Source organism: Pseudomonas sp. GD04058 (assembly GCF_029836855.1).
In the GTDB taxonomy this organism is placed as follows: domain Bacteria; phylum Pseudomonadota; class Gammaproteobacteria; order Pseudomonadales; family Pseudomonadaceae; genus Aquipseudomonas; species Aquipseudomonas bharatica.
In genome coordinates this window covers 115,344-172,072 of record NZ_JAOECN010000011.1, presented here as the reverse complement: position 1 = coordinate 172,072, position 56,729 = coordinate 115,344, and the positions used below count along the sequence as shown (strand labels likewise).

Annotated in this window: 49 protein-coding genes and 1 pseudogene (2 of these 50 cut by a window edge); 32 read left to right on the top strand and 18 right to left on the bottom strand. The window is 64.1% G+C overall.

The window, feature by feature from the left end; translation table 11 throughout:
• The 4 genes in view from kdpB to N7650_RS12570 are tightly spaced (at most 16 nt apart) and all read left to right on the top strand, a layout consistent with a single transcriptional unit that may run on beyond the window.
• Positions 1-1,481, top strand: partial view of a potassium-transporting ATPase subunit KdpB gene (gene kdpB / locus N7650_RS12585; RefSeq protein WP_279898461.1) — the 3' portion only. It extends 574 nt beyond the left edge of the window; the window shows 1,481 of its 2,055 coding nt (coding positions 575-2,055); its start codon lies beyond the left edge, outside the window; the stop codon is at positions 1,479-1,481.
• A gap of 16 nt (positions 1,482-1,497) precedes the next feature.
• Positions 1,498-2,058 (top strand): potassium-transporting ATPase subunit KdpC, encoded by a 561-nt coding sequence (gene kdpC / locus N7650_RS12580; protein WP_009394450.1) that lies wholly within the window; start codon positions 1,498-1,500, stop codon positions 2,056-2,058.
• Positions 2,059-2,073: 15 nt separating this feature from the next.
• Positions 2,074-4,728: a sensor histidine kinase KdpD gene (locus N7650_RS12575; RefSeq protein WP_279898460.1), complete on the top strand. Its 2,655-nt coding sequence runs from the start codon at positions 2,074-2,076 to the stop codon at positions 4,726-4,728.
• Positions 4,725-5,423 (top strand): response regulator, encoded by a 699-nt coding sequence (locus tag N7650_RS12570; protein WP_279898459.1) that lies wholly within the window; start codon positions 4,725-4,727, stop codon positions 5,421-5,423. Before N7650_RS12575 ends, N7650_RS12570 begins: the two co-directional genes overlap by 4 nt.
• Before the next feature lie 165 nt (positions 5,424-5,588).
• Here N7650_RS12570 and N7650_RS12565 read toward each other — a convergent pair whose 3' ends face one another.
• Positions 5,589-6,641, bottom strand: coding sequence for a patatin-like phospholipase family protein (locus N7650_RS12565; RefSeq protein WP_009394457.1), 1,053 nt, complete (start codon positions 6,639-6,641; stop codon positions 5,589-5,591).
• A gap of 154 nt (positions 6,642-6,795) precedes the next feature.
• Here N7650_RS12565 and N7650_RS12560 point away from each other — a divergent pair, with 154 nt between their 5' ends.
• The 3 genes from N7650_RS12560 (at position 6,796) to N7650_RS12550 (ending at position 8,740) form a co-directional block, all read left to right on the top strand.
• The gene (locus N7650_RS12560; protein ID WP_009394459.1) at positions 6,796-7,074 is read left to right on the top strand and encodes a hypothetical protein; all 279 of its coding nucleotides are present in this window, start codon (positions 6,796-6,798) and stop codon (positions 7,072-7,074) included.
• Positions 7,075-7,089: 15 nt separating this feature from the next.
• Entirely contained in the window at positions 7,090-7,857 is a 768-nt protein-coding gene (locus N7650_RS12555; RefSeq protein WP_279898458.1) for a CHAD domain-containing protein, read from the top strand.
• Between the two features lie 85 nt (positions 7,858-7,942).
• A complete protein-coding gene (locus N7650_RS12550) occupies positions 7,943-8,740 on the top strand; it encodes a thioesterase family protein (protein WP_009394463.1) in 798 nt (265 codons plus the stop codon).
• 12 nt (positions 8,741-8,752) lie between these two features.
• Here N7650_RS12550 and N7650_RS12545 read toward each other — a convergent pair.
• The 3 genes and pseudogenes from N7650_RS12545 to N7650_RS12535 form a co-directional block, all read right to left on the bottom strand.
• A pseudogene (locus N7650_RS12545) lies at positions 8,753-8,923 on the bottom strand (terminase); the annotation flags it as partial.
• Between the two features lie 222 nt (positions 8,924-9,145).
• Positions 9,146-10,624 carry a methyl-accepting chemotaxis protein gene (locus N7650_RS12540; RefSeq protein WP_279898457.1) on the bottom strand — a complete coding sequence of 493 codons (1,479 nt, stop codon included), beginning with the start codon at positions 10,622-10,624 and terminating at the stop codon, positions 9,146-9,148.
• A 95-nt stretch (positions 10,625-10,719) separates the two neighbouring features.
• Positions 10,720-11,526, bottom strand: coding sequence for a TatD family hydrolase (locus tag N7650_RS12535; protein ID WP_279898456.1), 807 nt, complete (start codon positions 11,524-11,526; stop codon positions 10,720-10,722).
• Between the two features lie 164 nt (positions 11,527-11,690).
• Here N7650_RS12535 and N7650_RS12530 point away from each other — a divergent pair, with 164 nt between their 5' ends.
• The 3 genes from N7650_RS12530 (at position 11,691) to N7650_RS12520 (ending at position 14,184) form a co-directional block, all read left to right on the top strand.
• A complete protein-coding gene (locus tag N7650_RS12530; RefSeq protein WP_279898455.1) occupies positions 11,691-13,118 on the top strand; it encodes a transglycosylase SLT domain-containing protein in 1,428 nt (475 codons plus the stop codon).
• A 106-nt stretch (positions 13,119-13,224) separates the two neighbouring features.
• On the top strand, positions 13,225-13,659 hold the full coding sequence (locus N7650_RS12525) for a DoxX family protein (RefSeq protein WP_279898454.1): 435 nt from the start codon (positions 13,225-13,227) through the stop codon (positions 13,657-13,659).
• A 216-nt stretch (positions 13,660-13,875) separates the two neighbouring features.
• Complete coding sequence (locus N7650_RS12520) at positions 13,876-14,184, top strand: hypothetical protein (protein ID WP_279898453.1); 309 nt, start codon at positions 13,876-13,878, stop codon at positions 14,182-14,184.
• 109 nt (positions 14,185-14,293) lie between these two features.
• On the opposite strand, the gene greB is transcribed toward N7650_RS12520, so the two are convergent.
• The 3 genes from greB to N7650_RS12505 all read right to left on the bottom strand — a co-directional run bounded on the left by greB (position 14,294) and on the right by N7650_RS12505 (position 18,043).
• Positions 14,294-14,767 (bottom strand): transcription elongation factor GreB, encoded by a 474-nt coding sequence (gene greB, locus N7650_RS12515; protein ID WP_009394475.1) that lies wholly within the window; start codon positions 14,765-14,767, stop codon positions 14,294-14,296.
• A gap of 84 nt (positions 14,768-14,851) precedes the next feature.
• Positions 14,852-17,359, bottom strand: coding sequence for an ABC transporter permease (locus tag N7650_RS12510; RefSeq protein WP_279898452.1), 2,508 nt, complete (start codon positions 17,357-17,359; stop codon positions 14,852-14,854).
• Positions 17,360-18,043, bottom strand: coding sequence for an ABC transporter ATP-binding protein (locus N7650_RS12505; protein WP_009394479.1), 684 nt, complete (start codon positions 18,041-18,043; stop codon positions 17,360-17,362).
• 10 nt (positions 18,044-18,053) lie between these two features.
• On the opposite strand from N7650_RS12505, the gene N7650_RS12500 reads away from it, so the two are divergent.
• The 3 genes from N7650_RS12500 (at position 18,054) to N7650_RS12490 (ending at position 20,071) form a co-directional block, all read left to right on the top strand.
• Positions 18,054-18,659 (top strand): arylesterase, encoded by a 606-nt coding sequence (locus tag N7650_RS12500; RefSeq protein WP_279898451.1) that lies wholly within the window; start codon positions 18,054-18,056, stop codon positions 18,657-18,659.
• 56 nt (positions 18,660-18,715) lie between these two features.
• Entirely contained in the window at positions 18,716-18,997 is a 282-nt protein-coding gene (locus N7650_RS12495; protein WP_064303979.1) for a hypothetical protein, read from the top strand.
• A gap of 96 nt (positions 18,998-19,093) precedes the next feature.
• Positions 19,094-20,071 carry a L,D-transpeptidase family protein gene (locus tag N7650_RS12490; RefSeq protein WP_279898449.1) on the top strand — a complete coding sequence of 326 codons (978 nt, stop codon included), beginning with the start codon at positions 19,094-19,096 and terminating at the stop codon, positions 20,069-20,071.
• Positions 20,072-20,265: 194 nt separating this feature from the next.
• Here N7650_RS12490 and oprI read toward each other — a convergent pair whose 3' ends face one another.
• Positions 20,266-20,517 (bottom strand): outer membrane lipoprotei OprI, encoded by a 252-nt coding sequence (gene oprI, locus N7650_RS12485; RefSeq protein WP_037058464.1) that lies wholly within the window; start codon positions 20,515-20,517, stop codon positions 20,266-20,268.
• A gap of 507 nt (positions 20,518-21,024) precedes the next feature.
• Here oprI and N7650_RS12480 point away from each other — a divergent pair.
• Positions 21,025-21,306, top strand: a complete 282-nt coding sequence (locus tag N7650_RS12480) for a GNAT family N-acetyltransferase (RefSeq protein WP_009394487.1) — start codon at positions 21,025-21,027, stop codon at positions 21,304-21,306.
• A gap of 61 nt (positions 21,307-21,367) precedes the next feature.
• Here N7650_RS12480 and N7650_RS12475 read toward each other — a convergent pair whose 3' ends face one another.
• Positions 21,368-22,441 carry a 3-deoxy-7-phosphoheptulonate synthase gene (locus N7650_RS12475; protein ID WP_009394489.1) on the bottom strand — a complete coding sequence of 358 codons (1,074 nt, stop codon included), beginning with the start codon at positions 22,439-22,441 and terminating at the stop codon, positions 21,368-21,370.
• A gap of 267 nt (positions 22,442-22,708) precedes the next feature.
• Here N7650_RS12475 and N7650_RS12470 point away from each other — a divergent pair, with 267 nt between their 5' ends.
• From N7650_RS12470 to cysB, 3 genes are all read left to right on the top strand, one after another.
• Entirely contained in the window at positions 22,709-23,617 is a 909-nt protein-coding gene (locus tag N7650_RS12470; protein WP_009394491.1) for a 5'-nucleotidase, read from the top strand.
• A gap of 83 nt (positions 23,618-23,700) precedes the next feature.
• The gene (locus tag N7650_RS12465; protein ID WP_009394494.1) at positions 23,701-24,198 is read left to right on the top strand and encodes a universal stress protein; all 498 of its coding nucleotides are present in this window, start codon (positions 23,701-23,703) and stop codon (positions 24,196-24,198) included.
• Between the two features lie 122 nt (positions 24,199-24,320).
• Positions 24,321-25,295 carry an HTH-type transcriptional regulator CysB gene (cysB, locus tag N7650_RS12460; protein WP_009394496.1) on the top strand — a complete coding sequence of 325 codons (975 nt, stop codon included), beginning with the start codon at positions 24,321-24,323 and terminating at the stop codon, positions 25,293-25,295.
• Between the two features lie 67 nt (positions 25,296-25,362).
• Here the strand turns inward: cysB and N7650_RS12455 are convergent, their stop codons facing one another.
• Positions 25,363-26,097 (bottom strand): phosphoadenylyl-sulfate reductase, encoded by a 735-nt coding sequence (locus N7650_RS12455; RefSeq protein ID WP_009394498.1) that lies wholly within the window; start codon positions 26,095-26,097, stop codon positions 25,363-25,365.
• Positions 26,098-26,233: 136 nt separating this feature from the next.
• Here N7650_RS12455 and thrH point away from each other — a divergent pair, with 136 nt between their 5' ends.
• Positions 26,234-26,851 (top strand): bifunctional phosphoserine phosphatase/homoserine phosphotransferase ThrH, encoded by a 618-nt coding sequence (gene thrH, locus N7650_RS12450; protein ID WP_064303981.1) that lies wholly within the window; start codon positions 26,234-26,236, stop codon positions 26,849-26,851.
• A 103-nt stretch (positions 26,852-26,954) separates the two neighbouring features.
• Here thrH and pabB read toward each other — a convergent pair whose 3' ends face one another.
• The 4 genes from pabB to N7650_RS12430 form a co-directional block, all read right to left on the bottom strand.
• Positions 26,955-28,301 (bottom strand): aminodeoxychorismate synthase component I, encoded by a 1,347-nt coding sequence (gene pabB, locus N7650_RS12445; protein WP_279898448.1) that lies wholly within the window; start codon positions 28,299-28,301, stop codon positions 26,955-26,957.
• A 100-nt stretch (positions 28,302-28,401) separates the two neighbouring features.
• Positions 28,402-29,385, bottom strand: a complete 984-nt coding sequence (locus tag N7650_RS12440) for an alpha-L-glutamate ligase-like protein (RefSeq protein WP_009394503.1) — start codon at positions 29,383-29,385, stop codon at positions 28,402-28,404.
• On the bottom strand, positions 29,385-30,917 hold the full coding sequence (locus N7650_RS12435) for an inactive transglutaminase family protein (protein WP_009394504.1): 1,533 nt from the start codon (positions 30,915-30,917) through the stop codon (positions 29,385-29,387). Before N7650_RS12435 ends, N7650_RS12440 begins: the two co-directional genes overlap by 1 nt.
• A 5-nt stretch (positions 30,918-30,922) precedes the next feature.
• The gene (locus tag N7650_RS12430) at positions 30,923-31,459 is read right to left on the bottom strand and encodes an ATP-dependent zinc protease (protein WP_009394507.1); all 537 of its coding nucleotides are present in this window, start codon (positions 31,457-31,459) and stop codon (positions 30,923-30,925) included.
• Positions 31,460-31,750: 291 nt separating this feature from the next.
• Here N7650_RS12430 and N7650_RS12425 point away from each other — a divergent pair, with 291 nt between their 5' ends.
• The 5 genes from N7650_RS12425 (at position 31,751) to prpF (ending at position 38,586) form a co-directional block, all read left to right on the top strand.
• Positions 31,751-32,461, top strand: coding sequence for a GntR family transcriptional regulator (locus N7650_RS12425; RefSeq protein ID WP_009394509.1), 711 nt, complete (start codon positions 31,751-31,753; stop codon positions 32,459-32,461).
• The gene (prpB, locus tag N7650_RS12420; RefSeq protein WP_009394514.1) at positions 32,458-33,348 is read left to right on the top strand and encodes a methylisocitrate lyase; all 891 of its coding nucleotides are present in this window, start codon (positions 32,458-32,460) and stop codon (positions 33,346-33,348) included. Before N7650_RS12425 ends, prpB begins: the two co-directional genes overlap by 4 nt.
• 59 nt (positions 33,349-33,407) lie before the next feature.
• Positions 33,408-34,535 (top strand): 2-methylcitrate synthase, encoded by a 1,128-nt coding sequence (prpC, locus tag N7650_RS12415; RefSeq protein WP_009394516.1) that lies wholly within the window; start codon positions 33,408-33,410, stop codon positions 34,533-34,535.
• A 164-nt stretch (positions 34,536-34,699) separates the two neighbouring features.
• Positions 34,700-37,285: a Fe/S-dependent 2-methylisocitrate dehydratase AcnD gene (gene acnD / locus N7650_RS12410; protein ID WP_279898447.1), complete on the top strand. Its 2,586-nt coding sequence runs from the start codon at positions 34,700-34,702 to the stop codon at positions 37,283-37,285.
• Positions 37,286-37,395: 110 nt separating this feature from the next.
• Positions 37,396-38,586 carry a 2-methylaconitate cis-trans isomerase PrpF gene (gene prpF / locus N7650_RS12405; RefSeq protein WP_279898446.1) on the top strand — a complete coding sequence of 397 codons (1,191 nt, stop codon included), beginning with the start codon at positions 37,396-37,398 and terminating at the stop codon, positions 38,584-38,586.
• Positions 38,587-38,790: 204 nt separating this feature from the next.
• On the opposite strand, the gene acnB is transcribed toward prpF, so the two are convergent.
• Positions 38,791-41,391: a bifunctional aconitate hydratase 2/2-methylisocitrate dehydratase gene (gene acnB, locus N7650_RS12400; RefSeq protein ID WP_009394520.1), complete on the bottom strand. Its 2,601-nt coding sequence runs from the start codon at positions 41,389-41,391 to the stop codon at positions 38,791-38,793.
• 404 nt (positions 41,392-41,795) lie between these two features.
• Here acnB and N7650_RS12395 point away from each other — a divergent pair, with 404 nt between their 5' ends.
• From N7650_RS12395 to N7650_RS12385, 3 genes are all read left to right on the top strand, one after another.
• Positions 41,796-42,263 carry a DUF1289 domain-containing protein gene (locus tag N7650_RS12395; RefSeq protein ID WP_009394521.1) on the top strand — a complete coding sequence of 156 codons (468 nt, stop codon included), beginning with the start codon at positions 41,796-41,798 and terminating at the stop codon, positions 42,261-42,263.
• Between the two features lie 139 nt (positions 42,264-42,402).
• Positions 42,403-45,237: an RHS repeat-associated core domain-containing protein gene (locus tag N7650_RS12390; protein ID WP_279898445.1), complete on the top strand. Its 2,835-nt coding sequence runs from the start codon at positions 42,403-42,405 to the stop codon at positions 45,235-45,237.
• Positions 45,238-45,276: 39 nt separating this feature from the next.
• Complete coding sequence (locus tag N7650_RS12385) at positions 45,277-48,084, top strand: RHS repeat-associated core domain-containing protein (RefSeq protein ID WP_279898443.1); 2,808 nt, start codon at positions 45,277-45,279, stop codon at positions 48,082-48,084.
• A gap of 42 nt (positions 48,085-48,126) precedes the next feature.
• On the opposite strand, the gene N7650_RS12380 is transcribed toward N7650_RS12385, so the two are convergent.
• A complete protein-coding gene (locus N7650_RS12380) occupies positions 48,127-48,990 on the bottom strand; it encodes a universal stress protein (RefSeq protein ID WP_279898441.1) in 864 nt (287 codons plus the stop codon).
• A gap of 154 nt (positions 48,991-49,144) precedes the next feature.
• On the opposite strand from N7650_RS12380, the gene miaE reads away from it, so the two are divergent.
• The 5 genes from miaE (at position 49,145) to N7650_RS12355 (ending at position 54,690) form a co-directional block, all read left to right on the top strand.
• Positions 49,145-49,750, top strand: coding sequence for a tRNA isopentenyl-2-thiomethyl-A-37 hydroxylase MiaE (gene miaE / locus N7650_RS12375; protein WP_279898439.1), 606 nt, complete (start codon positions 49,145-49,147; stop codon positions 49,748-49,750).
• A 267-nt stretch (positions 49,751-50,017) separates the two neighbouring features.
• Positions 50,018-50,491, top strand: a complete 474-nt coding sequence (locus N7650_RS12370) for a MarR family transcriptional regulator (RefSeq protein ID WP_009394539.1) — start codon at positions 50,018-50,020, stop codon at positions 50,489-50,491.
• A complete protein-coding gene (locus tag N7650_RS12365; RefSeq protein ID WP_279898437.1) occupies positions 50,488-51,960 on the top strand; it encodes an efflux transporter outer membrane subunit in 1,473 nt (490 codons plus the stop codon). Before N7650_RS12370 ends, N7650_RS12365 begins: the two co-directional genes overlap by 4 nt.
• Positions 51,961-51,970: 10 nt before the next feature.
• Positions 51,971-53,164 (top strand): HlyD family efflux transporter periplasmic adaptor subunit, encoded by a 1,194-nt coding sequence (locus N7650_RS12360; protein ID WP_279898436.1) that lies wholly within the window; start codon positions 51,971-51,973, stop codon positions 53,162-53,164.
• Positions 53,161-54,690: a DHA2 family efflux MFS transporter permease subunit gene (locus tag N7650_RS12355; RefSeq protein ID WP_279898434.1), complete on the top strand. Its 1,530-nt coding sequence runs from the start codon at positions 53,161-53,163 to the stop codon at positions 54,688-54,690. Before N7650_RS12360 ends, N7650_RS12355 begins: the two co-directional genes overlap by 4 nt.
• Before the next feature lie 125 nt (positions 54,691-54,815).
• Here N7650_RS12355 and N7650_RS12350 read toward each other — a convergent pair whose 3' ends face one another.
• Both N7650_RS12350 and N7650_RS12345 read right to left on the bottom strand, forming a co-directional pair.
• Positions 54,816-55,541 carry a UDP-2,3-diacylglucosamine diphosphatase gene (locus tag N7650_RS12350; protein ID WP_279898432.1) on the bottom strand — a complete coding sequence of 242 codons (726 nt, stop codon included), beginning with the start codon at positions 55,539-55,541 and terminating at the stop codon, positions 54,816-54,818.
• Positions 55,538-56,038, bottom strand: a complete 501-nt coding sequence (locus N7650_RS12345; RefSeq protein ID WP_279898429.1) for a peptidylprolyl isomerase — start codon at positions 56,036-56,038, stop codon at positions 55,538-55,540. Before N7650_RS12345 ends, N7650_RS12350 begins: the two co-directional genes overlap by 4 nt.
• Positions 56,039-56,275: 237 nt before the next feature.
• Between N7650_RS12345 and N7650_RS12340 the strand changes: the two genes are divergently transcribed.
• Positions 56,276-56,729: the start of a glutamine--tRNA ligase/YqeY domain fusion protein gene (locus N7650_RS12340; RefSeq protein ID WP_009394547.1), read on the top strand. Its footprint extends 1,244 nt past the window's final position; the window shows 454 of its 1,698 coding nt (coding positions 1-454); its start codon is at positions 56,276-56,278; its stop codon lies beyond the right edge, outside the window.

Below are 56,729 nucleotides of genomic sequence, written 5' to 3'. Positions count from 1 at the left end.
TGGTGCGCATCAGCAGCAACCCCGGCGAGTCGACCCTTGACCGCATGATCGCCCTGGTGGAAGGCGCCAAGCGCCAGAAAACCCCCAACGAGATCGCCCTGGATATCCTGCTGATCGGCCTGACCCTGATCTTCCTGATCGTGGTGGTGACCCTGCAGCCGTTCGCCCACTTCGCCGGCGGGGCGATCCCCACGGTGTTCCTCGTGGCGCTGCTGGTGACGCTGATCCCCACCACCATCGGCGGCCTGCTCTCGGCCATCGGCATCGCCGGCATGGACCGCCTGGTGCGCCTCAATGTGATCGCCCGTTCCGGCCGCGCCGTGGAAGCGGCGGGCGATGTGCACGTGCTGATGCTCGACAAGACCGGCACCATCACCTTCGGCAACCGCCGTTGCAGCGCGGTGTTCGCCGCACCGGGCATTACCGCCAAGGAGCTGGGCGAGGGTGCCTTGTACGCTTCACTGGCCGACGACACCGCCGAAGGCAAGTCCATAGTCGAATACCTGCGCCAGTTGCATGACTTCGTCGAGCCGGTCGCCGGGCAGTTCCAGCCAGTGGCCTTCAGTGCCGAAACCCGTCTCTCGGGGATCGACCTCGGGCCTCGTCGTTACCGCAAGGGTGCGGTGGATTCGGTGCTGGCCTTCGTCGGCATGCAGCGCCTCGACCTGCCGCCGGCCCTGGCCCGGGAAGTGGACAAGATCGCCCAGAGCGGCGGCACGCCGTTGCTGGTCTGCGTCGACAAGCGCCTGCTCGGCGTGATCCATCTCAAGGACGTGGTCAAGCCGGGGATCCGCGAGCGCTTCGCCGAACTGCGCAAGCTGGGCATCCGCACCGTGATGGTCACTGGCGACAACCCGCTGACCGCCGCCGCCATCGCTGCCGAGGCCGGTGTGGATGATGTGCTTGCCGAAGCCACGCCAGAGAAGAAGCTGGCGCGGATCCGCCAGGAACAGGACGAAGGCCGCCTGGTCGCCATGTGCGGGGACGGTGCCAACGACGCTCCGGCCCTGGCCCAGGCGGACGTCGGCATGGCCATGAACGACGGCACCCAGGCGGCCCGCGAGGCGGCCAACATGGTCGACCTCGACAGCGACCCGACCAAGCTGCTGGACGTGGTGCAGGTGGGCAAGGAACTGCTGGTGACCCGCGGTGCGCTGACCACCTTTTCCATCGCCAACGACGTGGCCAAGTATTTCGCCATCCTGCCGGCGCTGTTCGCCGCGATCTATCCGCAGCTTGGCGTGCTCAACCTGATGCAACTGGCCAGCCCGCAGAGCGCCATTGTCTCGGCGATCGTGTTCAACGCGCTGATCATCGTCGTGCTGATTCCCCTGGCGCTGCGCGGGGTACGGGTCAAGGCCGCCAGCGCCGCCCATCTGCTGCGCCGCAACCTGCTGATCTACGGGCTGGGCGGGCTGCTGGTGCCCTTCGCCGGGATCAAGCTGATCGACCTGCTGCTCAACGCCCTGCAACTGGTGTGAATTCGAGGACATGAACATGACGACCCATCTTCGCCCGGCCCTGAGCCTGCTGTTGCTGATGACCCTGGTGACCGGCGTGGTCTATCCGCTGGCGGTCACCGGCATCGCCCAGGTGGCCTTCCCCGAACAGGCCAATGGCAGCCTGCTGCGCGACGACCAGGGCCAGGTGCGCGGTTCGCGCCTGCTGGCCCAGCCGTTCAGCGGCGAGGCCTGGTTCCAGGCGCGGCCGTCGGCGGCGGACTACGCAACCGTGTCCAGCGGTGCGAGCAACCTGGCGCCGAGCAATCCGGCCCTGGCCAAGCGTATCGGCGACAGCGCCGGCATGCTGTTCAGCGCGGCGCAGGGGCCGGTGCCGCAGGCCCTGCTGACTACGTCCGGCAGCGGTCTCGATCCGCATCTGCCGCCCGAGGCGGTGGCCTATCAACTGGCCCGCGTGGCAGCGGCCCGACAAATCCCGCAGCAGGCATTGCAAGGACTGGTGGAGCAAGCCACCCTGCAACCTCTGGTCGGCCCGCCAGTGGTAAATATCCTCGCCCTGAACGCCGCCCTCGACCGCCTTGCGCCACTGCCGAAATAAGGACCTGATCCGACCATGAGTGATTCCCAGCGCGCCGATGCGTTGTTGGCCGAGCTGCCGCGCCAGGGGCGCGGCCGGCTCAAGGTGTTTCTCGGGGCGGCGCCGGGCGTGGGCAAGACCTACGCCATGCTCCAGGCCGCCCACGCCCGCCTGCGCCACGGCGTGCGGGTGCTGGCCGGGGTGGTGGAAACCCATGGCCGCAGCGAGACCGAGGCGCTGCTCGGGGGTATCGCCCAGCAGCCGTTGTTGCGCTCGGAGTACCGTGGCGTAACGCTCGAGGAAATGGACCTGGATGGCCTGCTCAAGGCTGTGCCCGAGCTGGCGCTGGTGGATGAACTGGCCCACAGCAATGCCCCCGGCAGCCGCCATGCCAAGCGCTGGCAGGACGTGCAGGAGCTGCTGGCGGCCGGGATCGACGTCTACACCACGGTCAACGTGCAGCATCTGGAAAGTCTCAACGACCATGTGCGCGGCATCACCGGCGTACAGGTACGCGAGACTCTGCCGGACTGGGTGCTGCAGGAAGCCTTCGAGCTGGTGCTGATCGACCTGCCGCCGCGGGAGCTGCTGGAGCGCCTGCGCGATGGCAAGGTCTATGTGCCGGAGCAGGCGCGGGCGGCGATCGATGCTTTCTTCACCCAGACCAACCTCACCGCCCTGCGCGAGCTGGCGATGCAGACGGCGGCGGCCCAGGTGGATGCCGACCTGGCCCACGGCTATCGCCGCCTCGGCCAGGACGCCCCGGCCCTGCGCGGGCGCCTGCTGGTCGGTGTGGATGGCGATGCCCAGGCCGAACGCCTGGTGCGCCATGCCAGCCGCGTGGCGCAGCGCCGCCACTTGCCATGGAGCCTGGTGCATGTGGACAACGGCAAGCTGCGCGACGAGACGGCCCGGCAGCGCCTGCAAGCGGCGCAGCAACTGGCCGAGCGCCTGGGCGGCGAGGTGGTGCTGCTGCGTGCCGGGGAAGTGGCGCGTACGCTGATCCAGCACGCTGGCGAGCGCCGTGCCAGCCTGGTGCTGGTCGGGCAGTCGCGTGATCGCCTGCGCCGACGCCTGTTCGGCGCCGGGGTCGCCACGCGCTTGCTGCGCGAATCCCATGGCCTGGAGATCAATGTCCTCGACCGTGACGAGCAGCCCGAGCCGGCGCGTGCAGTGCGTGCCGCTGACTGGGCCTGGCGCCACTACGCGCTGGCCGTGGCCGCGACCTTGCTTGCCAGCGGCCTGGCCTGGGCCGTAGCACGGGTCATGGACTTGCCGAACATCTCCCTGGTGTTCCTCGCCGCCGTGCTGCTGGTGGCGGTGCGCAGTAGCATCGGCCCGGCGCTGGCCTGCGCGGTGCTGTCGTTCCTCGCCTATGACTTCCTGTTCATTCCGCCGAACTTCTCCTTCGCCATCCAGCGTGAAGAGGATGTGCTGACCTCGCTGTTCTTCCTGTTGATGGCGGTGCTTACCGGCAATCTCGCCGCGCGGCAGCGTCGGCAATTGAAGGCCTTGCGCGAGACCCAGGAGCAGACCGGGCAACTGCTCGATCTGACCCGTCGGCTCACCGCCGCCACTGATCGCCAGGCGGTGTTCAGCGCCGCCGGCCAGCATCTGGAAAACTGGCCGCAGGTGCAGGCTTGTCTGCTTGAGCGCGATGCCGAAGGGCGCTTGCAGGTGGCCTTTGGTGGTGAACTGCAGTTCAGCGACAACGAACGCGCTGCCGCCGAATGGGCCTGGCAACACGAGCAGGAAGCGGGGCAGGGCAGCGACACCCTGCCCAACGGACGCTGGTGGTGGTGGCCGTTGTCGGTGGATGAGGGCCCGCTGGCCTTGCTGGGCGTGCGGGCCCGGGACGACGGGCAATTGCCGGCCCAGCGCCGGCGTTTGCTCAAGTCCCTGAGCCAGCCGCTGGCCCAGGCCCTGGCCCGGGCGAAACTGGCCGAGCAACTGGAGTCGGCGCGCCTGCACGGCGAAACCGAACAATTGCGCAGCGCCTTGCTCGCCTCGGTGTCCCACGACCTGCGCACTCCGCTCACCGCCATGCGCGGCAGCATCGACAGCCTGTTGGCCCTGGGCGATGCAATCCCGGCCGAGGATCGCCGTGAACTGCTGGAAGGCACCCGCGATGAAGCCGAGCGCCTGGACCGCTATATCCAGAACCTGCTGGACATGACCCGCCTTGGCCACGGCGGCCTCAAGCTGGCGCGGGACTGGGTGGCCCCGGCGGATATCGTCGGCAGTGCGCTGAACCGCCTGCGGGTGGTGCTGGCGCCCTTGCAGTTGCGCACCGAGGTGCCTGCCGAATTGCCGCTGCTGTATGTGCATGCGGCGCTGATCGAACAGGCGCTGATCAACGTGCTGGAGAATGCGGCGCGCTTCTCGCCGGCCGAGGGGCACCTGGAATTGCGCGTGACCGTCGAGGACGCGCAACTGTGCTTCGCCGTGGCGGACGAGGGGCCCGGCATCGCCGAGGCGGACCGCGAGCGCATCTTCGATATGTTCTACACCGCCGCCCGGGGTGATCGCGGCGGGCAGGGCACGGGGCTGGGCCTGGCGATCTGTCGCGGCATGGTCGGTGCCCATGGCGGGCATATTCGCGTCGAAGACGGCCTGGCTGGCCGCGGCACCTGCATCACTCTATGCTTGCCGCTTCCGGCCCAACCCCCACTGGACAGCGAAACCCCATGAGCCAGACCGCGACCGTGCTGGTCATCGACGACGAGCCGCAGATCCGCAAGTTCCTGCGCATCAGCCTGGCGTCCCAGGGCTACAAGGTGCTGGAGGCGGGTACCGGCGCCGAGGGCCTGCGCCATGCCGCCTTGTCGCGGCCGGACCTGGTGGTGCTCGACCTCGGGCTGCCGGACATGGATGGCCAGCAGGTACTGCGCGAGCTGCGCGAATGGAGCGCGGTGCCGGTGATGGTCTTGTCGGTGCGCGCCAGCGAAGCGCAGAAGGTCCAGGCGCTGGATGGCGGGGCCAACGACTACGTGACCAAGCCGTTCGGCATCCAGGAATTCCTGGCGCGGGTGCGCGCGTTGTTGCGCCAGGTGCCGCAGGCCACTGCGCCAGAGGCCGCGTTGAGCCTCGGGCCGTTGACGGTGGACCTGGCCTACCGCCGTGTGACCCTGGACGGCGCGGAAGTGGCGCTGACCCGCAAGGAATACGCGCTGCTGGCGCAACTGGCGCGGCATCCAGGGCGGGTAATCACCCAGCAACAGTTGCTCAAGGACATCTGGGGGCCGACCCATGTGGAGGACAGTCACTACCTGCGCATCGTGGTGGCGCATGTGCGGCAGAAACTCGGCGACGACCCGACGGCGCCGAGGTTCATTATCACCGAGCCGGGGGTGGGGTATCGGTTGATCGGGCAGGATTCCCTGTGATCTTTCGGGCCCTATCGCTGGCAAGCCAGCTCCCACAGGGGCTGCGGTGCATGCAGTTCCTGTGGGATTCCTGCTGTTCTTCTAGAGGTATTGCGTGCACCGCTGGACCTGTGGGAGCTGGCTTGCCAGCGATAGGGCCAGCTGCCAGCGGAAAATCCGGCTCTGTCAGCGTTTCTCCGCCTCATGGTTATCCAGCGTATCCCGCGCGATCTCCCGGCCCAGGGCGATCAGTTCCGGCGCCTTGTAGAACTCGAAGAACCGGCACACCCGCTTCGGCACGTTGACCAGCACATCCGGCGGATACCCGGCGATCTTGTACTGCGCCAGGGACGTCTGCATCACCTCGAAACTCTGGTTGATCAAGTCCAGCAATGACGCCGGCCCCACGTTGTCGACGATGAACGAGCCGGTCGCCGACTTTGGCGCACCATCGCTTTCCGGCGCCGCCGAAGGTTGCTGGGCCCTGGGGCTGGCAGCGTCGGCCAGCCACGGATTGGGCACCTCCACGGCCTCTGCTGCCAGTTCCTGTTCCAGTTCCTTCTCCAGCCCCAGCAACGCCTCCGCCTGCTTGCGCCGGAACGGCAGGTGCGAGCCCAGCGAGCTGATCAGGCTGTCGAAACGCAGCTTGAACGCCGCCGGCCGTTCTATCACCGGCAAGGTGTACTGCTTCTGGTTGGTGGCGTTGAGGTTGACGGCGACGATCAGGTCGCAATGACTGGACACCACCGGAATGATCGGCAGCGGATTGAGAATGCCGCCATCGACCAGCGTGCGGTTGCCCTGGACCACCGGGGTGAACAGGCTGGGGATCGCCGCCGAGGCGCGCATGGCCTGGTGCAGGCAGCCTTCCTGGAACCAGATTTCCTGCTGGTTGGTGAGGTCGGTGGCCACCGCCGTGTAGGGAATGCGCAACTGCTCGATGTTGATCTCGCCGACGATCTTGCGGATCTGCCCGAAGACCTTTTCCCCGCGGATGGCGCCAAGGCGGAAACTCACATCCACCAGGCGCAGGACATCCAGGTAATCGAGGCTTTCGATCCAGTTGCGGTATTCCTCCAGCTTGCCGGCGGCGTAGATCCCGCCGATCACCGCGCCCATGGAGCAGCCGGCGATGCAGGCGATCTCGTAGCCGCGCCGTTCCAGTTCTTCGATCACGCCGATATGCGCATACCCCCGGGCACCGCCCGAGCCCAATACCAGTGCCACGCGCTTCTTCATGCTGCGTCCCCCGTCATGTACGGTAACAATGCGCCTGTTCAACGCTTCGCTTCAATCACCGGCAGCGCTGGTCTACGCTGGTGATGGCACTTTTCCGTGGCAAAGCCGTCGAACAGGCCAACCTGATTGATCATTTCCCTTGAGGTAACACCCGATGAAAGCCTGGATAACCCTGCCCCTGATCGTTCTGGCCCTGGCTGGCTGCGCGGGCAAGACGGCCTATCGCGACAGTTGCGGCTCCCAGCTCGACGCCGCCTGGAAGGAACTGGACCTGGCCAAGGCCGAAGGCTTCGCCGGCACCGTCAGCTACTCCAAGGCCCTGTCGCTGCTGACCGGGGCCAAGACCCAGCAACAGTTCGAAGCCTTCGAGGGGTGCACCAAAAAGGCGGAAAAGGCTCGTTTCTATATTCGTGAGTCCCGTGCAGGACGCTGAGTCGTGAGGTAGGTCATGTCGAAGATGTTCGATCACGTTGTTGCCGAGGTCCTGGGCTTGCAGGTGCGCTTGATGGCGTGCCAGGCGCGTCTTGCCGAGAATACCGACAGCGAGGCGCTCCATGACCTGCGCACCACGGTGCGGCGCTTGCGCAGCCTGCTGCGGCCTTTGCGCGGGCTGCCCGGGGTCGATCATCTGGAAAACGCGGCCAAGGCCATCGGCGATATGACCACGCCGCTGCGCGACCGCGAGGTGCTGGCCGAACAGCTGTTCCAGCGCGACATGGGCGCGGCTGCGCAGCGCCGGCTCGCCGGGGAGGGCGAGGTGTTCGCCTCGGTGGCAGCCAGCCCGCAAATGTACAAGCTGCTGGCCGTGCTCGACGCTTTCCCAGGTTTCCTGAGGGCGATCGAGCGGCAGAAACTGGTGCCGGACCTTGGCAAGCGCATCGAGAAGCGCCTGGACAAGCAATGGAAAAAAATCGTCGAAGCCGTGCACGAGCCGGACCATGACCGGCATCGCCTGCGCCTGCTGATCAAGCGTGCGCGCTATGGCGCCGAGGCGTATCCGAAGCTGAGCCGGATCGGCAAGTCGATGCGCAGCGAACTCAAGAACGCCCAGGACGACCTTGGCCATTGGCACGACCTCCTGCAATGGCTGACCCAGGCCGAAAAGCAGGCCGACCTGGCGCCCCTGGTTGCGCAGTGGCAGGAGCAAAGACTGGAGGCCGAGCGCAAGGCCGACAAGACCGTGGCGCGCCTGCTCAAGCATATCGACGAGCGATAGGCCGCTGATTTGGCAGTTATGTGGCCTGCTCGGCGTCCCGTTCTGCTCTTAAGATCGTAGGACTTTTCCGCAGGACGAGGTCCGCATGAATTTTTCCCAACTGCTCACCGCCGTCCGCCAGCGTCCGCAAGAGGTGGTGATTCCCGCCGAGTGGGCCCAGGGGCGTGCCTGTTTCGGCGGCCTGATGGCGGCGCTGGTGTACGAGGCCATGCACGCCCGGGTCTCGCCTGAGCGTCCGGTGCGTTCCCTGGCGATCACCTTCGTCGGTCCGGCCGAACCCAATGTACCCATCAGCTTCGAGGTGGAGCCGCTGCGCGAAGGCAAGGCGGTCAGTTCGCTATTGGGGCGTGCGGTCCAGAATGGCCAGACGGTGACCATCGTCCAGGGCAGCTTCGGCGCCGGGCGCAGTTCGGTGATCGACATTCCGGCGCTGCCGGCAGTGCAGATGAAGAGCCTGGCCGAGTCCAGCCCGGAAATGCCCTACATTCCAGGCGTGACCCCGGAATACATCCGCTTCCTGGCCATGCGCTGGGGAATCGGCAACATGCCGTTTACCAACAAGCCGGGGCGGCAGATGGGCGGCTGGGTGCGCTTGCGTGACGCGGTGGAGGAACCGGTGACCGAGGCCCACCTGCTGGCCCTGTGCGATGCCTGGCCGCCAGCGACCCTGCCGTACCTGAACAAGCCGGCGGCGGGCAGCACCCTGACCTGGACCATCGAGTTCGTCCAGCCGGTGGCCAGCTTGAGTACCCTGGACTGGTGCCAGTACTGCGCCGATGTCGAGCATTCCCGTGATGGTTACGGACATACCGCAGCGGCCATGTGGAACGCGGCGGGCGAGTTGCTGGCGCTCAGCCGGCAGACAGTGACGGTGTTTGCCTGACGGTCAATGATGGCGGTGGCTGAACGGCTTGGACTGTCCAGCCTCGGGGTAATGGCCTTTGCGGTAAAGGCCAACGCTCGCCATCACGAAGATCGCACCCACGGCGATCTGCCCCGGATCCAGGCTGAACAACCCCGAGAGCACCAGCAGCGCGCCAATGATGAACAGCGGGGCGGCAATAAGGTCGTGCGGCAGGTGGGTGTTCATGGGGTGACTCCTCTGACTTTTCGCTTGGGCATGTCAGAAGAGTAGTTGCGGGTTGTAGGCAGGGCCAATTGAGGGGATTGATCGGGGGGATAGCTGTGCGCTTGAGGGCCTCATCGCTGGCAAGCCAGCTCCCACAGGTCCAGCGGTGCATGCGATCCTGTGGGAGCTGGCTTGCCAGCGATGAGGCCCTTGAATTCCCTACAGCTTCAACTGCCCGATCACCTTGTTCAGTTCCCCGGCCAGGGTCGCCAGCTCACTGCTGGTGGTCGCCGACGACACCGTCTGCTGCACCGTATCCTCGGTCACATCGCGAATGCTCACCACCGCGCGGTTCATCTCTTCCGCCACCTGGCTCTGCTGCTCCGCCGCCACGGCAATCTGCGTATTGCTTTCGCGCATCTGCGCTACCGCCGCGGTGATTTCCGCCAGGGCCTCGCCGGCTTCCTGGGCCTGCTTGACGCAGTCGTCGGCCTTGAACGAGCTCTCGGTCATGAACTCTACCGCGTCGCGGGTGCCGGCCTGCAGGGCCGATACCATCTCGGTGATCTCGTCGGTGGACGACTGCACGCGCTTGGCCAGGTTGCGCACTTCATCGGCGACCACGGCGAAACCACGCCCCAGATCGCCGGCCCGCGCCGCTTCGATGGCGGCGTTAAGGGCGAGCAGGTTGGTCTGCTCGGCGATGCTGTGGATCACGTTGACCACGCCATTGATTTTCTGGCTGTCTTCGGCCAGTTGACGAATCATCTCGGCGGTCTGCTGCACGCCGCTGGACAGCCCGGCAATGGAAGTCTGCACCCGGCTGACCACGTCCTTGCCGCTGCCGGCCAGGGTGTCGGCGGTCTGCGACAGGTCGCGGGTGGCGCCGGCATGCTGGGCGATGTGGTAGACGGTCGCGGACATCTCGTTGATCGCCGTGGCGGCCTGGTCGGTCTCGCTCTGCTGGCCGAGCATGCCGTGGCGCACGTCGCTCATGCTCGCTGCCAGGCGCGCGGCGCCGGAGTCCAGTTGCGCGGCGGTCACCGCGACCGTATTGACCACGCGGTGGTAGGTCGTCTGCATGGCGTTGAAGGCACTGGCCATCTGGCCGACTTCGTCACCGCAGGACAGCGGCACCCGTGCCGACAGGTCGCCGGTCTTCTCGACATGCAGGATCACATCCTTGAGGGTGTTGAGCTGGGCCAGCAGGAAGCGGATCAGCAACTGCGAGGCGCAGAGCATCGCCAGCATCAGGATCAACACGCATACCGCGTAGTTGCCGAAGCGGTCGCTATAGACCTGCATGAAGCTCGGGGCCGGTGCCAGCACGGCGACCCGCTGGCCGTCGCGGCTGATCACCTGGGCTCCGGCCAGCGGCGCTTCGCCGAACACGGCGTAGGGTTCGATACTGACCCAGCCGCTGGCATCGGCCAGGGCCGCGACAGGCTGCCCCTGGTAGCTGGGCGTCTGGCCGGGTGCAAAGGCCACGATATGCGGCGCCTGGGGCAGGGCCTGCCCGGCGGGCCAGGCGGCGAGCAACCTGGCTTCGGCTACCGCACGGTCGTGGGCTTCATCGACCCGGGCCTGCTGTTCGAGGAATACCGCGTACAACACCAGGAACAGGGTGGTAACGAAGGCGACCGCGTTGACAGCCCAGAACTTGTATTTCAGGGAGATGTTGCTAAGCCAGGCACCCATGGTAGGTCTTCTCTGAGTTAAGCGTTTGAGCGGAAAGTTTTTTGGCAAGGTGCCAGCATTCTGGGCGACTAATCAGCAATAGATCTTGATATGTGTCAAGCCAGCTCCGGGAGGTTGAAGAAGCGTCGGGCACACAGGGTTGTATGTGCTGCGAGATGGGCCTCGGACTCGCCGCGGTGCCGGGCCACTTCGCGCAGTACCTCCGGCAGGTATGCCGGCTCGTTGCGACCGTTCTTCGGTTTTGGCCGCAGGCTGCGCGGCAACAGGTAGGGCGCGTCGCTTTCCAGCATCAGCCGGCCTTCGGGGATGTTGCCGACCAGGCCGTGCAGGTGGGTGCCGCGACGCTCGTCGCAGATCCAGCCAGTGATGCCGATGTGCAGGTCCAGGTCCAGATAGGCGAACAGCGCCTCGCGCTCGCCGGTGAAACAATGCACCACGGCGGCGACGAGGTGGTCCCGGTAGTCCTTGAGGATCTGCAACAGGCGCTCGCTGGCGTCGCGCTCGTGGAGGAACACCGGCATCTGCAACTCCACGGCCAGGGCCAACTGATCTTCCAGGGCCTTTTCCTGTTGCGGGCGAGGCGAGAAATCGCGATTGAAGTCCAGTCCACATTCACCCACCGCCTGTACCCGTGGCTGCTCCAGCAACTGGCGCAACCGGCGCGGGCTTTCGGCGTTCCACTGGCTGGCGTCGTGCGGGTGCACGCCGGCCGTAGAGAACAGGCGCTGGCCGTCGGTGTCGAGGCGCTGGCACAGCTCCAGCGCCTCGCTGCTGCCGGCCAGGCTGGTACCGGTCAGCAGCATTTGCCGCACCCCGGCGGCCTCGGCGCGCTCCAATACATCCTGGTGAATCCCGGCAAAACTGGCGTTGGTGAGATTGACGCCGATGTCGATGAGTTGCATGGTGCTACCTCGAATTTCGCGGCTGATACGCGCTGAAAGGCTCGAAAATAACAACAAACACAAGAACTTCAACAGGTTGTCGTGGTCATTTGCGGTCAATTGTAATGAGCCCGCTGCATAGTGTGCCGCCACGCATGCCATCACGGCCTGTTCCAGGAGTCCGGATGTCCCGAGCTTTGCTGATGATCCTGCTGTTCACCGGGCTGCTCGTTGCAGGGCCGGCAAGCGCGCGGGTGGCCGGTCCGCCCCAGGTGGTTGGCACCGGCAACAAGGATCGCGACCTGGCGCAGATCCGCGCCAGCCGCGAACTGCGGGTGCTGGTCAACCAGAGCCGCAACAGCTCCGGCGAGGTCAAGGGCCAGCCATACGGTATCGAGTATTACCGCCTGCGTGCTTTCGAGCACTACCTCAACGCCCGCGCCCGTGATGGCGAGGAGATCCGCCTGAAGCTGATCCCCAAGGCCAAGGAGCAACTGGTCCCTGCCTTGCAGCGTGGCGAGGGCGACCTGGTGGCGCCGGGCGAGCTGCTCGATCCGGTTTCCACGCGGGGCGTGAGTGCCAGCGATCCGGTGCTGGCCCAGGTGCCACTGGTGCTGGTGGGGCGCAGGGGCGAGCGCAGCTACAGCCGGATCGAGCAGCTTTCCGGACATACCCTGGCCTTGCCGGCCGGCAGTGCCGCCGGCGATACCCTGCATGAGATCAACCAGCGCCTGGCCTTGCGCAAGCACGCGCCGATCAGGATCGAGTGGATCGACCCGAGCCTGGCGACGGAGGACGTACTGGAGATGGTGCAGGGTGGCATCCTGCCGCTGACGGTGGTCGAGCAGCCCATCGCCGAGCGCTGGCGCAAGGTCATGCCCAAGCTGCAGATCCACAGCAGGATCAGCCTGGCCGCGCCGGAATCGACACACTGGTTCATGCGCCGCGAGGCGGTGATGCTGCATGCCAGCGTCGACCGTTTTCTCCAGGACTACCGCGCGCCGGCCGACCAGGATGTGAACTTCGAACGCATCTACCGGCGCCTGTACAAGGTGCATTACCCGCTGGCCAAGGCCAATCGCCAGCGCCTCGACAAATTGCGCCCGGTGCTGCAAAAGCACGCCGAGGCGCAGAACCTCGACTGGCTCAACCTTGCCGCCGTGGCCTTCAAGGAGTCCTCGCTCAATCCTGGCGCCCGTGGTGCCGGCGGTGCCCACGGCCTGATGCAGATCACCCCGAGCGCAGCGCAGCGCGTGGGTGTCAGCGATATCAGCAGCGTGGAGGGCAATGTCCAGGCCAGTGCGCGCTACATGTCGTTGATCCGTCGCAAGTTCTTCTCCAGCAACCAGCTTAACGAGCGCGAGCGCATGGCCTTCGTCCTGGCCGCCTATAACCTCGGGCCGGAGCGGGTCCAGGCGATGCGCGCCGAGGCGCGGCGGCGCGGCCTGAACCAGAACCAATGGTTCTTCCAGGTCGAGCGGGTTGCCCTGGAGCAGGTGGGAATGGGGCCGGTCAGCTATGTTAATAGCGTCAACAAGTACTTCCTGGCCTTCGACCGGGAGCGGGAGGCGCTGGAGTCCTCCCGGAACGACAAGGTGAAAGGTCGCAAATAATCTATTTGTTCGATCTTTATGATGGATTAATTGCGATTTTCATATTGAATAATATGATTATTATGGCGCCATCCAAACCCAACGCACCTTGCTAAGGAACACCGCAATGAACGCCATCTTCTCCGTAATGACCACCCGCGCTGGCTGGGGCATGACCATCCTGCGCATCATCGTCGGCATCATCTTCATGGCCCACGGCTCGCAGAAACTCTTCGGCCTGTTCGGCGGGGGCGGCCTGGCGGGTACCGCGCAGTTCATGGAAAGCCTGGGCCTGACGCCGGCGATGCCGATGGCGGTGCTGTCCGGTGGCGCGGAATTCTTCGGCGGCCTGGCGCTGGTCATCGGTTTGCTAGCGCGGCCGGCGGCGGTGGCACTGATCGGTCTGCTGGTGGTGGCGATCCTGTCGGTGCACATCAACAACGGGCTGTTCATGTCCAACAACGGCTACGAATTCGCCCTGGCCCTGCTGGGCGGCGCAATTGCGGTGCTGTTCGAGGGGGCTGGCCGGGCCTCGCTGGACGCGGCGATTGCAAAAAGCTGAAGTCAACGAAAAGGGCCTGCCATGCAGGCCCTTTGTCATTGCTTGAGTTGACAGTCCGCTGGCGGCTTCTCTAGGATGCCCACCTGCGCCGATTTAAACAGCTACTTGCGGGGCGCGGGAGAGCCCCAAAGGTGATCCGAATACCGCTAAAACGCTGGTTCGGTGATGCCTCCCACCGCAGCCCAGCGGGATCTGCGAGGCGGAGAATATGACTCCATGAGTTGCCCACGTTCCAGTGTCTGCCTGACCCCTCTTTCTTCCAGCCAGTCGGCGCGTACCCCACGGGTGCTGCTGAGTGGCCCGCACCAACCGACCCTGGTTCGCTTCCTCGATGGCTGGCCGCGCCGCAAGGGCCGCGCGACTGCCTTGCTGATTCAGTTCGTCGACCTGGAAACGTCGCTGGCGGAATTCGCCGATGACCGCTTCGACCTGGCCGTGGTCCAGGCGCCGAGCAAGGAGCGGGCGGCAGAGGTGATCGGGCAATTGACCCGGATTGCGCGGCAGGGGTTGATTACCCGGGGCTGAAATCTTCTTTGCTCTTCAGGGCCCTATCGCTGGCAAGCCAGCTCCCACAGGTATCGAGTGCACCGCCACACCTGTGGGAGCTGGCTTGCCAGCGATAGGGCCCGAAAGGTCAACGCGGATAACTGATGCTGTTCACATACCACACCGCCTCACCCCCCGGCGTCTGCACCACCACCTCGTCATCCTTCTCTTTCTTCAGCAGCGCCCGGGCCATGGGCGAGTCCACCGAGATGTAGTCGTTGCGCCCGTAGATCTCGTCATAGCCGACGATGCGGAACTTCATCACCTCGCCATCCTCGTTCTCGATCTCCACCCAGGCACCGAAGAATACCCGGCCTTCCTGCTCGGGGCCGTAATCCACCACCTTCACGTCTTCCAGGCGCTTGCGCAGGTAACGCACGCGGCGGTCGATCTCGCGCAGGAGCTTCTTGTTGTACTGGTAGTCGGCGTTTTCGCTGCGGTCGCCCAGGGAGGCGGCCCAGGCGACTTTCTGGGTGATTTCCGGGCGGTATACGCGCCACAGGTGATCCAGCTCGGCCTTGAGCGCTTCGTGACCTTCGCGGGTGATGATGTTGGTAGCCAATGCCGTCTCCTGGGCGGGCGTTACGTCAGGGGCGAAGAGTACCCGGCGAGCCGGCGGCGGTACAGATTGCCGGCTCGCCGTGTTTCAGCCTTCGCGCAGCACCGTCAGCGGGCTGGCGTTGAGCGCGCGGCGGGTACCGACCACGCCGGCCCCGCCCACCAGCAGCGCACCCACCAGCGGCAACAGCAGCAGCGACGGATGCGGGTTCCATTGCAGGTCGAAGGCGTAGCGGTAAAGCACCCAGGTAATCATCTCGCAACCGATGGCGGCGAGCAGGCCGCTGGCGGCGCCGAGCAGGCCGAACTCGATGCGCCGCGCCTTGACCAGCAACGCCCGCCCGGCCCCCAGGGCGCGGAGCAGGGCGCCCTGGCGGATACGTTCGTCGAGGGTCGCCTGCAAGCCGGCGAACAGTACCGCCAGCCCGGCCGCCAGGACGAACAGCAGCACGTACTGCACCGCCAGGGTGACCTGGGCGAGGATGCTGCGCAGTTGTTCGAGCAGGGCGTCTACTGGAAGGATGGTCGCTGCCGGGAAGGCCCGCGACAGTGCGACGATCTGCTGGTCGTTGCCCGGCGCCAGGTAGAAGCTGGTCAGCCAGGTGGCCGGCAAGCCCTGCAGGGTACCGGGCTGGAAGATCATGTAGAAGTTGGGCCGGAAGGTATCCCAGTTCACCTCGCGCAGGCTGCTGACCACGGCCTCGCGTGTTTCCCCGCCGATGACGAAGGTCAGGCGGTCGCCCAGCTTAAGCTTGAGGCTCTCCGCCAGTTTGGCTTCCACCGAGACCCCGGGAACGACGTCCGCTTGCGGCTGGCCTTGCCACCACTGGCCGGCGCTGAGGGTGTTGTCGTCCGGCAGTTCGGCGGCCCAGGTCAGGCTGAGGTCGCGTTGCACGGCGCGGTCGCCGGCGGAGTCCTTGCTGACGATCTGCTGCACCGCTTCGCCGTTGATCTGGGTCAGGCGCCCCGGCACTACCGGATACAGCGGCGCGGCATGGCTGGAGAAACCGGCCAGTTCCTTGCTGAAGGCAGCCTTGTCGTCTTCGAGGATGTTCAGCGCGAAATAGTTGGGCGCATCGGCCGGCAGCTGGTTGTGCCAGGTATCCAGCAACTCGACGCGCAACAGGGTGATCAGGCCCATCGCCAGGAGGATCAGGCCGAAGGCCAGGGACTGCCCGGCAGCGGCCAGCGGATGGCGCAACAGTTGGCCGAGGCCCAGGCGCCATGCCAGTGGTGCGCCGGCCAGCAGGCGCCGCAGGCTGCGCAGGCCGAGCAGCAGCAGGCCGCCCAGCAGCAGCGCGGCGATCAGGCCGCCGCCGAGCAGGGCGAAGGTCAGCAGCAGGTCGAGGCTCAGGCGCCACATGATCAGGCCGAGGGCCAGGATTGCCGCGCCGTACACCAGCCAACTGCTGGGCGGCACCGGAAGCAGGTCGCGGCGCAGCACCCGCAGGGGCGGTACCCGACCCAGCGCAGCCAGCGGTGGCAGGGCGAAGCCGGCCAGGGCTACCAGGCCGGTGGCGATGCCGGCCAGCGCCGGGACCACGCCAGCCTCGGGAATGTCCGCCGGCAGCAGGCCGTCGAGCAGGGCGAACAGGCCCAATTGCGCCAGCCAGCCCAGCAGGGCGCCGGCCAGTGCGGCAAGGCTGCCGAGAATCGCCAGTTGCAGGCAGAACAGGGTCAGCGCCTGGCGCCGTGACAGGCCCAGGCAGCGCAGCAGGGCGCTGGCATCGAAGCGGCGCACGGCAAAGCGGCTGGCCGACAATGCCACTGCCACGCCGGCCAGCAGCACCGCTACCAGGCTGGCCATGTTGAGGTAGCGCTCGGCCTTGCCCAGGGCGCCGCCGATCTGCTGGTTGCCGTCGCGGGCATCACGGATGCGCTGGTTGGGCGCGAGGTTGCCGTCGAGGAACTGGCGATAGTCGGCCAGCACCAGGGCGTCGCCGCGCCACAGCTCGCGGTAGGTCACCCGGCTGCCGGGCTGGACCACGCCGGTGGCGTCGAGGTCGGCGAGGTTGATCATCACCCGCGGGGTGAGGCTGTAGAAATTGCCGGCGCGGTCCGGCTCGTAGGTCAGCACCCGGCTCAGGCGCAGGGTCTTCATGCCGACGTCGATGCTGTCGCCGATCTTCAGGTCGAGCGCGGCCAGCAGGCGCGGTTCGACCCAGGCTTCGCCCGGCGCCGGGCCGCCACCCGCGGTTTCCGTGCCAAAGGGCTCTGGCGCGCTGCGCAGTTCGCCGCGCAGCGGATAGGCCTCGTTGGCCGCTTTGACACTGGAGAGCTGGATGCCGTTATCGGTGGCGATCACGCTGGAGAATTCGACCACGGTCGCGTGGGCCAGGCCAAGGCGGGTACCGCGCTCGATCTGCCCGGCACTGGCCGGGGAACTGCCCTGCAGGACCAGGTCGGCGCCGAGGAACTCGGTGGCGCGCAGGAGCATGGCGCCGTTCAGACGCGCACCGAAGTAGCCGATGGCGGTGCTTGCCGCCACGGCGATCAGCAGGCCGAAGAACAGCACCCGCAGCTCGCCGGCACGGGCATCGCGAAGCAACTGGCGTACGGCCAGGGCGAACAGGCGAAACAGGGACAGGTGTGCCATCTAGGGCTCCATCGGGCTGACCATATGGCCCGCCTCCAGGCGAATCTGCCGATGGCAGCGGCGGGCCAGGCGTTCGTCATGGGTGACCAGGACCAGGGTGGTGCCGCGTTCCTTGTTCAACTCGAACAGCAGGTCGCTGATGCGCTCGCCGGTATGGCTGTCCAGGTTGCCGGTGGGTTCGTCGGCGAACAGCACGTCCGGTTCGGCGGCGAAGGCGCGGGCGATGGCCACCCGCTGTTGCTCGCCACCGGACAATTGGCGTGGCGAGTGGCTCAGGCGCTTGCCCAGGCCGACCCGCTCCAGCAGGGTCCGTGCGTGTTCGCGGGCGTCGCGGCGGCCGTCCAGTTCCAGTGGCAGCATGACGTTTTCCAGGGCGTTGAGGCTGTCGAGCAACTGGAACGACTGGAAAACGAAGCCCACATGTTCGGCGCGCACCCTGGCGCGCTGGTCTTCGTCCAGTGGCCCGAGGTCGTGGCCGGCCAGGGTCACCGAGCCGGCACTGGGCTGGTCGAGACCGGCGAGCAGGCCGAGCAGGGTGGATTTGCCGGAACCCGAGGCGCCGACGATGGCCAAACTATCGCCTTGCGTCAGTTCCAGGGACAGTTCCTGGAGGATGGTGAGGTTGCCTTCCGCGCTGGGAACCACTTTGCTAAGGTTCCGCGCAATGAGAATGCTGGGGCCCATGGAGAATCCGATGCGAGTGTGGTTATTGAGTGCTGGTCTGGCCTTGCTGTGCATGGTGCAGAACGCAGCGGCGGGTACGGTGTTGATCGTCGGCGATAGTATCAGCGCCGCTTTTGGCCTGGATACCCGTCAGGGGTGGGTCGCGCTGCTGGAAAAGCGGCTCAAGGACGAGGGTTTCGACGATAAGGTAGTCAATGCTTCGATCAGCGGTGACACCAGTGCGGGCGGCCAGGCGCGGCTGCCCGCGCTGCTTTCGGCGCACAAGCCGAGCCTGGTGGTGCTGGAACTGGGCGGTAACGACGGGCTGCGTGGGCAGCTTCCTGCGCAATTGCAACAAAATCTTGCCTCGATGATCGACACGTCCCGGGCAGCCGGGGCCAAGGTGCTCCTGCTCGGCATGCAACTGCCACCGAACTATGGCGCGCGCTATACCAAAGCCTTCGCTCAGGTCTATTCCGATCTCGCTGTACAGAAAAACGTTCCGTTGGTGCCGTTTTTCCTCGAAGGGGTGGGCGGGCATCCCGAGCTGATGCAGGCCGACGGCATCCATCCGGCGCAAGGGGCCCAGGGCCGCCTGCTGGAAAATGCCTGGCCAGCGATCAAACCGCTGCTGTGACGCTTTTATAGTGACCGGCTTTCGGCTAATGTTGCGCCCCCGATTTGGAGCCCCCGATGCCGCGTCCCGCCTGGTCCCTGTATGCCTATCAATTGATCGAGCCCGACGAACAGCTTGACCTGTTCGCCTGCCAGGAGATCCGCGTGCACCTGGTGGCCCGTCAGCTGGAACTGGGCGGCTCGGCGGATCGTACCTTGTGCGGCACCTTGCTGCCGGCGCAGCCGCGCTGGTCCGGGGTGCCCAGCACGGTCTACCGTGACCGCCGCCTCTGCCCGCTGTGCAAGGCGATCCTGGAAGCCCAGCGTAAGGGCACACGGCCAGTCTGGCCGGAGCTCTGAAGGACGCTACCCATCCGGCGCCCCCGTATGCCGAAAAATCCTACGGCGGTGTACAATCGCGTCCTTGACTCCCGAATTGTTCGAAGGATTTCCCGGATGTTGCCGCGCTTTCCCGCCGTCACCCGTTGCCTGTCCCTGGCTGCCTTGCTGGCGGCCGGTCCCGTTTCTGCGCTGGAGTTTCCCCTGCCACCGCCAGGCGAAGACATCATCGGTCAGGTCCAGGTGATCAAGGCCAAGTACGAAGACACCTTTGCCGACATCGGTACCGCCGGTGACCTCGGCTACCTGGAAATGGTCGCGGCCAACCCGGGTGTCGACCCGTGGCTGCCGGGTGCCGGTACCGAGATCATCCTGCCGACCCGTTTCATCCTGCCGCCGGGTCCGCGCGAAGGCATCGTCATCAACCTCGCCGAGTACCGTATGTACTATTTCCCGAAAGGCGAGAACGTGGTGCATACCTACCCGCTGGGTATCGGCCGTGAAGGCTGGGGGTCGCCGATCGCCCAGACCAAGGTCACCGCCAAGACACCGAATCCGACCTGGACCCCGCCGGCCTCGATCAAGGCCGAGCACGCCGCCGACGGTGATCCGCTGCCCAACGTGGTTCCGGCTGGGCCGGACAACCCGCTGGGGCCGTTCAAGTTCACCCTGGGGGTACCGGGCTACCTGATCCACGGTTCGAACAAGAAATTCGGCATCGGCATGCGCACCAGCCACGGCTGCTTCCGCATGTTCAACAATAACGTGCTGGAACTGGCGAAGATGGCGCCGGTTGGCACGCCGGTGCGGATCATCAACGAGCCGTACAAGTTCGGCATGAGTGGTGGCAAGGTCTATCTCGAAGCGCACACCCCGCTGGACGACAAGGGCGATCCGTCGGTGGTGGACAAGCACACGGCAGTGATCAATGCGCTGCTCAAGCGTGAAGACCTGGCGAAGAACGTGCAGATGAACTGGGACATGGTGCGTGACGTCGTGGCTGCCGAAGATGGCATGCCGGTCGAGATCGCGGTCCCGACCGCGCCGGATGGCAACATGCCAATCATCTCGAGCAATCCATACCAGCAGCAGTAAGCTTTAAGCTTCAAGCTGTAAGAGAGGGCAGTCCGGGAAGGGCTGCTCTTTTTGTTTGAGTTGACGAAAGCGTCCGGGGCTATCAGGCCGCTTGTTCTTTTGGCTTGCAGCTTGCGGCTTGCAGCTGAAAACCGGGGCAATAAAAAAGCCGGCCCACAAGTGGGCCGGCTTCAAATAACAATCCCAAGGGATTATTACTTGCGGCTGGCTTTTTCCAGCATACGCAGAGCGCGCTCGTTAGCTTCGTCAGCGGTTTGCTGAGCTTTCTGAGCGGCAGCCAGAGCGTCGTCGGCTTTGCGATACGCTTCGTCAGCACGAGCTTGTGCACGAGCTGCTGCGTCTTCGGTAGCAGTCAGACGAGCTTCGGTTTCTTTGGATACGCTGCTGCAACCGGTAGCCAGAACTGCGGCCAGAGCCAGAGCAGAGAATTTCAGAACGTTGTTCATCGTGTTCCCCTTCAAGGACTTTCTATTAAATAGCCATCTCTCAACGAAGAGAAACTGGCCGGCGTACATAGTACCCATTACTTGTAGTAAGTAAACTGACAGAGCGCAAGAATTGGAAAAAAATTGTCTTGCCAAACGGCTTGACCCCGAGACTGCGCGAAAATCGTGCAGTGTCCTTGTTGGTCAGTGTAAGACGTTCTTGTAAAAGTAGTTTTTTTGAACTAACGGTGACTTTTAGTGTCATCTTGCGTCATAACAAACGGATCATCCGGTTTGCAGTTCAGGACGCTGTCGCCGCGCTTTACGCGTGCTGTGCCGCGTGGAAAATTTTCCGACCTGTACCTTGAGCATCCGGGCAGCGGGCGCCTACTATTTGTAGGGTGCCCGGGCCTGCAAAACGAGCAGGCCCTTGTGCTGTCCAAGGGGCATGGGGTGGCGTAGAGGTTCCTTCGCCGGACAAACATCGGTTAAGGTCGGGTTCTGTGACAAGACCCGCGAGGAGTAGTGATGAGCGAGGCGTTGACCATCCACCATGACCAGGCCGGTCATCAATTCGAGACCAACGTGGACGGTCATCGTGCCTACCTGACCTACATGGACCTGGGCAAGCAGACCCTGGACATCTACCGCACGTTCGTGCCCAACGCCCTGCGCGGCCGCGGCATTGCGGCGGCACTCACCGAGCGGGCGCTGGCCTACGCCGAAGAGCGCGGTTATACCGTGATCCCGTCCTGTTCCTATGTCGAGCGCTACATGGAGCGGCATCAGAAATATTCGTCGAAGGCCTGACGGCTTCCTTATTCCGCATACGAAAACGCCGGGCATTGCCCGGCGTTTTCGTTCATGCACTTCAGGCGCGGCGTTTCGGCAGCACGTCCTTGAGCTTGGTGCGCATGTTGCGCAGGGTGGTGGCAGTGGCGTCCCAGTCGATGCAGGCATCGGTGATCGACACGCCATACTGCAACTGCTCCAGATCCTTCGGAATCGCCTGGCAGCCCCAATTCAGGTGGCTTTCCACCATCAGGCCGATGATCGACTGGTTGCCCTCGAGGATCTGGTTGGCGACGTTTTCCATGACCAGCGGCTGCAGGGCCGGATCCTTGTTGGAGTTGGCGTGGCTGCAATCGACCATGATGTTCGGCTTGATCCCGGCCTTGTTCAGCGCCTGTTCGCACAGGGCGACGCTGACCGAGTCGTAGTTGGGCTTGCCGTTGCCGCCGCGCAGGACGACATGGCCATAGGGGTTGCCCTTGGTGGTGACGATGGACACGCCGCCTTCCTGGTTGATGCCGAGGAAGCGATGCGGGCTGGAAACCGATTGCAGGGCGTTGATCGCCACGGTCAGGCCGCCGTCGGTACCGTTCTTGAACCCGACCGCGGAGGACAGGCCCGAGGCCATTTCCCGGTGGGTCTGGGATTCGGTGGTACGCGCGCCAATGGCCGACCAGCTGATCAGGTCCTGCAGGTATTGCGGAGAGATCGGGTCGAGGGCCTCGGTGGCTGTCGGCAGGCCCATCTCGGCGAGGTCGAGCAGCAGCTTGCGGCCGATGTGCAGGCCGTCCTGGATCTTGAACGAGTCATCCAGGTACGGATCGTTGATCAGGCCTTTCCAGCCGACGGTGGTGCGCGGCTTCTCGAAGTAGACGCGCATTACCAGGTAAAGGGTGTCGGACACTTCCGCGGCGAGGGCCTTGAGGCGCTCGGCGTATTCATGCGCAGCCTTGACATCGTGGATGGAGCAGGGGCCGACCACGACGAACAGGCGGTGGTCCTTGCCGTCGAGGATATTGCGTACCACTTCACGGCCGGCAGTGACGGTCTGAAGCGCGCTTGCGCTGAGTGGGATCTCCTTCTTGAGCTGATCGGGAGTGATCAGGGTCTCGTTGGAGGCAACGTTAAGGTCGTCGATCGGTAAATCAGCCATCGTGTTACTCGTCAGGTCACGGATGCCGGCCGCCAGCCCCGTGCGGCGGAGCAGCATGATTGAGCTCAGCGGGGAGCGGAACCTTAGCGCGTAATCCCTTGCCTCGACAATGGGCAAGTGCCTGATAACGGTGCGGTTCGGGGCTTTGAAACGGGGTTTTTGCGACTAAAGTGGCTGGGGTGGCCTGGGCGGGATAGATTTGGTGCTTTTTAGGGCCTCATCGCTGGCTTGCCAGCGATTTGGGGCGACACGGAATTGGAGTGAACAATGAACAAAGGCCTGAACGACAAACTGGTAGTGGCAATTTCATCACGGGCCTTGTTCGACCTGAGCGAGAGCCATCGGCTGTTCCTTGCCGAGGGGGTGGAGGCCTATCGTCAATACCAGATCGAGCACGAGGACGAACCCCTGCAACCCGGCGACGCCTTCCTGCTGGTACAAAAGCTGCTGGGCCTCAATACCCTCCTCGGACAGCCGAGGGTCGAGGTGGTGCTGGTTTCGCGCAATAGCGCCGATACCGGCCTGCGCGCGTTCAATTCCATCGAGCACTACGGCCTGGGCATTTCCCGCGCGGCATTCGTCGGTGGACGCAGCCCTTATCCTTATCTGGCCGCGTTCGGCTGCCACCTGTTCCTCTCCACCGATGCCGAGGATGTGCGCAGCGCCTTGAATGCCGGTTTCGCCGCCGCGACCATTCTTTCCGGCGGCGTTCACCGGGAGGCCACCGAAGAGCTGCGCATCGCCTTCGATGGTGACGCCGTGCTGTTTTCCGACGAGTCCGAGCGGGTCTACCAGATGGGCGGCCTCGAAGCCTTCCAGGCCAACGAGCGCCAGGCTGCGCGCCAGGCCCTGCGGGGTGGGCCGTTCAAGCCTTTCCTGGCGGCGCTCAATCTGTTGCAGAGCGAGTTTCCCAGCACTGCCTGCCCGATCCGCACCGCGCTGGTCACCGCGCGTTCCGCACCGGCCCACGAGCGGGTGATCCGCACCCTGCGCGAGTGGGATATCCGCCTGGATGAATCGCTGTTCCTCGGCGGCCTGGACAAATCGGCGTTCCTCGAAGCCTTCGCCGCCGACGTGTTCTTCGACGACCAGGCCGGCCACTGCGAACGGGCGGGCAGGGTGGTCGCCACGGGGCATGTGCCCCATGGCATCAGTAACCAATCGGACCCGGCCTGAACCCCGCCGGACGGGCGCTGCGCATCGGTTTGGCGCTGCTAAGCTGAACCTTGCCCTGCCGTTCCGGCAGTCGAGGAGGTCAAATGATCCGTTCGATGTTGTACGCCACGGACCTCGGTGTTTATGCGCCTTATGTCATGCAGCACGCGTTGGCCCTGGCGCGCAATTTCAAGGCGGAGCTCTACGTGATCCATGCCGTGGAGCCCATGGGGCAGTTCGCCGAATCGCTGCTGCAGAGTTACCTGGACGAGCAGACCCTGGACCAGTTGCACAGCCAGGGCGTCAACACCGTGATGGCCAATATCGAACAGCGCGTACTCGAGAGTTTTCGCGATGAACTGGGGGATCAGCAGGACCTCGCGCTGATTCGTGCCGTACGGGTGCGCCAGGGGGATCCGGCGCAGGTGATCCTCCAGCAGGCCGAACGCCTGAATGTCGACCTGCTGATCGTTGGCAGCCATAGCCAGGGGGCCGGTGCAGAGATCCCGATCGGTCGTACGGCGGTGCGCATTCTGCAACTGTCACCGGTGCCGGTGTACATGGTGCCGCTCGCACAACACCTCGGTCGTCGCAAGGCTTGAGGGATTTTTCCGAGTCGGCAGTAAGAAAGCTGGTGAAATTGTTCTAGATTTATTCTCCTGACCGCTAATATAGTTATAACTCGTCGCTGTTGCCGGTGACGCCCAGCCTCTGAGGGATACCTATGAAGCTTCAACAATTGCGCTACATCTGGGAAGTGGCGCACCACGACCTCAACGTTTCCGCGACAGCGCAGAGCCTGTATACGTCCCAGCCGGGGATCAGCAAGCAGATTCGCCTGTTGGAAGACGAGCTGGGCGTGGAAGTGTTTGCCCGCAGCGGCAAGCACCTGACCCGTGTCACCCCGGCCGGTGAGCGGATCATCAACACCGCCGGGGAAATCCTGCGCAAGGTCGAAAGCATCAAGCAGATTGCCCAGGAATTCTCCAACGAGAAGAAGGGCACGCTGTCCATCGCCACCACCCATACCCAGGCACGTTATGCGCTGCCGCCGGTGATCAGCTCGTTCATCAAGCAGTACCCGGAAGTGGCCTTGCACATGCACCAGGGCTCGCCGATGCAGATCGCCGAGATGGCCGCCGATGGCACCGTCGACTTCGCCATCGCCACCGAGGCCCTGGAACTGTTCGGCGATCTGGTGATGATGCCGTGCTACCGCTGGAATCGCTGCGTGGTTGTGCCCCAGGGCCACCCGCTGACCAAGCTGCCGAAGCTGACCCTTGAAGTGCTGGCCGAGTACCCGATCGTCACCTACGTGTTCGGTTTCACTGGACGTTCCAAGCTGGACGAAGCCTTCAGCCACCGCGGCCTGACCCCGAAAGTGGTGTTTACCGCCGCTGACGCCGACGTGATCAAGACCTACGTGCGCCTTGGCCTGGGCGTCGGCATCGTCGCCAAGATGGCGGTGGATCCGAAGCTGGACAGCGACCTGGTGGTGCTCGATGCCAGCGAGCTGTTCGAGTCCAGCATCACCAAGATCGGTTTCCGTCGTGGCACCTTCCTGCGTGGCTTCATGTGCGACTTCATCGAGAAGTTCGCCCCGCACCTGACCCGCGAAGTGATGGCCAAGGCGATCCAGTGCCATAACAAGCAGGAACTGGAAGAGCTGTTCGAAGGTGTCGAGTTGCCTGTGCACTGAGTTTCGGGCAACCATGAAAAAACCGGCCTTGGCCGGTTTTTTCGTTTCTGTCGATCACATTTGGCGATCAGCTTTTGGCGATCAGGTTGCCGGCATGCAGCCCGCATTCCTTCTGGGTCGCTTCTTCCCACCACCAGCGGCCTTCGCGCTCGTGCTGGTTCGGCAGTACCGGGCGGGTGCATGGCTCGCAGCCGATGCTGATGAAGCCGCGTTCGTGCAGGCTGTTGTAGGGCAGCTCGAGCATGCGGATGTAGCCCCAGACTTCCTCGCTGCTCATCTGTGCCAGCGGGTTGAATTTGTACAGGGTGCGCTCCGGGGTGGAAAACGCGCTGTCGATTTCCAGCGCTGCCACCTGGCTGCGCGTGCCCGGGCTCTGGTCGCGGCGCTGGCCGGTGGCCCACGCGCTGACGGTGCTCAGCTTGCGCCGCAGCGGTTCGATCTTGCGGATCCCGCAGCATTCGCCGTGGCCGTCCTTGTAGAAGCTGAACAGGCCCTTCTCCTTGACGAAGGGGTCGAGCTTGTCGCGATCCGGCGACAGGATCTCGATCGGCAGCTTGTAGTGTTCGCGCACCTGGTCGATGAAGCGGTAGGTTTCCGGATGCAGGCGACCGGTGTCGAGGCTGAAGACCTTGACCTGCTTGTTCAGCTTCCAGGCCATGTCCACCAGCACCACGTCTTCGGCGCCGCTGAAGGAAATCCACAGGTCGTCGCCGAAATGCTCGAAGGCGAGCTTGAGGATGTCCTGCGGGGATTTGTTGGCGTAGGTCGCGGCCAGGGCGGCGACGTCGAAGGGTTGGCTCATCAGGCGGCTTCCGGTCATTGAATGGCGCTTGGCGCTCGTAGTGGGGCAGATGTTACCAAAAAATGCCGGGTAGACGGGCTGGATTGCGGGTCGTAGAGTGCGCCTTCCATTTTTGGCGTTGTTCGAGGAGTGAGCTGTGGAAATTGCCTGTCTCGACCTGGAAGGTGTGCTGGTTCCGGAAATCTGGATTGCCTTCGCGGAAAAAACCGGAATCGAATCGCTGCGGGCCACCACCCGCGACATTCCGGACTACGACGTACTGATGAAACAGCGCCTGCGCATCCTCGACGAACACGGCCTGAAGCTGGCCGATATCCAGGAAGTCATCGCCACGCTCAAGCCGCTGGATGGCGCCATCGACTTCGTCGACTGGCTGCGCGAGCGCTTCCAGGTGGTGATCCTGTCCGACACCTTCTACGAGTTCTCCCAGCCGCTGATGCGCCAGTTGGGCTTCCCGACCTTGCTCTGCCATCGCCTGATCACCGACGAGAACGACAGGGTGGTGGGTTATCAGCTGCGCCAGAAGGACCCCAAGCGTCAGTCGGTGCTGGCGTTCAAGAGCCTTTACTACCGGGTGATCGCTGCGGGCGATTCGTACAACGACACCACCATGCTCGGTGAGGCCGATGCCGGGATCCTGTTCCATGCGCCGGAGAATGTGATCCGCGAGTTCCCGCAATTCCCGGCGGTGCATGAGTTCGAGGCGTTGAAGAAGGAATTCATCAAGGCTTCGAACCGTACCCTGAGCCTGTAAGTAATGCAGGGCCTGTGAGGGCCCTATCGCTGGCAAGCCAGCTCCCACAGTGATCGTGTGCGCCGCCGAACCTGTGGGAGCTGGCTTGCCAGCGATGAGGCCCTCAAAGACCCTGAAGCGTCTCCAGAAGCACCCGCACCTTGGTAATCGACTCCTGGTACTCGGCCTGCCACTCCGAGTCCGCCACCACGGCGCCGCCGCCCCAGCAGCACACCTGGCTATCCTTGACCAGCAGGCTGCGGATGGCGATGGAGCTGTCCATTTCCCCGCGTACGTCCAGGTACAGCAGCGACCCGCAGTACAGCGCCCGCCGGCTCGGCTCCAGCTCGTCGATGATTTCCATCGCCCGTATCTTCGGCGCCCCGGTGATCGACCCGCCAGGGAAACTCCCGGCAATCAGGTCCAGGGCATCCTTGCCCGGCGCCAGGCGCCCGGTCACGCTGCTGACCATATGGTGGACGTTGGGATAACTCTCCAGGCTGAACAGCTCCGGTACTCGCACCGAGCCGATCTCGCAGGTGCGCCCCAGGTCGTTGCGCAACAGGTCGACGATCATCAGGTTCTCGGCCCGATCCTTGGTGCTGGCCAGCAGTTCTTCGCCGTTGGCGCGGTCCTGCACGGGATCGGCGCTGCGTGGCCGGGTGCCCTTGATCGGGCGGGTTTCCACCTGGCCCTGGCTGACCCGGATAAAGCGCTCCGGCGACAGGCTGAGCAGGGCGCTGCCGTCGTCCAGAGCCTGGAAACCGGAGAACGGTGTCGGGCAGGCCGCCCGCAGCGCCTGGTAAGCGCTCCACGGATCACCTTGGCACGGCGCGCGGAAGCGCTGGGTCAGGTTGATCTGGTAGCAGTCGCCGGCCTGGATGTACTGCTGCACCCGTTCGAATGCCTGGCGATAGTCCTCGGGTTCGAGGTCGCCGCGCATCGGGGCGTCGAGGCGGAAACCGGCGCCTGGGTCCGCTTCGGCCGGCTGGCTGAACAGATCGACCAGGCGCTGGCGTTCGTCGCCAGGCAGGGCGGGGTGGAAGAGCAACTGACTGGTCATCAGTTGGTGATCGCTGATCACTGCCCAGGCATAGAGGCCGAGGGTTGCATCGGGCAGGCCAAGGTCATCCCGGGCCAGCTCAGGCAATTGTTCAAGACGCCGACCGAAGTCATAGCTCAGGTAGCCGATCAGGCCGCCGGCAAAGGGCAGTTCCACGCCATCGGGCAGTTGCGCTTCGCCCAATCCGGCAAGGCTGTCACGCAGCCGCTGCAGATACGCCGTGCCGCTTTCGCCATCCTCCGCCACCAGGCTGCGCAGCGGCCAGGCGCTGAGCAGATCGAAGCGGCCGCGCTCGGCACCGGGGCGGGCGCTGTCCAGCAGCACCGCGCCGGGCGCATGGCGTATGCGCGCGAAGAAAACCGCCGGGTCGGCTTGATAGGGCAGGGGAAACAGGGTGCAGGTCGGCATTCGTCTGAACGGTTGGCGAGGCGGGGCAGGCATTGTAGACCCCCGAACGCGTAGCTCATAGGGGTTTGAGCGACCGCCCCGTGTCCGGGGCGGACGTCATTCACTGCTGGGACGGAACGTGTCCGAACAACTGCTGGGCGAAGCGCACGCGCTCTTCGGCGGTTTCCTGCCTGCCGTCCTTCGCCAGTTCCTCGAGGTGTGCCTCGATGGCGTGGGTGCGCTGGGTCAGGCCGCAGTCGTTGGCGATCTGGATGTTCAGGCCGGGGCGGGCGTTGAGTTCGAGGATCAACGGGCCCTTGTCCTGGTCCAGGACCATGTCCACGCCGATGTAGCCCAGGCCGCACAGCTCGTAGCAGCCGGCGGCGAGCTTCATGAAACCGTCCCAGTTCGGCAGTTGCACGCCGTCCACCGCGTTGGTGGTGTCCGGGTGCTTGCTGATGATGTTGTTCAGCCAGGTGCCGCGGAGGGTCACGCCGGTCGCCAGGTCTACGCCGACGCCGATGGCGCCCTGGTGCAGGTTGGCCTTGCCACCGGACTGGCGGGTCGGCAAGCGCAGCATGGCCATTACCGGGTAGCCCATCAGCACGATGATGCGGATGTCCGGCACGCCTTCGTAGCTGATGCTCTTGAAGATCTGGTCAGGGGTCACCCGGTACTCGATCAGCGCGCGGTCACGGTGCCCGCCAAGGGAGTAGAGGCCGGTGAGGATGCTGGAGATCTGGTGCTCGATTTCCTCGTGGCTGATGATCTTGCCCGACACCGTGCGAAAGCGGTCCTCGAAGCGGTCGGCGATGACCATGATGCCGTCGCCGCCTGCGCCCTGGGCCGGCTTGATGACGAAGTCGCTGCGCCCGCCGATGATCTCGTCGAGTTTCTCGATCTCCTTTTCGGTCGAGATGATCCCGTACATCTCCGGCACATGGATGCCGGCCTGGATCGCCCGTTCCTTGGTGATGATCTTGTCATCGACGATAGGGTACAGATGGCGCTTGTTGTACTTCAGGACATAGTCCGCGTTGCGCCGGTTGATCCCCATGATGCCCCGGGCTTCCAGGGCCTTCCAGGTTTTCCAGAGTCCGAACATCAAGCGTCAGCCTTTACGAATGCCTTGAAGCGAACCAGCTCCGTCAGGCGATAGCCGCGGTAGCGACCCATTGCCAGCATGAAGCCCACCAGGATCAGCAGCACCGCCGGGAAGGTGAAGACGAAGTACACCAGCTCCGGCACGCTCATCAGCAGGTGCGCCAGGGACGCGGCGAACAGGGTGCCGATGGCGACCTTCATAGCATGGCCACCGCCGCGCTCCTCCCAGGTGATCGACAGGCGTTCGATGGTCATGGTCAGGATCACCATCGGGAACAGCGCTACCGACAGCCCGCGCTCCAGGCCCAGCTTGTGGCTGAACAGGCTGATGGTGGCGATCAGCACAACGACGAAGGTCAGTACGACCGACAGCCGCGGCAACATCTGCAGCTTCAGGTGTTCCAGGTACGAGCGCAGCGACAGGCCGAGCGCGGTGATCACCGTGAACAGGACGATGCCGAAGCCCAGCTGGGTTTCGCGGAAGGCCAGGGCGATCAGTACCGGGGTAAAGGTGCCGAGGGTCTGCAGGCCGATCAGGTTGCGCAGGATCAGGATCACCAGCACGCCTATCGGGATCATCACCATGATCATGAAGGTCTGCTGGGTCTGCAGCGGCAGGCCATAGAGGGAGTATTCGAGGAAGTCGGCGTCGGTGTTCTCGTCGGTCAGCTTGGCCAGGCGGATGGCATTCATCTCGCTGTTGTTCAGGCTGAAACTGACGTTGACCTTCTTGCCGCCATCGACGGTGACCAGGTTGTCGTCACCGGTCCACCACAGCAGGCGGTCGCTGGGCAGGCCCTGCTCGCCGGTCTCCGGGTTGAAGTACAGCCAGTCGTTGCCGTTGAAACTGCGCAGCCAGAGTTCCGGGGTCTGCGGCTGGTCGGCCACCAGGCGGATGGTCTGCACGCGCTCGAGCGGCACATGGGCGATGGACAGCAGCAGGTCGATGACCTTGGCCTTCTTCTGCACCGAGGTATCGCCGGCCAGCAGCAGCTTGACGTTGTCGTCGTTGAGATTGTTGACACGCTTGATGGTTTCGCTGACGAAGGTCTCGACGTCGGCGGAATGCTGGCGGATCGGCGCCATCAGGGCTTCGGCGGCGATCTTTTCCGGTCCTTCGACCGGCAGGCTGTCGCGGAAGGTCGGGCCCTTGATCTTGGGCTTCTCGCTGCTATAGCGCTTGGTCAGCACCAGGCGGTAGTAGAGGGTCTGGTTGCCGCTGGCGCGACGGGCCGACCAGGTCACCTTGCGGTTGCCGTCGACACGGTTGACGCTGACCCCGTAGTTGTTGGAGATGAAGCTCTCGTTGAGGCTGACGTAGTCGCGGCTCAGGGGCGGCACGTACATCTGCACCTTGACCGGATCTTTCGGGTTGGCGACGAACTCGACCTTGGCGTCGATGTTCCACAGGTCGTCGGTCTCGTCCTCGGTCACCGGGATGCCGAGGAAGAAGATCTGATAGGCCGTGATCAGCACGCCCAGCAGCACCAGGACGGTGATCAGGACTTTCAGATGAAGGGTAAGAGAGCGCATCGGAATTACTCTGCGATGTGAGCGTCGGTGGCGCAGGCAGGTTTGCCGGCCGCGTATTTAAGGCTTGGGTCAACCAGCGCGTCGAAGTGCTTGAGGGCTTCGGAGCCGATCAGCAGCGGGTACTGGAAGGCGCTGCGGTCGGTCAGGTTGACTTCGATTTCGCGCAGGGCACTGCCCATGCAAATGTTCAGGGCGATCACCGGGCGGGCGGTGTAGGCCTTGCCTTCCTCGGGATCATAGTCGCCGGCGCGGCGCTTGATCTTGCTGACCCGCGCCAGCGGACGTTCGATCGGGTGGCTGTGGGCCGCATCGATAGCCAGGTAGAAGCGCACCCAGGATTCACCGTTGCGCTTGAAGCGCTTGATGTCGCGGGCACTGAGGGAGGCGGTCTTGGCGCCGGTGTCGAGCTTGGCGGCGACCTCCAGGTCAAGGTCGCCAAGCCGGGCATATTCGTTGAGGCCGTACACGGTCTTGCCGGTCGCCTGGGCCGTGAGTGGCAAGCAACAAAGGCCGAGCAACAGTGGAAGTGGCGAAAGTCTCATAGATCCTGGCGCAATGCTGTGGGGTATTCGGGTCAAGGCCACTGGCAAATTCTGCGCTAGCTCCTCGTTCGTCTGGCACAAAAAGATGACAGACACAGTATCCATGCCACAAAAAACAGGGCGGCGGCATTCTATCACGCGGATGGTGGCACGCCAGCAGCGCCAATGAGACAACGTTCACCGAAGTGAAGTTCGTTCTTAGACGATTGTCGACAATATTGAATTTGTCTTTGACTGATTTGATGTATTTGGCTAGTTTTGGCGCATTGATTACAAGAGGTGTCGACAATAATGCTGGACACAGCCCACGCACCTGGTGTCGTTGCGGAAGAGTCGGAGACCCTGTCGGAAAATGTCTTCCGGCGTATCCAGGCAGCCATCGTCAAGGGCGAGATCGCCCCGGGCAGCAAGATCTCCGAGCCCGAACTGGCACGCACCTACGGCATCAGCCGCGGCCCGCTGCGCGAGGCGATCCACCGCCTGGAGGGCCAGCGCCTGCTGGTGCGGGTGCCGCATGTCGGCGCGCGGGTGGTGTCGCTGTCCCATGCCGAACTGATCGAACTCTACGAAATCCGCGAGTCCCTCGAAGGCATGGCCTGTCGCCTGGCCGCCGAGCGTATGAGCGTAGCCGAGATCGACGAGCTGCGGCGGGTGCTCGATACCCACGAGCGCGATGCCGCCTTCCAGGCCGGCCTCGGCTACTACCAGCAGGAAGGCGACTACGACTTCCATTACCGGATTCTCCAGGGCAGCGGCAACAAGACCCTGGTCAAGATGCTCTGCGACGACCTCTATCAACTGGTGCGCATGTACCGCATCCAGTTCTCGGCCACGCCCAACCGGCCGCGCCAGGCCTTCGCCGAGCACCACAGGATTCTCGATGCCATCGCCGACCGTGACGGCGAACTGGCGGAACTCCTGATGCGCCGCCATATCGGTGCATCCAAGCGCAATATCGAGCGTCACTACCTGGACGCCACCAACCCACGAGGTGAGTCATGAGTCTGAAAAGCAGTCCCGGCCAGCGCTTTCGCGATGCGGTAGCCGCCGAGCACCCGCTGCAGGTCGTCGGTACCATCAACGCCAACCACGCCCTGCTGGCCAAGCGTGCCGGGTTCAAGGCCATCTACCTGTCCGGCGGCGGTGTCGCCGCCGGCTCCCTCGGCCTGCCTGACCTCGGCATCACCGGCCTGGACGACGTGCTCACCGATGTGCGCCGCATCACCGACGTCTGCGACCTGCCGCTGCTGGTGGATGTCGACACCGGCTTCGGTGCCTCGGCCTTCAACGTCGCCCGCACCGTGAAATCCATGATCAAGTTCGGCGCTGCTGCCATTCATATCGAAGACCAGGTCGGCGCCAAGCGCTGCGGTCATCGCCCGAACAAGGAAATCGTTTCCCAGCAGGAAATGGTCGATCGCATCAAGGCCGCCGTCGATGCCCGTACCGATGACAGCTTCGTGATCATGGCGCGTACCGACGCCCTGGCCGTGGAAGGCCTGGAAGCGGCCCTGGATCGTGCTGCCGCGTGCATCGAAGCCGGCGCCGACATGATCTTCCCGGAAGCCATCACCGAACTGTCGATGTACAAGACCTTTGCCGAGCGCGTGCGCGCGCCGATCCTGGCCAACATCACCGAGTTCGGCGCCACGCCGCTGTACACCACCGAGGAACTGGCGTCGGCCGACGTGTCCCTGGCGCTGTACCCGCTGTCGGCTTTCCGCGCCATGAACAAGGCCGCGGAGAACGTCTACGCAGCCCTGCGTCGCGACGGCACCCAGAAAAACGTGATCGACACCATGCAGACCCGCATGGAGCTGTACGACGCCATCAACTACCACGCGTTCGAGCAAAGCCTCGACGCCCTGTTCGCGCAGAAAAAGGCCTGAGCCCAAAGGCCCCGACCAGCCAACAGCTTCCATAACAAGTTCAAGAAAGGAGAGATCCCATGGCCGAAGCAAAAGTACTCAGCGGAGCCGGCCTGCGTGGCCAGGTGGCCGGGCAGACCGCCCTGTCGACGGTAGGCCAGGCCGGCGCCGGGCTGACCTACCGCGGCTATGACGTTCGCGACCTGGCGGCCAACGCCCTGTTCGAGGAAGTCGCCTACCTGCTGCTCTACGGAGAGCTGCCGAACAAGGCGCAACTGGCCGAATACCAGGCCCGCCTGAAAACCCTGCGCGACCTGCCGCAAGCCCTGAAGGAAGTGCTCGAGCGCATCCCGGCCAACGCCCATCCGATGGACGTCATGCGTACCGGTTGCTCGGTGCTTGGCACCCTGGAGCCGGAGCTGAACTTCGACCAGCAGCGCGACAGGACCGACCGCCTGCTCGCCCTGTTCCCGGCGGTGATGTGCTACTGGTACCGCTTCAGCCACCACGGCGTGCGCATCGACTGCACCAGCGACGAAGACACAATTGGCGGTCACTTCCTTTATCTGCTGCATGGCAAGAAGCCGAGCGATCTGCACGTCAAGGTGATGAACGTCTCGCTGATCCTTTACGCCGAGCACGAGTTCAACGCTTCGACCTTCACCGCCCGGGTCTGCGCCTCGACCCTGTCCGACCTGTACTCCTGCGTCACTGCCGCCATCGGCTCGCTGCGCGGCCCGCTGCATGGCGGTGCCAACGAAGCGGCGATGGAGTTGATCGAGCGCTTCCAGAGCCCGCAGGAGGCGGTGGCCGAGTTGCTCAGGATGCTCGAGCGCAAGGACAAGATCATGGGCTTCGGCCATGCCATCTACAAAGAGTCCGATCCGCGCAACGAGGTGATCAAGGGCTGGTCGAAGAAGCTGGCCGACGAGGTCGGTGACAAGGTTCTGTACCCGGTATCGGAAGCCATCGACAAGACCATGTGGGAACAGAAGAAGCTGTTCCCCAACGCCGACTTCTACCATGCCTCGGCGTACCACTTCATGGGCATCCCGACCAAGCTGTTCACCCCGATCTTCGTCTGCTCGCGCCTGACCGGCTGGGCTGCGCACGTCTTCGAACAGCGCGCCAACAACCGCATCATCCGCCCGAGCGCCGAGTACACCGGCGTCGAGCAGCGTGCCTACGTGCCGATCGAGCAGCGCTGAAGCAGACTTTGAGTCCACTGCTGAAACCTGTGGGAGCTGGCTTGCCAGCGATGTTGTTGCCAGGCCTGGCCCTATCGCTGGCAAGCCAGCTCCCACAGGGGGCAGTGGGGCTCTTGAGAATAATGATCGACACAAAACCGAACCCGTGACCGAGCCGACCTGAAATGAACACCGAATTCCGCAAGTCCCTGCCAGGCACCGGCCTGGACTATTTCGATGCCCGCGCGGCGGTCGATGCGATCGCGCCGGGCGCCTACGACCGCCTGCCGTATACCTCCCGCGTCCTGGCCGAGAACCTGGTGCGGCGCTGCGATCCGGCGACCCTCAATGCGTCCCTCGGCCAACTGATCGAGCGCAAGCGCGACCTCGATTTCCCCTGGTTCCCGGCCCGCGTGGTCTGCCATGACATCCTTGGCCAGACCGCCCTGGTCGACCTCGCCGGCCTGCGCGACGCCATCGCCGACAAGGGCGGCGACCCGGCCCAGGTCAATCCGGTGGTGCCGGTCCAGTTGATCGTCGACCATTCCCTGGCCGTGGAATGCGGTGGCTACGACCCGCAGGCGTTCGAGAAGAACCGCGCCATCGAGGACCGTCGCAACGAAGACCGTTTCCACTTCATCAACTGGACCAAGAAAGCCTTCAAGAACGTCGATGTGATCCAGCCGGGCAACGGCATCATGCACCAGATCAACCTGGAGAAGATGTCCCCGGTGATCCATGCCGAGCGCGGCGTGGCCTATCCCGACACCTGCGTCGGCACCGACAGCCACACCCCGCATGTCGATGCCCTGGGCGTGATCGCCATCGGTGTTGGTGGCCTGGAAGCCGAGAACGTCATGCTTGGCCGCGCCTCCTGGATGCGCCTGCCGGAAATCGTCGGCGTCGAGCTGTCCGGCAAGCCGCAGCCGGGCATCACCGCCACCGACGTGGTGCTGGCCCTGACCGAATTCCTGCGCAAGGAAAAAGTGGTCGGCGCCTACCTGGAATTCCACGGTGAAGGCGCCCGCGCCCTGACCCTCGGCGACCGCGCCACCATCTCCAACATGGCCCCGGAGTACGGGGCCACCGCCGCGATGTTCGCCATCGACGGGCAGACCATCGACTACCTGCGCCTGACCGGTCGCGACGAGCAGCAGGTCAAGCTGGTGGAAACCTACGCGAAAGAAGCAGGCCTGTGGGCCGACAGCCTGGTCAATGCCGAGTACGAGCGCGTGCTGCGTTTCGACCTGTCCAGCGTCGTGCGCAACATGGCCGGCCCGTCCAACCCGCATGCCCGGGTGGCCACCAGCGACCTGGCGGCCAAGGGCATTGCCGGCGCCTGGGAAGAGGTCCCGGGGCAGATGCCGGACGGTGCGGTGATCATCGCCGCCATTACCAGTTGCACCAACACCAGCAACCCGCGCAACGTGATCGCTGCCGGCCTGCTGGCGCGCAATGCCAACAAGCTGGGCCTGGCACGCAAGCCGTGGGTCAAGTCGTCGCTGGCACCGGGCTCGAAAACCGTGGCCCTGTACCTCGACGAGGCCGGCCTGACCGACGAGCTGGAGCAACTGGGCTTTGGCGTGGTGGCTTTCGCCTGCACCACTTGCAACGGTATGTCTGGCGCTCTGGATCCACAGATCCAGCAGGAAATCATCGATCGCGACCTGTATGCCACTGCCGTGCTGTCCGGCAACCGCAACTTCGACGGGCGCATCCACCCTTACGCCAAGCAGGCGTTCCTCGCTTCGCCGCCGCTGGTGGTGGCCTATGCCATCGCCGGGACCATCCGCTTCGATATCGAAAAGGATGTGCTGGGCGTGGTCGATGGCAAGGAGATCCGCCTCAAGGACATCTGGCCGAGCGACGAGGAAATCGACGCCGTGGTCCGCGCTTCGGTGAAGCCGGAGCAATTCCGCCAGGTCTATATCCCGATGTTCGCCATCGAGGAAGACAAGGGGCCGAAAGTGGCGCCGCTGTATGAATGGCGCCCGATGAGCACCTATATCCGCCGCCCGCCGTACTGGGAAGGCGCGCTGGCAGGCGAGCGCACCCTCAAGGGCATGCGTGCGTTGGCGGTGCTGCCGGACAACATCACCACCGACCACCTGTCGCCGTCCAACGCCATCATGCTCGACAGTGCCGCCGGTGAGTACCTGGCGAAAATGGGCCTGCCGGAAGAGGACTTCAACTCCTACGCCACCCACCGTGGCGACCATCTGACCGCCCAGCGTGCGACCTTCGCCAACCCGAAACTGTTCAACGAGATGGTCCAGGAAAACGGCAAGGTCAAGCAGGGTTCGCTGGCGCGGATCGAGCCGGAAGGCAAGGTCACGCGCATGTGGGAAGCCATCGAAACCTACATGGAGCGCAAGCAGCCGTTGATCATCGTCGCCGGTGCCGACTACGGCCAGGGTTCGTCGCGGGACTGGGCGGCCAAGGGCGTGCGCCTGGCGGGTGTCGAAGCGATCGTCGCCGAGGGCTTCGAGCGTATTCACCGCACCAACCTGGTGGGCATGGGCGTGTTGCCGCTGGAGTTCAAGCCGGGCGTGAACCGCAAGACCCTTGAGCTGGATGGCAGCGAGCTTTACGACGTGGTTGGCCAGCGCACGCCGCGGGCGACCCTGACGCTGGTCATCACCCGCCGTAATGGCGAGCGCCTCGAGGTGCCGGTGACCTGCCGCCTGGACACAGCGGAAGAGGTATCGATCTACGAGGCGGGCGGGGTATTGCAGCGGTTTGCCCAGGACTTCCTGGAAGGCACTGCCTGATATCGGCGAGGCCCGTTAGGGCCTCATCGCTGGCAAGCCAGCTCCCACCCCTGTGGGAGCTGGCTTGCCAGCGATTGGGGTTTCACCAATTGAACTGACAGGACCTTTTCATGCCGCACATACCACAAATCAAGATCCCCGCCACCTACATCCGCGGCGGTACCAGCAAGGGTGTGTTCTTCAATCTCGAGGACCTGCCCGAAGCCGCACAACTCCCCGGCGCCGCCCGCGATGCCCTGCTGTTGCGGGTAATCGGCAGCCCCGATCCCTACGGCAAGCAGATCGACGGCATGGGCGGGGCCACTTCCAGCACCAGCAAGACGGTGATCCTGTCCCGCAGCATCAAGCCTGGGCACGATGTGGATTACCTGTTCGGCCAGGTCTCCATCGACAAGGCCTTCGTCGACTGGAGCGGCAACTGCGGCAACCTCTCGGCCGCGGTGGGTTCCTTCGCCATCAGCAGCGGCCTGGTGGACGCCAGCCGCATTCCCGATAACGGCATCGCCACCGTGCGCATCTGGCAGGCCAATATCGGCAAGACCATCATTGCCCATGTGCCGATCACCAATGGCGAAGTTCAGGAAACCGGCGATTTCGAGCTGGATGGCGTGACCTTCCCGGCGGCCGAGGTACAGCTGGAGTTCCTCGATCCGGCCGCTGACGAGGACGGTGCGGGCGGTTCCATGTTCCCCACCGGCAACCTGGTGGATCAGCTTGAAGTGCCGGGTGTCGGCACCCTCGAAGTGACCCTGATCAACGCTGGCATTCCGACCATCTTCGCCAACGCCCGGGCCATTGGCTACACCGGCACCGAGCTGCAGGACGCCATCAACGGCGATGCTGCGGCGCTGGCCCGTTTCGAGGCCATCCGTGCCCATGGCGCAGTGCGTATGGGGCTGATCAAGCACATCGATGAAGCGGCAGGACGCCAGCACACGCCGAAGGTAGCCTTCGTGGCGCCACCGGCGGATTACCTGTCGTCCAGTGGCAAGCAGGTGCTGGCCAGCGAGATCGACCTGCTGGTGCGGGCGCTGTCCATGGGCAAGCTGCACCACGCGATGATGGGTACGGCGGCGGTGGCCATCGGCACGGCAGCGGCGATTCCGGGAACCCTGGTAAACCTGGCGGCCGGCGGTGGCGAGCGCGAGGCAGTGCGTTTCGGGCACCCGTCCGGGACCCTGCGGGTTGGCGCCCAGGCGCAGCAGGTGAACGGCGAATGGAGCGTGACCAAGGCGATCATGAGCCGCAGTGCGCGGGTGTTGATGGAAGGGTGGGTGAGGGTGCCGGGGGATTCGTTCTAAGGCACTTTCTTCTGCTGGAGAAGCGGTGGTCGTCGTGAGGCGGGCACCGCTTTTTTGTTTCTGATCTTGTGGTGTTCTTTCGGACCTCATCGCTGGCAAGCCAGCTCCCAATCCGGTGGGAGCTGGCTTGCCAGCGATGAGGCCCTCGGAAACGAAAAAGCCCCGTCAGACTGACGGGGCTTTTTCATTCACGCGGGACCTGCTTTAGACCTGAACAGCCGGGATCTTGGCGTTCGCAGCCGCGTCGCGGAACTCGGCGATCTGGTCGAAGCTCAGGTAGCGGTAAACGTCGGCAGCCATGCTGTCGATGTTCTTCGCGTACTCCATGTACTCCTCGACGGTCGGCAGCTTGCCGAGGATCGAAGCGACCGCGGCCAGCTCGGCCGAAGCCAGGTACACGTTGGTAGCGTCGCCCAGACGGTTCGGGAAGTTACGGGTCGAGGTGGAAACCACGGTCGAACCGGTCTGTACGCGAGCCTGGTTACCCATGCACAGCGAGCAGCCCGGCATCTCCATGCGCGCGCCAGCCTTGCCGTAGATGCCGTAGTAGCCTTCCTCGGTCAGCTGGTGAGCGTCCATCTTGGTTGGCGGAGCCAGCCACAGACGGGTCGGAATGCCGCCCTTGACCTTTTCCAGCAGCTTTCCGGCAGCGCGGAAGTGACCGATGTTGGTCATGCACGAACCGATGAACACTTCGTCGATCTTCTCGCCCTGTACGGTCGAGAGCAGACGGGCGTCGTCCGGGTCGTTCGGCGCGCAGAGCACAGGCTCCTTGACGTCGGCCAGGTCGATTTCGATGATCTCGGCGTATTCGGCGTCGGCATCGGCGGACAGCAGCTCCGGGTTGGCCAGCCAGGCTTCCATCGCCTGGGCGCGGCGCTCCAGGGTACGGGCATCGCCGTAGCCTTCGCCGATCATCCAGCGCAGCAGGGTGATGTTGGACTGCAGGTACTCGGCGATGGCCTTTTCCGGCAGCTTGATGGTGCAACCTGCAGCGGAGCGCTCGGCCGAGGCGTCGGACAGTTCGAACGCTTGCTCGACGGTCAGGTCGTTCAGGCCTTCGATCTCCAGGATGCGGCCGGAGAAGGCGTTCTTCTTGCCTTTCTTCTCGACGGTCAGCAGGCCTTGCTTGATCGCGTAGTAAGGGATGGCATGGACCAGGTCACGCAGGGTAATGCCAGGTTGCAGCTTGCCCTTGAAGCGAACCAGGATCGACTCCGGCATGTCCAGCGGCATGACGCCGGTGGCGGCGGCGAAGGCTACCAGGCCGGAACCGGCCGGGAACGAGATGCCGATCGGGAAGCGGGTGTGCGAGTCGCCACCGGTGCCGACGGTGTCAGGCATCAGCATGCGGTTCAGCCAGCTGTGGATGATGCCGTCGCCCGGACGCAGGGACACGCCGCCGCGGGTACGGATAAAGTCCGGCAGGGTGTGGTGGGTGGTGACGTCGATCGGCTTCGGATAGGCCGCGGTGTGGCAGAACGACTGCATGACCAGGTCGGCGGAGAAGCCCAGGCAGGCCAGGTCCTTCAGTTCGTCGCGGGTCATCGGGCCAGTGGTGTCCTGGGAACCGACGGTGGTCATCTTCGGTTCGCAGTAGGTGCCCGGACGCACGCCGGCTACGCCGCATGCCCGGCCGACCATCTTCTGTGCCAGGGTGTAGCCCTTGCCGGTGTCGGCAGGCTGCTCGGGCTTCTTGAACAGGTCGGAAGCGCCCAGGCCCAGTTCGGCACGGGCCTTCTCGGTCAGGCCGCGGCCGACGATCAGCGGAATACGGCCGCCAGCGCGGACTTCGTCCAGCAGGACCTCGGTCTTCAGCTCGAAGGTGGTGACCAGCTCGTCGCTGCCGTGGCGGCGGACTTCGCCCTTGAACGGATAGACGTCGATGACGTCGCCCATGGCCAGGTTGGTGCAGTCGAATTCGATCGGCAGGGCGCCGGCGTCTTCCATGGTGTTGTAGAAGATCGGGGCGATCTTGGTGCCGAAGCAGAAACCACCGGCGCGCTTGTTCGGCACGTACGGGATGTCGTCGCCGAAGAACCACAGCACCGAGTTGGTTGCGGATTTACGGGAAGAACCGGTACCGACCACGTCACCGACGTAGGCAACCGGGAAGCCCTTGGCCTTGACCGCTTCGATCTGGGCCAGCGGGCCGACCGAACCTGGCTGCGAAGGCTCGATGCCGTCGCGGGCCATCTTCAGCATGGCCAGGGCGTGCAGCGGGATGTCAGGGCGCGACCAGGCGTCCGGGGCAGGGGACAGGTCGTCGGTGTTGGTTTCGCCAGGCACCTTGAACACGGTCAGGGTGTACTTCTCGGCGATGGCCGGACGCGAGGTGAACCACTCGCCGGCAGCCCAGGACTCGAGGACGGCCTTGGCGTGGACGTTGCCCGACTTGGCTTTTTCAGCCACGTCGTGGAAGGCGTCGAACATCAGCAGGGTGTTTTTCAGCTGTTCGGCGGCGACGGCGCCCAATTCGGCGTCGTCCAGCAGCTCGACCAGGGTGGCGATGTTGTAGCCGCCCTGCATGGTGCCCAGCAGCTCGGTGGCACGCTTGCGGTCGATCAGGGGGGATTTGGCTTCGCTCTTGGCGAGGGCGGAGAGGAAAGCGGCCTTGACGTAGGCGGCTTCGTCGACTCCTGGCGGAACGCGGTGGGTAATCAGGTCTACGAGGAAGGCTTCTTCGCCGGCCGGCGGGTTTTTCAGCAGCTCGACCAGGCCTGCGGTTTGTTCGGCGTTAAGCGGCTGGGGAACGATACCCAGAGCTGCGCGCTCTTCGATATGTTTGCGGTAGGCTTCAAGCACAGTTATTACCCTCATCAGTGGTCCCAAATGGGTGTCCGGGACGCTCATCCAGAAAATCCGCACTCATGCGCAAATACGGCGTTTTGAGCCGCGTAGCCAGAGTTGCAGGAAATCCTTACAGAAGCTGCTTTCAAAGTTTTACGCCTGTAGAACGGAAGGCTGATGAGGGCTGGCCCGGAACATTCAGTGGTGAATCCTCCGAACCAACGCCGTTCTACCGGATGACTGTGCTCGTGACGCTTTGAAAACAGCTTCTAACGGACATTGGTGCCTAAAAAGGCGGTGTGATTCTACGGCAATTTGCGGATAAAGGTAAGGCGAGGGCGAAGACTTTAACGAGTGACCCTCGTTAGACAAAGGGCTAACATGGCCGCCTGTTTCACTGCCATGCCGTCGATCCGCCCATGTCCAATCAGTCCATCAAGACGCCTTGCGTCGGCCTCTGCTCCACGGTTTACGGGGATACGGTGTGCCGTGGCTGCAAGCGTTTCCACCATGAAGTGATCCACTGGAACGGCTACAACGACGACGAAAAGCGTGCCGTCTGGCTGCGCCTGGAACAACTGCTGGTGCAGGTGATGACCGCTAAGCTGGAAGTGTTCGACGTCGAGCGCCTGCGCCAGCAACTGGAGCAGCGCAAGATCCGCTACGTGGCCCACCAGTCGGAATATTGCTGGGCCTACCAGCTGATCGCCCGCGGTGCGCGGGTGATCCGCGAGCTGGAAGCCTACGGCCTGGTGCTGCTGCCGGAGTTTCGCGACTGGGAACTGCCGGAACTGCGCGATGCCATCGATACCGAGTTCTTTTTGCTGTCCGAAGCCCATTACCAGCGTTATATCGCGCCGGGGTTTCTCAAGGATGCCCTGGGTTGACAGTTCGTCGCCCTGTGAATCCCGGATTGGCCGAGGTGTCAGCCGGTGCTCTATACCTTAACCATGTATCAGGAATGGTTGGTCGCGTGCAGTCCACGACTGACGCTTCATATCCACTCTTGAACGATGGGCATCACCGATGGGCAACCCCGCTGCTGCGCTGCACCGCCATACCCCGAAACTAAAGGCCTTCGATAGTCGCGGGCTGATCGTTCGCGAGATCGCCATCCATCGGCATCCGGATAACCTCGAGGCAACCACGACGCGGATCACGCGGCATCGTTATGGCCTAGGTGGATTCCTTGCGTACAGCGCCGACCCGCGGCTATACGAGGTCGGTCGGGCCAATTTCACCTATGCCGCCGATCTGTCCGGGCGGGCGCTGTACACCCGCAGTGCCGATGCCGGCAGCGCTATCTGTCTGAATGATTCAGCCGGCCGGCAATGCCTGGGCTGGAGCAATGTCCGCATCACCGATAACGGCGACGACGAGCATGCCCAAGTCGTGACCCGTGCTTGGCAGTATGAGGACACCAGCTTGCCGGGACGTCCGTTGGCGATCAGCGAGCAGGGCACGGACGAGCCCCCACGGGTGGTCGAGCGCTTCGTCTATGCCGCCCCTATCCCGGCGAACAAGGCTCTGAACCTTGCCGGGCAGTGTGTTCGCCATTACGACCCGGCCGGACTGTCCACCGTGGCAAGCGTGGGGCTGTCCGGCGTGCCGCTGCTTGTTGGCCGACGGCTGTTGGACGCAGCCGCTGATCCGGACACCCTTCCCGATTGGCAGGATGATGAGTGGCATGGGCGTCTGGAAGTCGAATCGGACAGGTTCAGCACCCTGACCACCCTGGATGCCATGGGCTCCGTGCTCACCACCACCGATGCCGCCGGCAATAGCCAGCGTACCGCCTACGATGTCTCGGGCCTGGTGAAGAGGTGCTGGTTGACTGGCAGGGATGCTGGCGAACGGATTGTCCTGGACTCCCAGGTCCATTCCGCGGCCGGCCAGATATTACAGGAAGTGCACGGCAATGGCGTGCAGGTGAGCTACGGATATGAAGAGCAAACGCAGCGTCTGTCGCGGATCCGCGTGGCCCGGCCGACCGGACACGCTGCCGGTGCCGGCGTGCTGCTGGACCTGGAGCAGGAATACGACCCTGCAGGCAACCTGCTGCAGGTCACCAACCATGCCGAGCAGGATGGGTATTGGCGCAATCAGCGGGTCGCAGCCAGAACCACCTGTGCTTACGACAGCCTCTACCAGTTGGTCGGTGCCAGCGGACGTGAAATGGCCAACGCCTCGCGGCAACCGGCGGTACCAGTGGTCGACGATGCCACCTACACCAACTATTCGCGAAGCTACCGTTACGACGCTGGCGGCAATCTGCTCTGCATCCGCCACAGCTCGCCGCTTGCCGGCAATAACTACACCCTTGAGCATACCCTGAGCGAGCGCAGTTGCCGGGGCGTACCCAACGCCCTGGCCAGTGATCCGGCGCAGGTGGAGGCGCTGTTCACCCCGGGCGGGCAGCAACGTCTGCTGCAGCCCGGGCAAGCGTTGTCCTGGACTGCCCGGGGGGAATTGCGCAAGGCATGGATTGGCAATGGCGAGGATCATGAAGGTTATCGCTACGACGCCGACAGCCAGCGTGTCCTCAAGGTGACTGTCCAGGGAGACCGACTGCAGCGGGTGGTGTACCTGCCTGGGCTGGAGTTGCGCGGCGTCTGGGTGGCCGGGGTGGAAACGCAATGCCTGGAGGTTGTGCGCTCTGTCCCGGCCGGGCGCACGGAAGTCAGGCTGCTGCACTGGGCCAGCGGCAAACCGGCGGAAATCGCCAACGATGCCTTGCGTTACAGCTATGGCGACCTCATCGGCAGCAGTCTGCTGGAACTGGACGGAGAGGGGCGGATCGTCAGCCAGGAGGAATACTACCCCTATGGCGGCACGGCACTCTGGAAGGCGCATGCAGCGGAAACGGACATCAAGGTCATTCGTTATTCCGGCAAGGAACGGGACCTGACCGGGTTGTATTACTACGGTTATCGGTATTACCAACCGTGGGGTGGACGCTGGTTGAGTGTGGACCCGGCCGGGGTAGTGGACGGCTTGAACCTGTTCAGGATGGTTGCCAACAACCCGCTGGGATATCGGGATGGGCAGGGGCTGATGATGCAGGCGCCGCAGGGTGCGCCTGTTGACACAGGGGCTCTGGGGCCACGGATGCTCCACCCGCATGAACAGGCGCAGGTCAGGAAAGCCTGTCCGGTTTCGCACGCAATGTTGGGTTTTGTCCTCCGCCAAGCGACGCTTCCAGAGTCGACAATGAGCGCTTTCTTCGGGCCGGATTATCTGCCGATTGCCCCCGCTATCCTGAACAGTTGGAAAAGGACGGCAACATTATTTGCCGAATATTCCTCGCCGTTTCGCGGATATCAAAAGTTTCTGAGGGTCCCGCAGGGTGATCCCTATGTATTGGCTTCGGTTCACCACGATGATGCCGAGGGTCTGATACGGCTGAGCGATCGGTTCTTTCATCCATCAGTAACTAGCCTGAGGCAATCGGTGACGCTTATTCATGAGCTGGCCCACCTTGGGCGCGTGTCGGGAATCCCCGGCACAGGGGCCTCTGCGCTCGATTTCTTCTATCTGGATCATCGGAATCCGGTGAGCGATTCGATCCATATCGTTGAAAAGGGAAATCTGACCCTTTCCCGGGTGGCGAGACCGATCCATCTGATGCTGGAAATTGCCCGGTTCAACCAGTGGTTCATACATAGCATCAGCGAAGAAAGCATGACTTATACGGATTCGTTATCGAGGCACGAAATGAAAGTGGCTGACGCCATCGATGCCTTCAACACTAACTCGCAATTACGCGCGACGGTAGCAGCAAGGAACGCCGATAGCCTTGCCTGGGCAGTGGCAGCCATCGCGCTCTGCTTGCCCAGGCCTCCAGGCGAGAGGCATTCATGACAGGGATCAGCGCTGGTTTCAGACCGAGGATGATCGACGATGAACACTGCCCCCGCCACCCACCGGCACACGCCGACACTGCAAGCCTTCGATGCCCGTGGACTCAAGGTCCGCGACATCGCCTACCTGCGCCATCCCGATGAGCCGCAGATCGCCAGCCTGGTGACCCGACATCGACACGACCCCCGCGGATTCGCCCTGTGCAGTGCCGATCCGCGCCTGCATGCGCAGGGGCTATGGAATGTCGCCTGGCACACTGACTTGGCCGGGCAGGCTTTGTGTACCCGCAGCCTCGATTCCGGGCTGTCGCTGGTCTTGAACGACGCCGCCCGTCGGCCTGCCTGGCAGACCAGCCATATTCGCCTATGCGAAGACGACAGCGAGGATTTCGCCGAAGCGGTCACCCGCACCTGGTGCTACGAGGAGCCTGACCTGCGCGCTCGCCCGCTGACCATCACCGAGCAGGCCGTCGCTGCCGATGCGCGGATCGTCGAGCGTTTCGTCTACGCCACGGCCACCCCGGCTGAACAGGCGCGGAATCTGGCCGGCCTGTGCGTACGGCATTTCGATCCGGCGGGCGTGCAGGTGATCGAAAGCATGGCGCTTGCCGGTGTGCCACTTTCGGTCGGCCGCCTTCTGCTCGAGGATGCCGATAATGTCGACAGCGAAGTCGACTGGCAGGACGCCACGCTGCCGGGTGAGCCCGCTTACACCAGCCTTGCCCGCGTCGATGCGCTCGGCGCGCCGCTGGTCCGTACCGATGCCGCGGGTCATGCCCAGGGCCTCGTCTATGACTTGGCTGGCCAGGTGCGCAGTCGTTGGTTGGCGGTGAAGGGCGGTGAGCAAGTCACGGTTGCCGAAGCCCTGGACTACGACGCGGTCGGCAACCTGCTCCATGAAACCCATGGCAACGGCGTGCGCGTCGATTACCGCTATGAAGCCCAGACCCTGCGCTTGCTGGCCATGCGCATCGAGCGCCCCGCCGGACACCCGCTGGGCGCCGCGTTGCTGCAGGACCTGCACTACGAATACGACCCGGTCGGCAATTTGCTGCGTATCGCCGATGAGGCCGAGAGTCCGCGTTTCTGGCGCAACCAGAGGGTGTTGCCGGAGAGCCTGTATCGCTATGACAGCCTATACCGGCTGGTCGAGGCCAGTGGCCGGGAGATGGCTACGGTGCGCTGGGAGGGAGGACGACCGTGGATTGCACCTGTCCTTCTGGACGAGGGCACCTATACCCACTACACCCGCAGCTACCAATACGATCGCGGCGGCAACCTCTCGCAGATTAGGCACGCGTCGCCCGCTGCGGCCAGCAGCCATAGCGTCGAGATCACCGTTAGCGAGCGCAGCAACCGTGCGCTGTTGGCCAGTCTTGCCGGCAACCCGCAGGAGGTAGAGGCGCTGTTCAGCGCCGCCGGAGCCCAGCGCTGCCTGCAACCGGGCCAGGCACTGCGCTGGACGCTGCGGGCAGAACTGCGCAGCGTCGGTGCGGATCAGGAGCACTATCGCTACGATGCCAGCAGCCAGCGAGTGCTCAAGTGTGCGCCACACAGTGCCCGGCGGGTGCTGTATCTGCCCGGCCTGGAGCTCAGGACCACCGGCCGGGGCGAAACGCTGACCGAGGATCTGCACGTCATCCATCCGGCCGACGCCGAGGGTACCCGGGCCCGCCTTCTGCACTGGCAAAGCGGCAAGCCGGAAGGAATCGACAACGACCAGTTGCGCTACAGCTACACCACCCTTACCGGCAGTTGCGGGCTCGAACTGGACGGCCACGGCGCGCTGATCAGTCGGGAAGAGTACTACCCGTACGGTGGCACATCTGTCTGGGCGGCGCGCAATGCCGTGGAAGCGGGCTACAAGACCCTGCGCTACTCGGGCAAGGAACGGGATGCCAGTGGGCTGTGCTATTTCGGTTATCGCTATTACCAGCCTTGGGTCGGTCGCTGGCTGAGCGCGGACCCGGCGGGGACGGTGGACGGGCTGAATTCGTATGCGATGGTGGGAAACAATCCGGTGAGCTTTTTCGATGCGCAGGGGTTGATGAAGCAGGTTCCACAGGCAACCGGACCCGCGTCGGTGGCTGCGCCTTGGCCAGTGCTGGCTAATGGCCTGGCGCAGTTTTCATCATTGGAGCGGCATCAGGTCATCGATGCAGTGGTGGAGGCGGATGAAGTAATGGCCAAGGCTATCCGGCCAGAGCCATTGCCCGCCGATGAAATGCAGCTCTGGTTCGGGCCGGGATACAGGCTGGAAACGCCTGAAGTGCTTAGGACCTGGGAAGAAACCGCACGACTTGCTCCGCTTTATCGGTCGCCTGCCGCAGGTTATGGGAAATTTCATAGGATGTTCTCGAACAATCCAACGAGTGTCGCAGGGGTTTTGAACGGCGATGTGGAGGGGCGGATATTTCTGGATGATTTCTTCTTCAGTTCCTGTCGGTCGGGTTCGGATCGTGCCATTAGCATCATCCATGAGCTTTCCCATCTGAAATGGATACCGAGCCTGGGAGTAACGGGAGCCGGTACGGTCGACCATTTCTATATGCCCGTGCTTGATCCCCGCGATTACTCGAATGCTGTCGTCAATGAGGGCAGGATGACGGAGCATGACGTCAGCGACGGCAGGCAAATGCTTGAAGACCTGGCCGTATTTGAAGGAATCTCCATGATCGGTTTCATCGATACCACTATGTTCTACAACGCAAACGGCAGTATGAAGATGATGACCTTGTCCGAGGGTGTCAGCAGATTCAGTGCCAACCCGCAACTGCGCGCCCGGATTGCTTCGAGGAACGCCGACAGCATCGCCTACGCCGCGAGTGCGATCGCAGCCCGGCGATGAGAAAACGCGGGCCGGACGCTTGTCCGGTCCGCAATGCATGCGTCAGCCCTGCGCCAGCTCGTTCAAATGCGCCGCCACCTCGGCCGTCTTCAGCACCAGCACATCGCTCTCCAGTGAATCCAGCACCACTTCCGCGGTATTGCCGATCAGCGCCCCGGTGATCCCGGTGCGTGCCACGGTGCCGATCACCGTCACCACGGCATCCAGCTTGTGCGCGGTATGGGGGATCAGCACATCCGCCGGCCCTTCGGCCACATGCAGGCGCTCGTCGGCGATATCGAACTCGGCCTGGAACGCCGCGCATTCCTCGCGATAGCGCTGCTCGATGGTTTCCTTCAACTGGTAGACCGGATCGGCCGCCGATAGCATCGGCGACGGATGGGCGGCGATCACGTGCAGTTGGCCCTTGGCCAGCCCGGCGATGGCGTAGCCGTGGTCGATGATGTCGCCGTGCAGGACGCGGTGGTCCTGGTCGTGGTTGCCGACATCCACGGCTGCCAGGATCACCCCGCCGGTCCATGGCCGCTCGGTCTTGACCATCAGCACCGCCGCCGGGCACAGGCGCAGCAGTTTCCAGTCCGACGGGGTGAGCAGGGCCTTCTTCAGCGGGTTGTCGGGGCGATGTTCCTTGATCACCAGTTCGCAGCCCTCGGCCTGCTGCACATCGATGATCGATTCGTGCAGGGTGTCGTGCCAGGCCTGCTCGAAGGTGACGTTGTCATAGCCGTCGTCATGCAATTGGCTGCACAGCAGGCTGAGCAGGGCGCTGTGGTCGTGCTTGCGGTCGCACATCAGCAGGTGCAGGCGGGCGCCGGTGGCCGTGGCGATGAGTTTGGCCCGGGTCAGGGCGCGGCTATGGGCGTGCTCGGGATCGAGGACTACCAGGATGCTGCGGACGGCTTGCATGAGCGGGAACTCCCAGGGAAGTGACAACCAATGCCTGACTATAGTCGGCGTTCGCCGCAGCGCAGCTTGATGCATATCAACCGCGGATCACTGGTGATCGCTGGCAGTGCCGGTATAATCGCCGGCCCTGCCGTCTACCTGCCGCCTGTGAATCATGGAACCCATCCCCGAAATCGAAGCCTTCCTCGGTTGCCCCACCCCTGACGCCTGGGTGCAAGCGGCGCTGGCCGACCAGGAAACCATGCTGATCGACCACAAGAACTGCGAGTTCAAGGCCGCCAGCACTGCCCTCAGCCTGATCGCCAAGTACAACGCGCATATCGACCTGATCAACATGATGTCGCGGCTGGCCCGCGAGGAACTGGTCCATCACGAGCAGGTGCTGCGCCTGATGAAGCGTCGCGGGGTTCCCCTGCGCCCGGTCTCTGCCGGCCGCTACGCCTCGGGGTTGCGCCGCGTGGCCCGGGCCCACGAGCCGGCCAAGCTGGTGGACACGCTGGTGATCGGCGCCTTTATCGAGGCGCGCAGCTGCGAGCGCTTCACCGCACTGGTGCCGCACCTGGACGAGGAATTGGGCAAGTTCTACCACGGGTTGCTCAAGAGCGAGGCGCGGCACTATCAGGGGTATCTGAAGCTGGCGCTGCGCTATGGCGATGCCGAGGATATCCAGCGCACCGTAGACAAGGTGCGCGAGGTGGAAATGGAGCTGATTCTCTCGCCGGACGAGGAATTCCGTTTCCATAGCGGCGTGCCCGCTTGATTTGAACTGACGCGGACCCTGTGGGAGCTGGCTTGCCAGCAATGAGGCCGGCACTGACAAAAAGTTGCCAGACAGGGCCAAATCGCTGGCAAGTCGGAGCGCCGAACCGCAGCTCCCACAGGGTTCGTGTCGATCTCCCGCCTGATCCTGACCTTTTTAGTCAGCCTTTCATCGGCAAAATACAAAGCAAGCTAATAAATGCCTGGACAATGATTGCCTGAGCAGACATATTTGCTTACATCACTGCCTAAGCAGGGTTCTCCCCACATGCAGCATTTCACCCCCGAAAACTTCCAGACCTGCACCATCGGCCTGCTCCTGGGCCGCGCCGCGCTGGTCAAGGACCGTATTCTCGATACCCACCTGCAGGATCACGACGTTACCGCCGCGCAGTTCAAGGTGTTGATCATCATCGCCCAGTTCGCCGTGGACACCCCGGCCGACCTGTGCCGGTACCTCGGCCTGGATAGCGGCGCCATGACCCGCATGCTCGACCGCCTCGAACAGAAGCACCTGATCGCGCGCAGCCGTTGCCCCGACGACCGTCGCCAGGTCCGCGTCGGCCTGACAGACGAAGGGCGTACCCTGGCCGATCGCCTGCCGCATATCGGTGCGGCGGCGATGAACGAGCTGGTCGGCGTGCTCGACCCGGAAGAACTGGCGACACTCACCTCGATCCTGACCAAGGTCCTGGTTTGCGCAGGCGATACGCTGACCCTGATGCGGGTGAGCCATAAATGAACAAGACTGCCTTGCGCACCAGCCTGAGCCTGCTGGTACTTGCCTTGAGCCTGGCCGGTTGCGCCAGTTACCAAGGCTTGACGACCACTGGCCAGCGCCTGTCTGCCAGCGAATTGAAGGCCGGCAAGACCCTCGAAGGCGTCACCCTGTCGCCGGCCGCCTGGCCGAAGAGCGACTGGTGGCGCGACCTTGGCGATCCACAGTTGGACGGCCTGATCACCGAGGCCCTGCGCGACAGCCCGGACATGCAGATCGCCAGCGCCCGTGCCCACCAGGCCAGCGCCGCCGCCCTGGCCGCCGATGCCGAACGCATGCCGACCCTGGACGCCAACGCCAGCGTCAGCCGCTCGCGCCTGGCCCGTGATCAGGACCCTGCCGGGCAGGGCGGGCGCTATTCGACCCTGCGCAGCCTCAGCCTCGACTTCAATTACAACTTCGACCTCTGGGGCGGCCAGCGCGATGCCTGGGAAGCCGCCCTCGGCCAGGCCCGCGCCGCCGAGGTGGACCGCCAGGCTGCCAGCCTGACCCTGGCCGCCGACGTGGCCCGGGCCTACAGCCAGCTTGGCCAGGCCTACATCGTCAACGACCTGACCCAGGAAGACCTCAAGCGCACCCGGCAGATGCTCGACCTGGGCCAGCGCCGCCTGAGCGCGGGGATCGACAGCGACTACCAGCTGCAACAGACCGAAAGCCTCGCCGCCAGCTCGGAGGAACAGGCGATCAATGCCGCCAAGCAACTGCGCAGCGCCCAGGTGGCGCTGGCCGTGCTGCTGGGCAAGGGGCCGGACCGGGCGCGCGAGATTGCCCGTCCGGCGGTGCTCAAGCCCGGCGCGGTAGCCCTGCCATCGGTGCTGCCGGCCGAGCTGCTGGGGCGTCGTCCTGACCTGGTGGCGGCGCGCTGGCGCGTGGAGGCGGCGAGCAAGTCCATCGACGCCGGCAAGACCCGCTTCTACCCCAACCTCAACCTGAGCGCTGCCGCCGGCACCCAGGCCCTGCTGGGGGATGCGATCTTCGGTGCGCCGAGCCGCTTCTTCACTATCGCCCCGACCGTGTCCCTGCCGATCTTCGACGGCGGCCGCCTGCGCGCCGACCTCGATGCCCGCGATGCCGAGTACGACCTGGCGGTTGCCCAGTACAACAAAAGCCTGGTCAACGCCCTCGGTGAAGTCAGCGACAGCATCGACCAGTTGCACGCCCTCGGCGAGCAGGTCGCGGCCAAGCAGCGCGCCGCCGATATCGCCCAGCAGTCCTACGACACCGTGATGCAGCGCTATGGCTCGGGCATCGGCAACTTCCTCGATGTGCTGAGCATCGAGCAGCAATTGCTGCAGGCCCAGCGCCAACTGGCCGAACTCAACGCCGAGCGCATCGATCGCTCGATCCTGTTGATGCAGGCCCTCGGCGGCGGCTTCCAGGATCAACCGCAACAACAGGCGGCGAGCGCATCGCCGGCTCCCCGACACCCATAAGGTATTCGTCATGGCTAACCCAACGGACACTGCCGTCAACGAGCAGGACGTCAACAACCAGCGCAAGCGCAAGACCTGGCTGATCGCTCTGGCGCTCATCGTCGTCGCCCTGGGCGCCGGCACCTGGGCCTGGCACGAGCTGTACGGGCGCTGGAGCGAAAGTACCGACGACGCCTACGTCAACGGCAACGTGGTGGAAATCACCCCGCTGATCTCCGGGACCGTGGTCAGCATCGGCGCCGACGACGGCGACCTGGTGCAGGCCGGCCAGGAGCTGATCCGCTTCGACCCGAGCGACGCCGAGGTTGGCCTGCAGGCCGCCGAGGCCAAGCTGGCCCGTGCCGTGCGCCAGGTGCGCGGGCTGTACAGCAATGTCGACGGGCAGAAGGCCCAGGTCGCGGCGCGCAAGGCCGAACTGCAGAAGGCCCAGGAAAACTACAACCGACGCAAGACCCTCGCCGCGGGCGGGGCGATTTCCCAGGAAGAGCTGTCCCACGCCCGCGACGACCTGGCCTCGGCCCAGAGCGCCCTGAGCAATGCCCAGCAGCAACTTAATACCACCACGGCGCTGGTGGACGACACCGTGGTGTCCTCCCATCCGGAAGTCCAGGCCGCCGCCGCCGAGCTGCGCCAGGCCTACCTGAGCAATGCCCGCACCACCCTGGTGGCGCCGGTCACCGGCTACGTGGCCAAGCGTACCGTGCAACTTGGCCAGCGCCTGGAGCCGGGCACCGCAACCATGGCGGTGATTCCCCTTGACCAGCTTTGGATCGATGCCAATTTCAAGGAAACCCAGCTGCGCAACATGCGTATCGGCCAGCCAGTCGAGATCACCGCCGACCTGTACGGCAGCGACGTGAAATACAACGGCACCATCGACAGCCTCGGCGCCGGGACCGGCAGCGCCTTCGCCCTGCTGCCGGCGCAGAACGCCACCGGCAACTGGATCAAGATCGTCCAGCGCGTGCCGGTAAGGGTGCACATCAATCCCGAGCAACTGGCCCAGCATCCGCTGCGCATCGGTTTGTCGACCCTGGTCGACGTCGACCTGCACGACCAGAGCGGCCCGGTCCTGGCCCAGCAGCCGCCGCAGAAGGCCAGCTTCGCCACCCAGGTCTATGATCGCCAGTTGGCTGAAGCCGATACCCTGATCGCCAGGCTGATCCATGACAACAGCGCCAGCGACAAGACGGCCCAGCGATGAGCAACCAGGCTTCGTTCACCCCGCCGAGCCTGCTGCTGACCACCATCGGCCTGTCCCTGGCGACCTTCATGCAGGTGCTCGACACCACCATCGCCAACGTGGCGCTGCCCACCATTTCCGGCAACCTCGGGGTGAGTTCGGAACAGGGCACCTGGGTCATCACCTCGTTCGCGGTGAGCAATGCCATCGCCCTGCCGCTGACCGGCTGGCTGAGCCGGCGCTTCGGCGAGGTCAAGCTGTTCATCTGGGCAACCCTGCTGTTCGTGCTGGCCTCGTTCCTCTGCGGGATCTCCCAGTCAATGCCGGAACTGGTGGGTTTTCGCGTGCTGCAAGGGGTGGTCGCCGGGCCGTTGTACCCGATGACCCAGACCTTGCTGATCGCGGTCTATCCACCGGCGAAGCGCGGCATGGCCCTGGCGCTGTTGGCCATGGTCACGGTGGTAGCGCCGATTGCCGGGCCGATTCTCGGCGGCTGGATCACCGACAGCTACAGCTGGCCCTGGATCTTCTTCATCAACGTGCCCATCGGCCTGTTCGCTGCCGCCGTGGTTCGCCAGCAGATGCGCACGCGGCCGGTGCAGACCAGCCGCCAGCCGATGGACTACGTCGGTCTGCTGAGCCTGATCATCGGTGTCGGCGCGTTGCAGATCGTCCTCGACAAAGGCAACGACCTGGACTGGTTCGAGTCGAACTTCATCATCGTCGGCAGCCTGATATCCGTGGTGTTCATTGCCGTGTTCATCATCTGGGAACTGACCGACAAGCACCCGGTGGTCAACCTCAGGCTGTTCGCCTATCGCAACTTCCGCATCGGCACCATCGTGCTGGTGGGCGGCTATGCCGGTTTCTTCGGCATCAACCTGATCCTGCCGCAATGGCTGCAGACGCAGATGGGCTATACCGCCACCTGGGCCGGGCTGGCGGTAGCGCCGATCGGCTTGCTGCCAGTATTGATGTCGCCGTTCGTGGGCAAGTACGCGCACCGCTTCGACCTGCGCCTGTTGGCCGGGCTGGCGTTCCTGGCGATCGGCCTGAGCTGCTTCATGCGTGCCGAATTCACCCATGAAGTGGACTTCCAGCGCGTAGCGCTGGTGCAGTTGTTCATGGGCATCGGCGTGGCACTGTTCTTCATGCCGACCCTGAGCATCCTGCTCTCGGACCTGCCGCCGCAGCAGATCGCCGACGGCTCGGGCCTGGCGACCTTCCTGCGCACCCTCGGTGGCAGCTTCGCGGCGTCGCTGACCACCTGGATCTGGATCCGTCGCGCGGACCAGCATCATGCCTACCTCAGCGAAAGCATCAGCACCTACGATCCGGCGACCCGCGATGCCCTGCATCAATTGGGTGGGGCAGGGGGCACGGCGTATCGGCAACTGGAGCAGATGCTCAGCAGCCAGGCCTACATGATGTCGACGGTGGATTACTTCACGTTGATGGGCTGGATATTCGCGGGGTTGATCCTGCTGGTGTGGCTGGCGAAACCGCCGTTCGCGGCGAAGGCGGGGCCAGCGTCGGGCGGGCATTGAGTGGAGGGTGAAAACCCGGGCGCAGCTCAACTCCCTGCTGCTCGTGCTGGGGGTTTTAGGGCCGCTGCGCGGCCCATCGCAGGCAAGCCAGCTCCTACAGGGATGGCGTGAGGTTCAGGAAGGGATCAGGCGAAGTCGAACGGGCTCAGCTGGAAGCCTTGTTCATCCACTTGCAGCGCCCAACCTTGCCTGTCCCAGTCGCCCAGCACGATGCGCCGCCCGGCGCTGCCGTCTTCGAGGGTGAGCTTGTGGATGGCCGGCCGGTGGGTGTGGCCGTGGATCAGGGTGCGCACGCCGTGGCGTTGCATCAGGCGCGGTACTTCCTCGGCGGTGACGTCGATGATGTCATTGGCCTTCATGCGCGTCTGCGCCTTGCTTTCGCTGCGCAGCTTGCGCGCCAGCTTGCGCCGGGTCGACAGCGGCAGGTGGCGCAGGACCCACAGGCTCAGCGGGTTGCGCAGGTAGCGGCGCAGCTTCATGTAGGCTTCGTCGCGGGTGCACAGGCTGTCGCCGTGCATCAGCAGCACCGGCTCGCCGCCCATCTCGACCACGCTGGGGTCCTTGAGCAGGGTGCAGCCGGCAGCCTTGCAGAAGGCCTGGCCGATCAGGAAATCGCGGTTGCCGTGCATCAGGAACACCCGCGTGCCGCTGTCGCTCAGCGCGCGCAGGGCCTGGCAGATCGACTGCTGGAACGGCGTCATGCCGTCGTCGCCGATCCAGGCCTCGAAGAAGTCGCCAAGGATGTACAGGGCCTGTGCATCCCGGGCGCGGGTCGCCAGCAGATCAAGAAACGCCCGGGTAATGTCCGGGCGCTCTTCTTGCAAATGCAGGTCGGAGACCAGCAGGATCACTCAATGATCTCGGCTTTCTCGATGATCACGTCGTCCTTCGGTACGTCCTGGTGGCCAGCCTTGGAGCCGGTGGCGACCTTCTCGATGGCATCCACGACTTCCTGGCCTTCGGTCACTTCACCGAATACCGCGTAGCCCCAGCCCTGCACGTTCTTGCCGCTGTGGTTGAGGAAATCGTTGTCGGTGCCGTTGATGAAGAACTGTGCCGAAGCCGAATGCGGCTCCATGGTGCGGGCCATGGCGATCGAGTACTTCTTGTTCGGCAGGCCGTTGTCGGCTTCGTTCTGGATGCTGGCTCGGGTTTTCTTCTGGCTCATGCTGGCGTCGAAACCGCCGCCCTGGATCATGAAGCCCTTGATCACGCGGTGGAAGATGGTGCCGTTGTAGTGGCCGTCTTGCACGTACTGGAGGAAGTTTTCCACGGTTTTCGGGGCTTTTTCGCTGTCCAGTTGCAGGACGATGTCGCCGTGGTTGGTGCTCAGTTTGACTTTGGCCATGCTGGAATTCGCTCTCTCAAGGCATGTGGTAAGAAGAGATGTGCATCGCACATATATGACCCTGACGCCCGCTTCGCCAGCGGCGATACGTTGCTGCCAGGGATTTTTTTCGTACGCCGTGCATATTAGCGCCGGTTTGTCGGCGTGGTGCTGTCGGCGGCGCGACGGCTTCGGCTATGATACGGGCTTTGTTTCACGCGGCCTACCCGCGCCGCAGACCGGACTTCCAAGGATCCTATGAGCAAGCCCACCGACACCGCTCCCAATGCCGCCAAAGGCGCGCCCGCCGTTCCCGTGAATTTCCTGCGCCCGATCGTGCAGGCCGACCTGGATTCGGGCAAGCACAGCAGCATCGTCACCCGTTTCCCGCCAGAGCCCAACGGTTACCTGCATATCGGCCATGCCAAGTCGATCTGCGTGAACTTCGGCCTGGCCAAGGAATTCGGCGGTGCCTGCCACCTGCGTTTCGATGACACCAACCCGGCCAAGGAAGACCAGGAATACATCGACGCCATCCAGGAAGACGTCAAGTGGCTGGGCTTCGAGTGGACCGGTCCGGTGCGCTACGCCTCGGAATACTTCGACCAGCTGCACGCCTGGGCCGTCGACCTGATCAAGTCGGGCAACGCCTACGTCTGCGACCTGACCCCGGAGCAGGCCAAGGAATACCGCGGCAACCTGACCGAGCCGG

Excerpts from the sequence above, each read along its gene's own strand:
- kdpC (WP_009394450.1), top strand. The coding sequence starts at position 1,498 with ATGACGACCCATCTTCGCCCGGCCCTGAGCCTGCTGTTGCTGATGACC.
- N7650_RS12575 (WP_279898460.1), top strand. The coding sequence starts at position 2,074 with ATGAGTGATTCCCAGCGCGCCGATGCGTTGTTGGCCGAGCTGCCGCGC.
- N7650_RS12570 (WP_279898459.1), top strand. The coding sequence starts at position 4,725 with ATGAGCCAGACCGCGACCGTGCTGGTCATCGACGACGAGCCGCAGATC.
- N7650_RS12565 (WP_009394457.1), bottom strand. The coding sequence starts at position 6,641 with ATGAAGAAGCGCGTGGCACTGGTATTGGGCTCGGGCGGTGCCCGGGGG.
- N7650_RS12560 (WP_009394459.1), top strand. The coding sequence starts at position 6,796 with ATGAAAGCCTGGATAACCCTGCCCCTGATCGTTCTGGCCCTGGCTGGC.
- N7650_RS12555 (WP_279898458.1), top strand. The coding sequence starts at position 7,090 with ATGTCGAAGATGTTCGATCACGTTGTTGCCGAGGTCCTGGGCTTGCAG.
- N7650_RS12550 (WP_009394463.1), top strand. The coding sequence starts at position 7,943 with ATGAATTTTTCCCAACTGCTCACCGCCGTCCGCCAGCGTCCGCAAGAG.
- N7650_RS12540 (WP_279898457.1), bottom strand. The coding sequence starts at position 10,624 with ATGGGTGCCTGGCTTAGCAACATCTCCCTGAAATACAAGTTCTGGGCT.
- N7650_RS12535 (WP_279898456.1), bottom strand. The coding sequence starts at position 11,526 with ATGCAACTCATCGACATCGGCGTCAATCTCACCAACGCCAGTTTTGCC.
- N7650_RS12530 (WP_279898455.1), top strand. The coding sequence starts at position 11,691 with ATGTCCCGAGCTTTGCTGATGATCCTGCTGTTCACCGGGCTGCTCGTT.
- N7650_RS12525 (WP_279898454.1), top strand. The coding sequence starts at position 13,225 with ATGAACGCCATCTTCTCCGTAATGACCACCCGCGCTGGCTGGGGCATG.
- N7650_RS12520 (WP_279898453.1), top strand. The coding sequence starts at position 13,876 with ATGAGTTGCCCACGTTCCAGTGTCTGCCTGACCCCTCTTTCTTCCAGC.
- N7650_RS12510 (WP_279898452.1), bottom strand. The coding sequence starts at position 17,359 with ATGGCACACCTGTCCCTGTTTCGCCTGTTCGCCCTGGCCGTACGCCAG.
- N7650_RS12505 (WP_009394479.1), bottom strand. The coding sequence starts at position 18,043 with ATGGGCCCCAGCATTCTCATTGCGCGGAACCTTAGCAAAGTGGTTCCC.
- N7650_RS12500 (WP_279898451.1), top strand. The coding sequence starts at position 18,054 with ATGCGAGTGTGGTTATTGAGTGCTGGTCTGGCCTTGCTGTGCATGGTG.
- N7650_RS12495 (WP_064303979.1), top strand. The coding sequence starts at position 18,716 with ATGCCGCGTCCCGCCTGGTCCCTGTATGCCTATCAATTGATCGAGCCC.
- N7650_RS12490 (WP_279898449.1), top strand. The coding sequence starts at position 19,094 with ATGTTGCCGCGCTTTCCCGCCGTCACCCGTTGCCTGTCCCTGGCTGCC.
- oprI (WP_037058464.1), bottom strand. The coding sequence starts at position 20,517 with ATGAACAACGTTCTGAAATTCTCTGCTCTGGCTCTGGCCGCAGTTCTG.
- N7650_RS12480 (WP_009394487.1), top strand. The coding sequence starts at position 21,025 with ATGAGCGAGGCGTTGACCATCCACCATGACCAGGCCGGTCATCAATTC.
- N7650_RS12475 (WP_009394489.1), bottom strand. The coding sequence starts at position 22,441 with ATGGCTGATTTACCGATCGACGACCTTAACGTTGCCTCCAACGAGACC.
- N7650_RS12470 (WP_009394491.1), top strand. The coding sequence starts at position 22,709 with ATGAACAAAGGCCTGAACGACAAACTGGTAGTGGCAATTTCATCACGG.
- N7650_RS12465 (WP_009394494.1), top strand. The coding sequence starts at position 23,701 with ATGATCCGTTCGATGTTGTACGCCACGGACCTCGGTGTTTATGCGCCT.
- cysB (WP_009394496.1), top strand. The coding sequence starts at position 24,321 with ATGAAGCTTCAACAATTGCGCTACATCTGGGAAGTGGCGCACCACGAC.
- N7650_RS12455 (WP_009394498.1), bottom strand. The coding sequence starts at position 26,097 with ATGAGCCAACCCTTCGACGTCGCCGCCCTGGCCGCGACCTACGCCAAC.
- pabB (WP_279898448.1), bottom strand. The coding sequence starts at position 28,301 with ATGCCGACCTGCACCCTGTTTCCCCTGCCCTATCAAGCCGACCCGGCG.
- N7650_RS12440 (WP_009394503.1), bottom strand. The coding sequence starts at position 29,385 with ATGTTCGGACTCTGGAAAACCTGGAAGGCCCTGGAAGCCCGGGGCATC.
- N7650_RS12435 (WP_009394504.1), bottom strand. The coding sequence starts at position 30,917 with ATGCGCTCTCTTACCCTTCATCTGAAAGTCCTGATCACCGTCCTGGTG.
- N7650_RS12430 (WP_009394507.1), bottom strand. The coding sequence starts at position 31,459 with ATGAGACTTTCGCCACTTCCACTGTTGCTCGGCCTTTGTTGCTTGCCA.
- N7650_RS12425 (WP_009394509.1), top strand. The coding sequence starts at position 31,751 with ATGCTGGACACAGCCCACGCACCTGGTGTCGTTGCGGAAGAGTCGGAG.
- prpB (WP_009394514.1), top strand. The coding sequence starts at position 32,458 with ATGAGTCTGAAAAGCAGTCCCGGCCAGCGCTTTCGCGATGCGGTAGCC.
- prpC (WP_009394516.1), top strand. The coding sequence starts at position 33,408 with ATGGCCGAAGCAAAAGTACTCAGCGGAGCCGGCCTGCGTGGCCAGGTG.
- acnD (WP_279898447.1), top strand. The coding sequence starts at position 34,700 with ATGAACACCGAATTCCGCAAGTCCCTGCCAGGCACCGGCCTGGACTAT.
- prpF (WP_279898446.1), top strand. The coding sequence starts at position 37,396 with ATGCCGCACATACCACAAATCAAGATCCCCGCCACCTACATCCGCGGC.
- N7650_RS12395 (WP_009394521.1), top strand. The coding sequence starts at position 41,796 with ATGTCCAATCAGTCCATCAAGACGCCTTGCGTCGGCCTCTGCTCCACG.
- N7650_RS12390 (WP_279898445.1), top strand. The coding sequence starts at position 42,403 with ATGGGCAACCCCGCTGCTGCGCTGCACCGCCATACCCCGAAACTAAAG.
- N7650_RS12385 (WP_279898443.1), top strand. The coding sequence starts at position 45,277 with ATGAACACTGCCCCCGCCACCCACCGGCACACGCCGACACTGCAAGCC.
- N7650_RS12380 (WP_279898441.1), bottom strand. The coding sequence starts at position 48,990 with ATGCAAGCCGTCCGCAGCATCCTGGTAGTCCTCGATCCCGAGCACGCC.
- miaE (WP_279898439.1), top strand. The coding sequence starts at position 49,145 with ATGGAACCCATCCCCGAAATCGAAGCCTTCCTCGGTTGCCCCACCCCT.
- N7650_RS12370 (WP_009394539.1), top strand. The coding sequence starts at position 50,018 with ATGCAGCATTTCACCCCCGAAAACTTCCAGACCTGCACCATCGGCCTG.
- N7650_RS12365 (WP_279898437.1), top strand. The coding sequence starts at position 50,488 with ATGAACAAGACTGCCTTGCGCACCAGCCTGAGCCTGCTGGTACTTGCC.
- N7650_RS12360 (WP_279898436.1), top strand. The coding sequence starts at position 51,971 with ATGGCTAACCCAACGGACACTGCCGTCAACGAGCAGGACGTCAACAAC.
- N7650_RS12355 (WP_279898434.1), top strand. The coding sequence starts at position 53,161 with ATGAGCAACCAGGCTTCGTTCACCCCGCCGAGCCTGCTGCTGACCACC.
- N7650_RS12345 (WP_279898429.1), bottom strand. The coding sequence starts at position 56,038 with ATGGCCAAAGTCAAACTGAGCACCAACCACGGCGACATCGTCCTGCAA.